Source organism: Sphingomonas sp. CBMAI 2297, assembly GCF_029870595.1.
GTDB lineage: Bacteria > Pseudomonadota > Alphaproteobacteria > Sphingomonadales > Sphingomonadaceae > Sphingomonas.
This window is the reverse complement of record NZ_JAPDIR010000002.1, coordinates 339,448-395,937: the sequence shown is the minus strand read 5'-3', so window position 1 is coordinate 395,937 and position 56,490 is coordinate 339,448. Positions and strand designations below refer to the sequence as shown.

The 56,490-nt window shown below is 68.2% G+C and carries 55 protein-coding genes and 2 tRNA genes (2 of these 57 cut by a window edge); 19 read left to right on the top strand and 38 right to left on the bottom strand.

All coding sequences use genetic code 11. The annotated features are described in order from the left end of the window. From OMP43_RS04635 to OMP43_RS04590, 10 genes are all read right to left on the bottom strand, one after another. Positions 1-160 carry the start of an XrtA/PEP-CTERM system amidotransferase gene (locus OMP43_RS04635; protein WP_280278557.1) on the bottom strand. It extends 1,733 nt beyond the left edge of the window, so the window shows 160 of its 1,893 coding nt (coding positions 1-160); the start codon lies at positions 158-160; its stop codon lies beyond the left edge, outside the window. 143 nt (positions 161-303) lie between these two features. Next, positions 304-1,857 carry an exosortase A gene (gene xrtA / locus OMP43_RS04630; protein ID WP_280278556.1) on the bottom strand — a complete coding sequence of 518 codons (1,554 nt, stop codon included), beginning with the start codon at positions 1,855-1,857 and terminating at the stop codon, positions 304-306. Positions 1,858-1,998: 141 nt separating this feature from the next. Beyond that, complete coding sequence (locus OMP43_RS04625) at positions 1,999-3,249, bottom strand: TIGR03087 family PEP-CTERM/XrtA system glycosyltransferase (RefSeq protein WP_280278555.1); 1,251 nt, start codon at positions 3,247-3,249, stop codon at positions 1,999-2,001. Further along, entirely contained in the window at positions 3,249-4,322 is a 1,074-nt protein-coding gene (locus tag OMP43_RS04620) for a FemAB family XrtA/PEP-CTERM system-associated protein (RefSeq protein WP_280278554.1), read from the bottom strand. The genes OMP43_RS04625 and OMP43_RS04620 overlap by 1 nt, the downstream gene beginning before the upstream one ends. Beyond that, positions 4,319-5,176 (bottom strand): XrtA system polysaccharide deacetylase, encoded by an 858-nt coding sequence (locus OMP43_RS04615; protein ID WP_280278553.1) that lies wholly within the window; start codon positions 5,174-5,176, stop codon positions 4,319-4,321. Before OMP43_RS04615 ends, OMP43_RS04620 begins: the two co-directional genes overlap by 4 nt. Positions 5,177-5,181: 5 nt before the next feature. Beyond that, on the bottom strand, positions 5,182-6,399 hold the full coding sequence (locus OMP43_RS04610) for an AAA family ATPase (RefSeq protein WP_280278552.1): 1,218 nt from the start codon (positions 6,397-6,399) through the stop codon (positions 5,182-5,184). Positions 6,400-6,416: 17 nt separating this feature from the next. Continuing rightward, on the bottom strand, positions 6,417-8,012 hold the full coding sequence (locus OMP43_RS04605; RefSeq protein ID WP_280278551.1) for a hypothetical protein: 1,596 nt from the start codon (positions 8,010-8,012) through the stop codon (positions 6,417-6,419). Continuing rightward, entirely contained in the window at positions 8,009-9,136 is a 1,128-nt protein-coding gene (locus tag OMP43_RS04600) for an AAA family ATPase (RefSeq protein ID WP_280278550.1), read from the bottom strand. The genes OMP43_RS04605 and OMP43_RS04600 overlap by 4 nt, the downstream gene beginning before the upstream one ends. A 1-nt stretch (position 9,137) precedes the next feature. Then, complete coding sequence (locus OMP43_RS04595; RefSeq protein ID WP_280278549.1) at positions 9,138-10,652, bottom strand: XrtA system polysaccharide chain length determinant; 1,515 nt, start codon at positions 10,650-10,652, stop codon at positions 9,138-9,140. A gap of 10 nt (positions 10,653-10,662) precedes the next feature. After that, positions 10,663-11,307, bottom strand: coding sequence for an XrtA/PEP-CTERM system exopolysaccharide export protein (locus OMP43_RS04590; RefSeq protein ID WP_280278548.1), 645 nt, complete (start codon positions 11,305-11,307; stop codon positions 10,663-10,665). A gap of 332 nt (positions 11,308-11,639) precedes the next feature. Between OMP43_RS04590 and OMP43_RS04585 the strand changes: the two genes are divergently transcribed. The 4 genes from OMP43_RS04585 (at position 11,640) to rnk (ending at position 16,595) form a co-directional block, all read left to right on the top strand. Then, entirely contained in the window at positions 11,640-14,054 is a 2,415-nt protein-coding gene (locus tag OMP43_RS04585) for a TonB-dependent receptor (RefSeq protein WP_280278547.1), read from the top strand. A gap of 92 nt (positions 14,055-14,146) precedes the next feature. Next, positions 14,147-14,704, top strand: a complete 558-nt coding sequence (locus OMP43_RS04580) for a helix-turn-helix transcriptional regulator (RefSeq protein WP_280278546.1) — start codon at positions 14,147-14,149, stop codon at positions 14,702-14,704. 127 nt (positions 14,705-14,831) lie between these two features. Beyond that, on the top strand, positions 14,832-15,989 hold the full coding sequence (locus OMP43_RS04575) for an MFS transporter (protein WP_280278545.1): 1,158 nt from the start codon (positions 14,832-14,834) through the stop codon (positions 15,987-15,989). 207 nt (positions 15,990-16,196) lie between these two features. Beyond that, positions 16,197-16,595: a nucleoside diphosphate kinase regulator gene (gene rnk / locus OMP43_RS04570; RefSeq protein ID WP_280278544.1), complete on the top strand. Its 399-nt coding sequence runs from the start codon at positions 16,197-16,199 to the stop codon at positions 16,593-16,595. A 7-nt stretch (positions 16,596-16,602) separates the two neighbouring features. Here the strand turns inward: rnk and OMP43_RS04565 are convergent, their stop codons facing one another. Further along, positions 16,603-17,784, bottom strand: coding sequence for a pyridoxal-dependent decarboxylase, exosortase A system-associated (locus OMP43_RS04565; RefSeq protein ID WP_280278646.1), 1,182 nt, complete (start codon positions 17,782-17,784; stop codon positions 16,603-16,605). 2 nt (positions 17,785-17,786) lie between these two features. Continuing rightward, positions 17,787-19,280: an acyl-CoA ligase (AMP-forming), exosortase A system-associated gene (locus OMP43_RS04560; protein ID WP_280278543.1), complete on the bottom strand. Its 1,494-nt coding sequence runs from the start codon at positions 19,278-19,280 to the stop codon at positions 17,787-17,789. A 71-nt stretch (positions 19,281-19,351) separates the two neighbouring features. Between OMP43_RS04560 and OMP43_RS04555 the strand changes: the two genes are divergently transcribed. From OMP43_RS04555 to OMP43_RS04545, 3 genes are read left to right on the top strand one after another with little or no spacing between them, the layout of a single operon-like run. Beyond that, positions 19,352-19,624, top strand: coding sequence for an acyl carrier protein (locus tag OMP43_RS04555; RefSeq protein WP_086129056.1), 273 nt, complete (start codon positions 19,352-19,354; stop codon positions 19,622-19,624). Then, a complete protein-coding gene (locus tag OMP43_RS04550; RefSeq protein ID WP_280278542.1) occupies positions 19,621-20,316 on the top strand; it encodes a hypothetical protein in 696 nt (231 codons plus the stop codon). Before OMP43_RS04555 ends, OMP43_RS04550 begins: the two co-directional genes overlap by 4 nt. Next, positions 20,304-21,122, top strand: a complete 819-nt coding sequence (locus tag OMP43_RS04545) for a hydrolase 1, exosortase A system-associated (protein ID WP_280278541.1) — start codon at positions 20,304-20,306, stop codon at positions 21,120-21,122. The genes OMP43_RS04550 and OMP43_RS04545 overlap by 13 nt, the downstream gene beginning before the upstream one ends. A gap of 422 nt (positions 21,123-21,544) precedes the next feature. On the opposite strand, the gene trxB is transcribed toward OMP43_RS04545, so the two are convergent. The 3 genes from trxB to OMP43_RS04530 form a co-directional block, all read right to left on the bottom strand. Continuing rightward, entirely contained in the window at positions 21,545-22,519 is a 975-nt protein-coding gene (gene trxB / locus OMP43_RS04540; RefSeq protein ID WP_280278540.1) for a thioredoxin-disulfide reductase, read from the bottom strand. Between the two features lie 295 nt (positions 22,520-22,814). Next, entirely contained in the window at positions 22,815-23,954 is a 1,140-nt protein-coding gene (locus tag OMP43_RS04535; protein ID WP_280278539.1) for a DUF3089 domain-containing protein, read from the bottom strand. Positions 23,955-23,972: 18 nt separating this feature from the next. Then, positions 23,973-26,309 (bottom strand): TonB-dependent receptor, encoded by a 2,337-nt coding sequence (locus OMP43_RS04530; protein ID WP_280278538.1) that lies wholly within the window; start codon positions 26,307-26,309, stop codon positions 23,973-23,975. A gap of 264 nt (positions 26,310-26,573) precedes the next feature. Here OMP43_RS04530 and OMP43_RS04525 point away from each other — a divergent pair, with 264 nt between their 5' ends. The 10 genes from OMP43_RS04525 (at position 26,574) to OMP43_RS04480 (ending at position 36,332) form a co-directional block, all read left to right on the top strand. Beyond that, the gene (locus OMP43_RS04525) at positions 26,574-27,497 is read left to right on the top strand and encodes an AraC family transcriptional regulator (protein ID WP_280278537.1); all 924 of its coding nucleotides are present in this window, start codon (positions 26,574-26,576) and stop codon (positions 27,495-27,497) included. 124 nt (positions 27,498-27,621) lie between these two features. Then, entirely contained in the window at positions 27,622-28,818 is a 1,197-nt protein-coding gene (locus OMP43_RS04520) for an amidohydrolase (protein ID WP_280278536.1), read from the top strand. Then, a complete protein-coding gene (locus tag OMP43_RS04515) occupies positions 28,815-30,398 on the top strand; it encodes a GMC family oxidoreductase N-terminal domain-containing protein (RefSeq protein WP_280278535.1) in 1,584 nt (527 codons plus the stop codon). Before OMP43_RS04520 ends, OMP43_RS04515 begins: the two co-directional genes overlap by 4 nt. After that, the gene (locus tag OMP43_RS04510; RefSeq protein ID WP_280278534.1) at positions 30,395-31,870 is read left to right on the top strand and encodes an aldehyde dehydrogenase family protein; all 1,476 of its coding nucleotides are present in this window, start codon (positions 30,395-30,397) and stop codon (positions 31,868-31,870) included. Before OMP43_RS04515 ends, OMP43_RS04510 begins: the two co-directional genes overlap by 4 nt. Continuing rightward, positions 31,860-33,014: an MFS transporter gene (locus tag OMP43_RS04505; RefSeq protein ID WP_280278533.1), complete on the top strand. Its 1,155-nt coding sequence runs from the start codon at positions 31,860-31,862 to the stop codon at positions 33,012-33,014. The genes OMP43_RS04510 and OMP43_RS04505 overlap by 11 nt, the downstream gene beginning before the upstream one ends. 3 nt (positions 33,015-33,017) lie before the next feature. Next, a complete protein-coding gene (locus tag OMP43_RS04500) occupies positions 33,018-34,130 on the top strand; it encodes a DUF2817 domain-containing protein (protein WP_280278532.1) in 1,113 nt (370 codons plus the stop codon). A gap of 82 nt (positions 34,131-34,212) precedes the next feature. Next, the gene (locus OMP43_RS04495; RefSeq protein ID WP_280278531.1) at positions 34,213-34,398 is read left to right on the top strand and encodes a hypothetical protein; all 186 of its coding nucleotides are present in this window, start codon (positions 34,213-34,215) and stop codon (positions 34,396-34,398) included. Positions 34,399-34,504: 106 nt separating this feature from the next. After that, positions 34,505-35,047 (top strand): hypothetical protein, encoded by a 543-nt coding sequence (locus tag OMP43_RS04490; RefSeq protein ID WP_280278530.1) that lies wholly within the window; start codon positions 34,505-34,507, stop codon positions 35,045-35,047. A gap of 34 nt (positions 35,048-35,081) precedes the next feature. Beyond that, positions 35,082-35,606 carry a hypothetical protein gene (locus OMP43_RS04485; protein ID WP_280278529.1) on the top strand — a complete coding sequence of 175 codons (525 nt, stop codon included), beginning with the start codon at positions 35,082-35,084 and terminating at the stop codon, positions 35,604-35,606. Positions 35,607-35,657: 51 nt separating this feature from the next. Continuing rightward, positions 35,658-36,332 carry a hypothetical protein gene (locus tag OMP43_RS04480; RefSeq protein WP_280278528.1) on the top strand — a complete coding sequence of 225 codons (675 nt, stop codon included), beginning with the start codon at positions 35,658-35,660 and terminating at the stop codon, positions 36,330-36,332. Between the two features lie 50 nt (positions 36,333-36,382). On the opposite strand, the gene OMP43_RS04475 is transcribed toward OMP43_RS04480, so the two are convergent. From OMP43_RS04475 to OMP43_RS04460, 4 genes are all read right to left on the bottom strand, one after another. After that, a tRNA-Met gene (locus OMP43_RS04475) sits at positions 36,383-36,459 on the bottom strand. Between the two features lie 54 nt (positions 36,460-36,513). Beyond that, a complete protein-coding gene (locus OMP43_RS04470; RefSeq protein ID WP_280278527.1) occupies positions 36,514-37,026 on the bottom strand; it encodes a 2'-5' RNA ligase family protein in 513 nt (170 codons plus the stop codon). Continuing rightward, entirely contained in the window at positions 37,023-38,912 is a 1,890-nt protein-coding gene (locus OMP43_RS04465; RefSeq protein ID WP_280278645.1) for a potassium transporter Kup, read from the bottom strand. The genes OMP43_RS04470 and OMP43_RS04465 overlap by 4 nt, the downstream gene beginning before the upstream one ends. Before the next feature lie 253 nt (positions 38,913-39,165). Then, a complete protein-coding gene (locus OMP43_RS04460; protein ID WP_280278526.1) occupies positions 39,166-39,636 on the bottom strand; it encodes an Lrp/AsnC family transcriptional regulator in 471 nt (156 codons plus the stop codon). Between the two features lie 137 nt (positions 39,637-39,773). On the opposite strand from OMP43_RS04460, the gene ald reads away from it, so the two are divergent. Continuing rightward, on the top strand, positions 39,774-40,880 hold the full coding sequence (gene ald, locus OMP43_RS04455) for an alanine dehydrogenase (protein WP_280278525.1): 1,107 nt from the start codon (positions 39,774-39,776) through the stop codon (positions 40,878-40,880). Positions 40,881-40,935: 55 nt separating this feature from the next. Here ald and OMP43_RS04450 read toward each other — a convergent pair whose 3' ends face one another. From OMP43_RS04450 to OMP43_RS04365, 18 genes are all read right to left on the bottom strand, one after another. Next, positions 40,936-41,442, bottom strand: coding sequence for a GNAT family N-acetyltransferase (locus tag OMP43_RS04450; protein WP_280278524.1), 507 nt, complete (start codon positions 41,440-41,442; stop codon positions 40,936-40,938). Between the two features lie 47 nt (positions 41,443-41,489). Next, positions 41,490-42,152 carry a tetratricopeptide repeat protein gene (locus tag OMP43_RS04445; protein WP_280278523.1) on the bottom strand — a complete coding sequence of 221 codons (663 nt, stop codon included), beginning with the start codon at positions 42,150-42,152 and terminating at the stop codon, positions 41,490-41,492. Continuing rightward, complete coding sequence (locus OMP43_RS04440) at positions 42,152-42,559, bottom strand: cytochrome c-type biogenesis protein (RefSeq protein ID WP_280278522.1); 408 nt, start codon at positions 42,557-42,559, stop codon at positions 42,152-42,154. Before OMP43_RS04440 ends, OMP43_RS04445 begins: the two co-directional genes overlap by 1 nt. Continuing rightward, entirely contained in the window at positions 42,556-43,083 is a 528-nt protein-coding gene (locus tag OMP43_RS04435; RefSeq protein ID WP_280278521.1) for a DsbE family thiol:disulfide interchange protein, read from the bottom strand. Before OMP43_RS04435 ends, OMP43_RS04440 begins: the two co-directional genes overlap by 4 nt. Beyond that, positions 43,080-45,011 (bottom strand): heme lyase CcmF/NrfE family subunit, encoded by a 1,932-nt coding sequence (locus OMP43_RS04430; protein WP_280278520.1) that lies wholly within the window; start codon positions 45,009-45,011, stop codon positions 43,080-43,082. The genes OMP43_RS04435 and OMP43_RS04430 overlap by 4 nt, the downstream gene beginning before the upstream one ends. Before the next feature lie 10 nt (positions 45,012-45,021). Beyond that, a complete protein-coding gene (ccmE, locus tag OMP43_RS04425; RefSeq protein WP_280278519.1) occupies positions 45,022-45,456 on the bottom strand; it encodes a cytochrome c maturation protein CcmE in 435 nt (144 codons plus the stop codon). Continuing rightward, positions 45,453-45,587 (bottom strand): hypothetical protein, encoded by a 135-nt coding sequence (locus OMP43_RS04420; protein ID WP_280278518.1) that lies wholly within the window; start codon positions 45,585-45,587, stop codon positions 45,453-45,455. Before OMP43_RS04420 ends, ccmE begins: the two co-directional genes overlap by 4 nt. Then, the gene (ccmC, locus tag OMP43_RS04415) at positions 45,584-46,303 is read right to left on the bottom strand and encodes a heme ABC transporter permease CcmC (protein WP_280278517.1); all 720 of its coding nucleotides are present in this window, start codon (positions 46,301-46,303) and stop codon (positions 45,584-45,586) included. The genes OMP43_RS04420 and ccmC overlap by 4 nt, the downstream gene beginning before the upstream one ends. A 301-nt stretch (positions 46,304-46,604) precedes the next feature. Continuing rightward, positions 46,605-47,042 carry a hypothetical protein gene (locus tag OMP43_RS04410; protein ID WP_280278516.1) on the bottom strand — a complete coding sequence of 146 codons (438 nt, stop codon included), beginning with the start codon at positions 47,040-47,042 and terminating at the stop codon, positions 46,605-46,607. 24 nt (positions 47,043-47,066) lie between these two features. Then, positions 47,067-47,414 (bottom strand): hypothetical protein, encoded by a 348-nt coding sequence (locus tag OMP43_RS04405; protein ID WP_280278515.1) that lies wholly within the window; start codon positions 47,412-47,414, stop codon positions 47,067-47,069. 119 nt (positions 47,415-47,533) lie between these two features. Then, a complete protein-coding gene (locus OMP43_RS04400) occupies positions 47,534-47,887 on the bottom strand; it encodes a hypothetical protein (RefSeq protein WP_280278514.1) in 354 nt (117 codons plus the stop codon). Between the two features lie 686 nt (positions 47,888-48,573). Then, positions 48,574-49,434 (bottom strand): sigma-70 family RNA polymerase sigma factor, encoded by an 861-nt coding sequence (locus tag OMP43_RS04395; protein ID WP_280278513.1) that lies wholly within the window; start codon positions 49,432-49,434, stop codon positions 48,574-48,576. Then, positions 49,431-49,889: a carboxymuconolactone decarboxylase family protein gene (locus tag OMP43_RS04390; protein WP_280278512.1), complete on the bottom strand. Its 459-nt coding sequence runs from the start codon at positions 49,887-49,889 to the stop codon at positions 49,431-49,433. The genes OMP43_RS04395 and OMP43_RS04390 overlap by 4 nt, the downstream gene beginning before the upstream one ends. 131 nt (positions 49,890-50,020) lie before the next feature. Beyond that, a complete protein-coding gene (locus tag OMP43_RS04385; protein WP_280278511.1) occupies positions 50,021-50,926 on the bottom strand; it encodes a hypothetical protein in 906 nt (301 codons plus the stop codon). A gap of 179 nt (positions 50,927-51,105) precedes the next feature. After that, the gene (locus OMP43_RS04380; protein WP_280278510.1) at positions 51,106-52,119 is read right to left on the bottom strand and encodes a helix-turn-helix domain-containing protein; all 1,014 of its coding nucleotides are present in this window, start codon (positions 52,117-52,119) and stop codon (positions 51,106-51,108) included. Between the two features lie 543 nt (positions 52,120-52,662). Then, positions 52,663-53,715, bottom strand: coding sequence for a Glu/Leu/Phe/Val dehydrogenase dimerization domain-containing protein (locus OMP43_RS04375; RefSeq protein ID WP_280278509.1), 1,053 nt, complete (start codon positions 53,713-53,715; stop codon positions 52,663-52,665). Between the two features lie 64 nt (positions 53,716-53,779). Further along, positions 53,780-53,856: transfer RNA gene (locus OMP43_RS04370), tRNA-His, on the bottom strand. A 57-nt stretch (positions 53,857-53,913) separates the two neighbouring features. Then, the gene (locus tag OMP43_RS04365; RefSeq protein WP_280278508.1) at positions 53,914-55,011 is read right to left on the bottom strand and encodes an ATPase, T2SS/T4P/T4SS family; all 1,098 of its coding nucleotides are present in this window, start codon (positions 55,009-55,011) and stop codon (positions 53,914-53,916) included. Positions 55,012-55,181: 170 nt separating this feature from the next. Here OMP43_RS04365 and OMP43_RS04360 point away from each other — a divergent pair, with 170 nt between their 5' ends. Then, positions 55,182-55,853 (top strand): 2OG-Fe(II) oxygenase, encoded by a 672-nt coding sequence (locus tag OMP43_RS04360; RefSeq protein WP_280278507.1) that lies wholly within the window; start codon positions 55,182-55,184, stop codon positions 55,851-55,853. Positions 55,854-56,044: 191 nt separating this feature from the next. On the opposite strand, the gene OMP43_RS04355 is transcribed toward OMP43_RS04360, so the two are convergent. Beyond that, on the bottom strand, positions 56,045-56,490 hold the 3' end of the coding sequence (locus OMP43_RS04355) for a TonB-dependent receptor (protein WP_280278506.1). Its footprint extends 2,305 nt past the window's final position; only the last 446 of its 2,751 coding nucleotides appear in the window; its start codon lies off the right edge, out of view; its stop codon occupies positions 56,045-56,047.

The following is a 56,490-nucleotide window of genomic DNA, read 5'->3' as shown; positions in this document are numbered from 1 at the left end:
TGATCGCCAGGCGGCGATGGCCCAGCCCCACGCCCGCGCTGGTCCACACCCCCGAGCCGTCCGGTCCGCGATGAACCAGCGCATCGGTCATCTGCACGATCCGCGCGGGGTCCACCGGCTTGGCCAGCGCGGGATAGTAAAGGCCGGCGATGCCGCACATTCAGCGAAGATTCCTCATATGCTCGGGCTTAGCCCGCCTCCCTTACTTCGTCATCCCCGCGAAGGCGGGGATCCGGAGTCGCAAAGGATCCAGCTTCGTCGCCCTGGGTCCCCGTCTTCGCGGGGGTGGCGGAAAGTGGGAAGTCAGCGCACCCCCGTCATGCGATCGGCGAGGTTCTCGACGGGACCAAGCGCGCCCAGGAAATCCTGGATCGCCGCATGGGCGCCATTGTCGCTCCCCTGCTCGGCCGAGAGCAGCACCGCCACGCCCGCCTGGCTGCCGCCGAGCAGCTTGGTCTTCAGCGTCTCCAGCTTCACCCGCTTGTCACTGCCGGTCAGGACGCCGCCGATCCGGTACCAGGTGACCACCTCGCGCTCGACGCGGCCGGGGCCGGTCATGCGCAGCGCCGCGCCGCGGCGGATGGGGCCCAGGTCCTCGATCTTCACCCAGCGATCATTCTCGCGGATCGCGCCGATGCCGAAGCCGACCAGCTCGTGCCCTTCATGCTGGGTGGCATAGACCGCCACCGCCAGATCGACGCTGCGGCCCGTCGCATCCGCATAGCGGCCGATCAGGAAATGGTCCGCGCCCGGGAAATTGGGCGACCAGGCCGCGCGGATGCTCGAGGGCACGCGGTGCCAGCCGGGCACTTCCGGCAGCGCCACCCGCGCCGGCACCGGCGCCGCGCGCGCGTCGTTGAGGCTCGACCAGCCGAGGAACAGGCTCGCCACCAGCAGCACCAGCAGCCCCGCGACCGGCGCATCCACCCGGCGCGCCGGCACCGCCTGCAGCACCGCGGAGTCGAACCAGCGCGCATCGGGATCGCGATCGAACCATTTCCAGCCGATCGCCAGCACCGCGGCCATCACCAGCGCGAAGAACACCCAGCCATAGACGATATGGTCGAACCCCGTCGCCGCCTCCACCGAAGTCCACCAGGCGGCATAGATCGTCCCGAAGGCGCGCATGCCGTTGGCGAGGATCGGCACCACGATCGCCGCGACCATGAATGCCGCGCGCCGCCGCCACGAGACATAGCAGACATTGGCCACCAGCACGCCGAACGCGATCATCGCGATCACGAACTTGGCGCCCGAACAGGCCTCGGCCACTTCGAAATAGCCGTTGGAGGTAGTGATCAGCACGCCGTCCACGCTGGCGGGCACACCGAACAGATGCAGCATCGGCATCACCATCGCGATGGTGATGTCCTGCAACGGCCCCTCGAGGAAATCGCCGAAGGGCACGAGGAACGCCATGTAGCAGAGCGGGAAAAGCAGCGCCCGGGCGACGTTCGGCCCCAGCACGGTCACCACCGCGCCCTGCAGCATCAGCGCCAGCCCGGCATGGCGGAACAGCGCCACGCCGGCGGCATCGCCCACCATCCAGCCGAATCCGCCGGCCGCGACGATCGCCAGGCCGGGCCACCAGCCCTGGGGCGCCACCTCGCTCAGTTCCGCGCGGCGCTGCCACACCAGCCAGGCGATCACCGGCGCGATGAACAGGCAATGCCCGAAAGTGGTGTTGGTCCAGTAGATCGTCGCCAGGTCCGCGGTGTCGCGGTGGAAGATCGCCAGCAGCGCCAGCCACACCCCCGCCAGGATCGCGGCATGCCGCTTCCAGCGCGCGTCGAAGGAGACGGCGGCCCGCACCTCGCTACCGGCGCCTACGCCCGAAGGAATCGATATCTCGGCCAAACAAGATCTCCCGTCATCCCCGCGCAGGCGAGGAGCCAGAGCCAAGCAGGACGTCGCTCGATACCCTGGATCCCCGCCCGCGCGGGGATGACGAAGAAATAAGCGGGAATGACGAAGAAAAGAGAAACACCGCGCGCGAAATCACGCCGCCCGCCGCGGCTTCTTCGGCACGTCCGTGACACGGGAGACGCGCTCTTCCTTGGCGGGGCGCAGCGGCTGGCCGAGCACTTCGTCGAGCGGGCTCAACCGCGCTTCCCAGCTGTAGCGGTCGATCACGCGCTGCCGCGCCGCCTCGCCCAGCTCGGTCGCCTTGCGGCGGTTGGCGAGCAGCCGGGTGACGTGCTCCGCCATCTCCCCCACGGTCGCGCCGACCAGGATCGTGCCGCCATGGTCGATGCCCGTCGCGGCGGCCTCGGACGCCACCACCGGCCGCGCCATCGCCATGCCCTCGAGCACCTTGTTCTGGATGCCGCGCGCCAGCTTGAGCGGCGCGACCACCACCGCGGCCTGGGCCAGCCAGCCGCGCACATCGGGCACCTCGCCGATCACCGCCACGCCCGGATGCTTGCCGAGCGCCTTCACCGCGTCGGTCGGGTTGCGGCCGACGATGATGAAGCGCGCGTCCGGATGGACCAGGCGGATATGCGGCAGGATCGTCTCGACGAACCAGGTCACGCCCTCGATGTTCGGGCGATAGTCCATCTGGCCGGTGAAGACGATCGTCGATCCCATCACGTCGACGCGCTTGAAATGCGCCGAGGGATCGAAAAACTCGGTGTCGATGCCGTTCTCGATCACATGCACCCGATCGGCGCCGGTGCGCTGGCGGAACAGCTCCGCTTCCGCCTCGCTCACGAACAGATTCGCATCGGCGCGCGCCGCAATCGCCTTTTCGTGCGCGAGCAGCAGCCGCGCCTCGCGGCCGAGCATCCAGCCCATCGGGCCCTTGCTGCTCTTGGCATAGGCGGCGAACTTGGCCGAATCCATGTCGACAAAGTCCATGATCACGCGCTGGCGCGGCCGCGGCGGGAGATATTGCGCCATCTGGCTCGAGAAGACGTAGATCGTGTCGATCCGGTGGCGCTCGAGGATGTTCTCCACCGCCTGGCGCAGCGCGTCGTTGTCGAACGCGGTGAGCGACACCGGCCGATGCTGGACCATCGCCTGGAAGCCCGCCACCAGCTGCGACTTGGCGCGCCACACGATCGAGCGGTTGCCGGTATATTTGGTCAGCCCGCCCTTCTGCTTCAGGTCGGCGGGATCGTCGGCAAAGGCGATCAGATGGACGCGCTTCTTCGTCGACAGATATTTCAGGATGTTGAAGCCGCGGATCTTGTCCCCCCGGTCGGGCGGATAGGGAACGCGGTGCGCGAGGAAGAGTATGTCGCCCATCAGCCAAGGCCCTTCGCGATCAGGGGACCCGCGCGATTGGCGATCCACAGGGGGAGCTTGCTCCAGACGCGCACCTGGAGCGAATATTTCGGGTTCACCGGGCTCGCGTCGCGCGCCTTGGCGCCCTCGGCCACCCGCTCGTAATAGGTCAGCGGCTGCGGATCGAAGCCCCAATTCTTCTTGAACGCCGCGGCCCCGGTGCCGGTCTTGGAGCGGCCGAAGTCGAAGCGCGTGCAGCCGCGGGTGCGGGCATGGCGCATCAGCTCGAAATACATGCGATCATTGGCGCGCAGCGCGCGCGCGTCCCGCGTGCCGCCTCCCCAATAGGGATACACCGTGCCGTTCCAGTAAAGGCTCAAGACGCTCGACACTGCCACCCCGCCGTGGCGGACTATAAGCACGTCCGCCGAATTGCCAAATTCGCGTAAAACCTCGGAAAACAGAGTCCGGGGAAATACGGGCGTGCCGAGATTGCGGACCGACTCGGCATAGACGGCATAATGGGCTGCGATGTCGGCGGAGTTACAGCCGGTCGCGATGTTCAGGTCGTTCTCCAGTGCCTTGCGCACTTCGGCGCGCTGCTTGCGCGGGATGGCGGCCAGCTGCGCCGCGTCGTCTTCCGCCAGCGAACGCACGAAGCCGAGATAGCGGGTGTCGTCCACCTGCCATTCCGGCCCGGGCAGCGGGCCGCCGCGCACTTCCACCACCGGGCATTTCCGCTCGACGGCAAGCGCCCAGGCCGCCTCCGCCAGCTGCGAAACGACACGCGCGTCGTGGGTCAATATGCCGCCGCCCACGCCGAACCCGGCCGAGGCCAGCACGTTGCCGAACAGCGGCGAGCGGACCTCGGTGAGCGGCATCACGCCGGCCAGGTCGCCCCGGGCATTCTCGGCGACCAGATAATGGCTCCGCTGCCCGCAGCCCCGCGCCACCGCGACGCTCCAGGCCGGCAGATGGAAGGGCGTGCCCTCCGGGTGATCGTGCACGAACGCCCCGATCCGCGCCCGCTCGATCGCGTCGCCGAGATCCGCGACGCGCAGCGCGACGGGCTGGTTGCGCAGGGGAGCGTTCACGTCGCCGTCTCCGTCTCCAGGCGCGCCGCCTCGCGCGCCGCGACTTCGTCCATCCGCCCCCAGGGATGCCCCGCGATCAGCGTCTCGAGCTTGCCCGCCATCGCGCCCAGCCGGCTGTAATGGCGCAGCTTCGACTTGAACGGCGCATCCTGCACGCGCGGCTGGCCCGGGTCGATCTCCCAGGGGTGGAAATAGAAGATCGCCGGACGCGCCGCGTCGTTCGCCGCGCGCACCGCGCGATAGGTCACTTCGCCCGGCAGCAGGCGGAAAAAGCCGCCGCCGGTGGTCACTTCGCGGCCGAAGAAATTCGCCAGGGTGATCGGGATCTCGATCAGCCCGGCGCCCGGCACCGGCCGGTAGGCTCCGCGCGGCGCATCGTGCCAGCCATAATGGTCATGCTTCACCGGCGCGACGCTCGAGGAATAGGCATAGCCCGCCTCGGCCAGCACCTCGTGCGCCCAGGGCGTGCGGCGATCGATCGAGAAGCTCGGCGCGCGATAGCCGGTCACCCGGGTTCCGCTCGCATCCTCCAGCGCCGCCCGCGCGGTGGCGAGGTCGGCGCGGAACTGCTCGGGGCCCATGGTGAAGACGCGCTGATGGTCCCAGCCATGGCTGGCGACTTCGTGCCCCGCATCGGCGATGCGGCGGATCAGCGCGGGATAGCGCTCCGCCACCCAGCCGAGCGTGAAGAAGGTCGCCTTCACTCCGCCCGCCTCGAACAGGGCCAGCACCTTGTCGGTGTTCGCCTCGACCCGATGCTCGAGCGAATCCCAATCGCCGCGCCGGATCGTGTTCTCGAAGGCGCCGACCTGGAACCAGTCCTCGACATCGACCGAGAGGGCGTTGACCACCATGCGGATCAGGCCGCGTTCCCGCGGATGGCGGAAAGGTCGGGGCGGCGCCCCTGCCCCTCGCCCTGCTCCACCCAGTCGACCAGCAGCCCCAGCACGCGGCGCAGCGCCTCGTCCTGGTCGCGCACCTGGCTCTCCAGTTCGGTGATGCGGCGTTGCAGCGCCGGATCGTTCGCGGGCGCTACGGCCTCGGGACGCAGCGGCACCGGATCGGCGGGGCGCGGCGGCGGAACCGGCGCGCCCATCGGCATCGGCGCCACGTCGGTCAGTTCATAGGGTTCCGGCTGCCGCGCCGGCGCGGGCATGGGCGCGGGTGCCGATACAGGCGCAAACGCAGGTGCCGGTGCCTGTACCGGCGCTTGCACCGGCGCCGGTGCCGGCGTCGCCACCGGCGCGGACCGATAGCCCGAGACCGGGGTGTCGTCGTTCAGGTCCGCGATCACCGCGGCCAGCTCGTTCGCGCCGAACGTCTCCATCTCCTCGACCGCGCCGAACAGCAGCACGCGGCTGGCGAGCTGGTTGATGCGGCGCGGACTGCCGCCCGACCAGCGATGGATCGCCGCCACCGCATCGTTGGTGAAGCGCGGCTTGCCCCGCCAGCCGACGCAGGAAAGGCGGTGGATCAGATAGGGCTCGACTTCATCCGCCTGCATCGGATCGAGATGGTGCATGGCAATCACGCGCTGGCGCAATTGTTCGAGACGGGGATCGCTCAGCTTGAGACGGAATTCGGGCTGGCCGAGCAGGAAGATCTGCAGCAGCGGATAGCCGCCCGCCTGGAAGTTGGAGAGCATGCGCAGCTCCTCCAGGCTCTCGATCGGCAGCGACTGCGCCTCGTCGACCACTACCAGCGTGCGCCGGCCGGTGCGTGCCACGGCGTGCAGTCCGCGCTCGATCTCGCCCAGCATCTCGGCCTTGTTCAGGCCGGAGCTGTCGATCCCCAGCCCCTGGCAGACCAGCCGCAACAGGTCCTCGGGGCGCAGCTGGGTCGACACGATCTTGATCACGTTCAGCCGCTCGCGGTCGATCTCGCCGAGCAGATGGCCCATCAGCGTGGTCTTGCCCACGCCGGGATCGCCGGTGATCACGACGAAGCCCTCGCCCTGGCTCAGGCCATAGCCGAGATAGGCCATGGCCTTGCGGTGCGTGGCCGTGTCGAACCAGAATTTCGGATCCGGGGTCAGCTGGAAGGGCCGGCCGCTCAATCCGTAATGGTCGTCGTACATCTGTTTCGTCCCGACGCTTAGAAACCGTAACGCAATCCCAGCAACGCCTGCGCGCTGGCCGAGCTCTGGCCCTCCCGCTCGAAGCCGAACACGCCCGCCGAAAGGGTCGCGCCCAGCCGCCCGAAGCGATGGGTATAGGCCGTATTCGCTCCCCAACCGTAAATGCCGTCATTCCCCGGAATGTCGCTGTTGTAATAGCTGCCGAGGATGCTGCCCTGAAGCGCACCGTTCGGGCCGACATCGGTGGAAGCGAAGAGCTGGGCGTAGATGCTGGTGTCGCTGGTGCCGTTGGTGGTGAAGGCGGTGCCGCCCGCCGGCGCGATGAAGTCGCGCCGCGCCCAGCCGCCGCCGATGCCGAAGCGAGTGCCGCCGCGGCCCGCCACCGCCACCGCGGTCACGCCGCGCGCGCGATAGGCCGAAGTCGCCGCCGAGGCGAAGACTCCGTTCATGCAGCCGCCCGCCGCCGCGCCGGTGGTGCCGTAGATGCAGCCCGAGAACTGGTTGCCGAACGGATCGGTGGTGCTGGCCAGCGCGGTCGGCAGCGTCGCGAGCTGGCCGTTCAGCTGCTGGCCGAAGGTCTGCACCGTGTCGTAGACGCCGATCTGGATGCCGCTGCCCGGGCTCGCCTGATAGCTGAGCGAGCCGGTATAGCTCATCGATCCATAGCGCCGGCCGACCCGCGCCTCGAGGAAGGTGCGGCGGCTGGGCTTCCAGATCACGCCCGCGTCCCAGAACACGCCGTCCAGGTCATAGGCGATGCGGCGCGGCGAGTTGGGATCGGTCTTGAAGCGGCCCGCCCCGTCGACCACCGGGTTGCCGGCGGTGTCGCGCAGCGGATCGCGCTGGGTGATCTTGATCTGCTCATAGCCCACGCCGCCGGCCACCGCGAGGCCCGGCGCCACCGGCAGCACCACGTCGCCGCGGCCATATTTGCCCTCGAAACGCTGGTCGAGCTGGCCCGCATCCTCGCGGGTATAGGATCCGCTGGCGGTGATGCCGACGGGCAGCACCGTGCCCGATTTCACGCCGACGCTGGCGGTGGCGACATGCACCTTCGAATCGTCGTAATTGTCGAGCCGCGGCTGCCCCGGCGCAACGCCGGTCTGCCCGGGCGCCTCGACCTTGGTATAGCCGAAGCGATAGGCGCCGTTGACGAACATCGGCCCCAGATGCGTCGCCACGTTCGGCCCGATATAGCCGGAGAAGACCTGGGCCGAGTTGCTGAAATTGCCGACATTGCTGGTCTGCACGTCGCCGCGGATGTCCGATCGGGTGCGCGTCGCGATGCCGCCCGCCTCGATCGAGAAGCCCGGCGCCACCTTCGCCTTCACGGTCGCCAGGCCGCTATGCGTGTGATCGTTGTTCAGCCTGTTCTGATAGTCGAAGCGATGCTCGTAGCGATAGCTCACCTGCACCTCGACCCGGCGTGACTGGACCGAGGCGTCGATCCCCGCGCCGATCGTCGAATAGGTCAGCACGTCGCCACCGTTGAGATCGGCCGCGACCACCTGGCTCGCATCGATATACGGCGTGATGCGCGCGCGCTGCGCACTGGCCGGCGTAACGGCCATGGCGGCAGCAAACGCCGCGCCCGTGACGATGAGCCGCTTCACCGGCTTTCCTCCCCATATTCGTAATAGCTGCCGAACCGCCGCCCGCCCGGCTGGAACGACACGGAATTGAGCACGAGCTGGATATGCTCGCAGCCATCGAGCGTGTTCACCGCGGCGCGCAGATCGCCCTCGCTGGTCCTGTCGGCACGCACGACGAGCATCACCTGCCCCACGTGCAGCGCCAGCACCGATGCCGGCGACGCGGCCAGCGCGGGCGGCGAATCGAAGATCACGATGCGGCGCGGATTGGCCGCGGCCAGCCCATCGAGCAGCGCCCGGGCACGGTCGCTCGCCAGCAGCTCGGTGTCGCTGTTCGAACGCGCACCGGCCGGCAGCACCGAAAGCTGCGGCACGTCGGTGTCGATGATGCACTCCTCGACGCTCGCCACCGACCCGGCCAGCACGTCGAGCAGGCCCGGGCCGCCCGGCAGGCCCAGGCGGGGCAGCAGGTCGGGCTTGGGGAAATCGGCATCGACCAGCAGCACCTCGACGTCCTTCTCGGTCGCCATCGAGAGCGCCAGGTTGATCGCGCAGAAGGTCTTGCCCTCGCTCGGCTGGGCCGAGCAGACCAGGATCATGCGGGCGCGGTCGGCGGCCTTGGCGGTATCCTTGGCGGCGACGGCGCGGGCGGTGAGCAGCAGCTGGCGCTTCACCATGCGGAATTCCTCCGCCAGCGGCGTGATCGCCGCGCCGGGCATCAGCATTCCGCCCTGTTCCAGCACCTCGCGGTCAAGCGGTGCCATGCGGCGGCCGGCCGGGCGCGCGGTGGCGATCTGCGGCTCGGGCTCGGCCGGGACGCCGCGCGCGAGCGCCGGCTCCGGTTCCGGAGCGGGCTCCGGCTCCGGCACGACGACGGGTTCGGGCGCCTGCTGCACCGGGGCCGGCTCGGGCTGCGGCGGCACGGGCGCCGGCTCGGGCTGCACTTCGGGCGGCGGCGGGGCCTGCGGCACCAGCGGCGGCACCACCATCGCGGGTTGCGCCACCGGCGCCGCCGCGCGCTTGCGCACCGGCGGCGGCGTTGGCGCTTCCTCGGGCGGCTCGACCGGCGGAGGCGCATAATGGAACGAAGGCGCCGCCCGTTCGAGCAGCGACCCCTTGAGCCGGCGGGGAGTCTGGTCGTTCATCTCAGGCTCCCATGCCGCGCTGGAGGAATTCGACGCCGATCAGCCCGACATAGGCGAAGCACAAGGCGGCCAGCCCGCCGGCGAACAGCACCAGCTTTCGGCGGCGCATCGCGGTCTGCGCGGCGGTCACCACTTCGCCGATCGAGCCGATCACCGGCATGCCGCTCGCCTTTTCCAGCTTGGCGGCGGTCGGGAAGGTCGTGGTCAGCTTGCCCAGCGCGAAGGCGGCGGCCAGCCCGGCGCCCAGTCCGGCGATCAGCACGCCAGTGAGCAGCAGCGGCCGGTTGGGCGAGCTTGGCGCGCGCGGCTGGGTCGGCGGATCGACCACGTTGAACTTGTCGGCATCGGCGACATTCTGCGCCTGGCTCGCGATCTTCATCTGCTCGCGCTGGGCGAGCAGCGTGTCATACTGGCCTTTGAGCACCTGATATTGGCGCTCGATCTCGCCCTGTTCGGCGGCCACGCCCGGCGCTTCGGCCATCTTGGCCTGGAGGAGGTTCAGGTCGCCCTCGATCTGCGCCTTGCGCTGGATCAGCGCGGCGACGGTCGCCTGCTTGTCCGCCCGCATCGATTGCAGGCCGATATAGACCGGGTTGGAGGCGCCGGCCGACGCGCCGCTCACCACCGGCTCGCGCGCCGCCGCGCTCTGCGCCGCGGCAAGCTGGTTCTTCAGCGCGATCACATCGGGATGGCTGTCGGTATAGCCCTTGGCCCGCGCATCGGCGAGCTGGCCCTGGATCGCCGCGAGCCGCGCCCGCGCCGGGCCGGTCACCGCGCCGCCGCCGGCGCCGGCGATATTGGCCGGGGTGCTCGCCATCTGGGCGTTGACGACGTTGAGGCTCGATTGCGCCGCCGCCAGGTCCGACTGGATCTGGGCGAGCTGGGTGCGCGCCGCGGAGACGCGATCGTCGATCGACCCGGTGCCGGGCAGCGAACCGAGATAGCGGTTCTGGAAGTCCGCCTTCTTCGCCTCGGCATCGGCGAGCTGCTTCTGCCGCGCGTCGAGCTGCTGGTCCATGAAGTCGAGCGACTGGCTCGACTGGTCGCGATTGTCGGAGAGGTTCGCCTCGACGAAGATGTCGATCAGCTTCTGGGTGATCTGGCGGGCGAGCTTGCCGCTCGGCGCGGTGACCGCGATCTCGAACAGATTGTCCTGCTGCGCGGTCAGCTTGATCGCCTTCTGGAGGCCGGCCACCCGATCCGCCACGTCGCGATCGGTCGCGACGGTGCGGGCCAGGTCGGTGCCGCGCACGACTTTCTCCAGGTTGACCGCCGCGGTCAGCGTCTGGCGGACCCGGTCGAGGTCCTTTTGCTGGTTGAGCGCCGTCGTCCCGTCGGTGGGGATGATCTGGCGCAGCTGCACGAAGATGCGCGCGCGCGATTCATAGTTGTTGGGCATCTGCGACACCACCAGCCAGCCCGCCAGGCAGATGCCCCAGGCCACGGCCAGCGCCACCCAGCGCCGTTGCCAGATCGCGTGCAGTGCGCCGCGCAGCTCGTCGTAGAGGCTCCCCACCCGCGCTACCTCAGAACATGCTCGTGGGGATGATGATCACGTCGCCCGGCTCGAGCTTGACGTTCGCCTTGATGTCCCCGTTCTTGAGCAGATCGCCCAGGCGCACCTTGTATTCGGTCTGCTTGCCGGTCTGACGGTCGTAGCGCACCAGCCGCGCGCGGTTGCCCGCGGCGAACTCGCTCAGGCCGCCCACCGCGATCATCGCGTCGAGCAGGGTCATGTTGGCGCGGTACGGGATCGAGGCCGGCTTCTCGGTCGCGCCGACGACGCGGACCTGCTGGCTGTACGTCCCGTTGAAATTCTCGACGATCACCGAGACGATCGGATCCTTGATATACTCGCTCAGCGCGAATTTCAGGTCGTCCGCCAGCATCGCCGGGGTCTTGCCCACCGCCGGCATGTCGCTGATCAGCGGCACGGTGATGCGGCCGTCGGGGCGCACCTGCACCTTCGCCGACAGCTCGGGATTGCGCCACACGAACACCTGGAGCTGGTCCATCGGGCCGATGACATATTCATCGCTCGGCACTTCGCGCTGGGCCACCGCCGCCGCGGGCGGCAGCTCCGGGCGGCCACCGCCGCCGCCGCATCCCGCCAGCAGCGCCGCCGCCGCGCCGAGAGCCAGAAATGTCCTGCCGAAACCGATGAAACGCATGCCGAGCTCCTTTCCCGGCGGGCACGCACGCCGCCGACGTCTCGGCAGCAACCCGCACAGGATCACGCTCAGCTATGGGGGCGAGAGGTAAATATCGGGTTAGGCCTTGCGGACCGTTCGTCGCTTTATCCCGATGGGACACGCGATCCCGGCGTGGGACATGCTTGTGATCGGCCGGGAACCAATTCCGCGAACGAGCGTTGAGGTGCCGATTGTGTTGCGTTCGCGCAACAATGCGCAACTCCATTTTTCCCCGCGCCAAACTTTCCTTTGTACCAATTCCCAGTGAGTTGGTAGAGATTTTGCTCACCATAAGAAAAGGTGGGCCCTCCATGCGTTTCCGTTCCTCGTCGCTCCTCGCCATCGCCACTACCCTGGCGTTCGCCGTGCCGCCTGCCTTCGCGCAGGACACTGCCGAGCCGCAGGCCGATCAGGGCCCGGCATCCGAAGACACCCAGATCATCGTCACCGGCACGCGCGCCCAGGGCCGCTCGCGGCTCGACACCGCCTCGCCGGTCGACGTGCTGAGCGGCACCGCGCTGCGCAACCAGGGCACTACCGAGCTTGGCGCCGCGCTTGCCGCCATCGCCCCCTCGATCGACTTCCCGCGCCCCTCGGCCGTGGACGGTACGGACGCGATCCGCCCGGCCACGCTGCGCGGCCTTTCCCCGGACCAGACGCTCGTCCTGATCAACGGCGTGCGCGCGAACGCCTCGGCGCTGCTGAACATCAACGGCTCGGTCGGCCGCGGCTCGGCGGCCGTGGATCTCAACACCATTCCCGCCACCGCGCTCGAGCGGATCGAAGTGCTGCGCGACGGCGCTTCGGCCCAATATGGCTCGGACGCCATCGCCGGCGTGATCAACGTCCGCCTGCGCGAGGCGCGCTCGGGCGGCGGCGCCACTGCCACCTATGGCTTCTACGCCACCGACATCGACACGGCGCGCGGCAGCCGCTCGGTCACCGGCGAGCCTGCCTTCACTGCCTCGGCCTGGCAGGGCATCGGCTTTGGCGAGGACGGCTATGTCACTCTCTCCGGCGAATATCTGAACCGCGAGGCGACCAACCGCGCCGATTTCGATCCGCGCGTCACCCCCAGCCGCGTAACCGGCCGCTTCGGCGATCCCGCGGTCGAGCAATATACCGGCTATATCAACGCCGGCACCGGCATCGGCGACAATTTCAAGCTCTATGGCTGGTTCGGCTATCAGGACCGCGACAGCCGCAGCGCCGCCTTCCCGCGCCTGCCCAGCGCCGCCGGCGCCGTCTCCGGCATCTATCCGAACGGCTTCCTGCCGATCATCAACACCAAATCGACCAACGCGAACGGCGCGCTCGGCATCAAGGGCGACCTGGCCGGCTGGGACGTCGATCTCAACGTCGCCTATGGCCGCAACAAGATCGCTTATTACACCCGCAATTCGGCGAACTATGCTTATGGCAACGCCTCGCCGACCAGCTTCTACGACGGCGCGCTGATCTACGACCAGTGGGTCGCCGGGCTCGACGTGTCGCGCAAGTTCGACCTGTTCCAGTCGCTGAACGTCGCCTTCGGCATCGAGGGGCGCCGCGAGGGCTTCAAGATCACGCCGGGCGAGCCGGCTTCGTGGAACTATCCCGCCACCGGCGCCGTGCCGGGCCAGGCGCCGGGCGCGCAGGGCTTTGGCGGCTTCTCCCCGCTCAACGCCATCGAGCGCAGCCGCAAGAACGTCTCGGGCTATATCGATCTCGAAGCCCAGATCACCGACAAGCTGCTGATCGGCCTGGCCGGCCGCGGCGAGCATTATACCGATTTCGGCGACACGGCGACCGGCAAGGTCTCGCTGCGCTATGATTTCGCGCCCTGGTTCGCGCTGCGCGGCACCGCCTCGACCGGCTTCCGCGCGCCGAGCCTGCAGCAGCAATATTTCACGTCGATCGCCTCGGTGGTCCAGAACGGCTCGCCCGTCCTCACCGGCACCTTCCCCTCGGTCAGCGTCGTCGGCGCCGCATTGGGCGGCCTGCCGCTCGAGCCCGAGCGCTCGACCAACCTTTCGGTCGGCGCGGTGATCCGCTCGGGCGGGTTCGACCTGACGATCGACGCCTATCAGATCCGCCTGCGCAACCAGCTCGCGCTGTCGGAGAACATCCAGGCGAGCTTCAGTCCCCAGGTCGCCGCGCTGCTCGCCAGCACCAACACCGGCGCCCAGGCCGCGCGCTTCTTCATCAACGGCCTGCGCTCGCGCGTCCGCGGCATCGACGCGGTGGCGCATTACCGCCTGCCCACGGATGCCGCCGGCACCTTCGACTTCACGATCGCAGGCAATCTCAACCAGACCAAGGTCGACCGCAGCAGCATCCCCACCTCCACCGGCACGATCAACCCCGCGCCGGTCCTCTTCGCCCGCAGCCGCATCCTGACGATCGAGCAGGGCACGCCGGGCCAGAAGGTGACGGGCTCGATCGACTGGTCGCTGGACAAGCTCGCGATCACCGCCCGCGCTAGCTATTATGGCGACGTCAACCAGCCCGGCACCACCCCGGCGGCGGACATCCATAGCGGCCGCCACACCATTACCGACCTCGAATTGCGTTATCAGGCACTTAAGGGCGCACAGTTCGCACTCGGCGTGAACAATCTGTTCGACGTCTATCCGGACTATACCATCGCCGCGAACAACAGCACCGGCGTGGTCGGCTTCCCCTTCTACTCGCCCTTCGGCTTTGGCGGGCGCTATGTCTATGCGCGGCTCGGCCTGAGCTGGTGAGGCATTCCGGAGGGAGCGGCCGCGTGGCCGCTCCCTCCGGAATGGCGGAGCCGGTGCATTGACGCATGGTCGAGGGAGCCTATTTTCCGGCCATGCTGCACGATCTCCCCGTGGGCAGGGCCCTGCGCCGTTTCCGCATCCTCAACGGGATCAAGCAGGGCCATGTCGCCGAGCGCCTGGCCGTTACCCAGGCCAGCGTGTCGCGCTGGGAAAGCGGCACGCACGCGCCCGAGGCTGCAATGCGCGAGCGCATCCTGGCGATGATCGCCGCCAATGCCGGCAATGACGCGGACGTCGCGCTGAAGCGCCTGGTCGAGTCTTCGAGCGCCCCGGTGCATCTCGTATGCGATGCCACCCATCGCCTGCTCGCCGCCTCGCCCAGCCGGGCAAAAGCCTGGGCGGACAGCGCCGACAGCTTCCTGAACCGCTCGCTCTGGAGCTTTGCCAGCCCGGAGATCGTCGCCGCCGAAGCGGGGCTCGCCGATCGCGGCTGGTATGATCGTCCGTTCCAGCGGCTGGAATTCCACACCGGCCATAATGGCTGCGCGGTGATAGCGGTGCTGCCCAGCATGTTGCGCTGGGAAACGGTGCCGCTCGCCGACGGCCGGATCGGCCGCATCACCACCACCATCGCATTCGATCCGGCATAGGGCCGACCGACATTCCGGGGTGACGCGGCCGATGGCAGGCCGAAGCGCCCGGATCGCGATCCGGTACCGGCGGCGCCCGTATAATCTATTCGTGGCCATCATCGGCGCCTGCTCCTAGCAGGGCGGCATGCGCACCCCCTGGCCCCGAATCATCACGCTCTGGCTGGTCGGAATCCTCGCCGCCGCGCAGCTCGCCAAGATCTCCGCCATCGCACCGATCCTGCGCGAGAGCTTCCATCTGTCGCTACCCGAGATCGCGCTGCTGATCTCGCTGCTCGAGGTGGGCGGCGCGCTGTTCGGCTTCGTCGCGGGCCTTGGCCTCGCCCGCTTCGGCATGCGCGCCTTCCTGCTGCTCGGCGGCGCCACGCTCGCCGGCACCAGCCTGGTCGAGGCGATTGCCCCCAGCCCCGCCATCCTGTTCGCCGCCCGCGCAGTGGAGGGCATCGGCTATCTCCTGATGGTGATCGTCGCGCCCACCGCCATCGCCGCTCTCGCCACCGAGCGGAGCCGCGGCCGCGCGCTCGCCCTGTGGAGTACCTTCGTGCCCGTGGGCCTGGCATTGGGCAGCGCGGTCACCGCCTCGCTGGTCACCCTGGCGGGCCCGCGCGGCGTGATGCTGGTCTGGGCGGTCGCGCTGGCCGCGATTACAGCCCTGCTCACGCGCTTCCCGCTCCCCGGCGCCAGCGGCCGGCGGATCACCCTCCCCGCCCCGGCCGCCTGGATCTCCACCTTCGCCTTCGGCCTCTACACCCTGTTCGTCTGCGCGCTGCTCATGCTGCTGCCGAGCTTCCTGGTCGAGCGCAGCGGCGCCCCGATCGAGCAGGTCGGGCTGGTCACCGCGCTGGCCTCGCTCGCCGCCCTGCCCGGCTCGGCCGCTGCCATGTGGCTGATGCGGGGCGGCGCGCTGGGCCGGGGCCGGATGATGCTGGTCTCGATACTGGCCCTGCTCGCCACGCTGCCCCTGGTCTTCTGGCTCTATCAGGGTACCGGAGCGAGCCTGGCCGAAAGCGGCGCCATCGCCATCGGCGCGACGCTCATCAGCGGCCTCGTCCCGCCGCTGATGTTCGCCCGCCTGCCCGCCCAGTCCGGGGCCACCACGCCCGACGATCCCCGAATCGCGGCGGCGAACGGCCTGATCACCCAGTTCGGCGCGGGCGGCGCGCTGCTCGGCCCGCCGCTCGCCGGCATGGTCGTCGCCGCCTGGGGCTGGCCGGCGCTCGGCATCGCCCTGATCGCGCTGGTGCTGGCGATGCTCGCCTGCCTGCTGGCCGCCGAAAGCCTCTGACGCGGTTTGACAACCCCCGGCCCAGGCCCCATCGTCCCCGCATGATGCTTCGCGCACCCACGCTGCGATACCGCATTCACGCGGGACAGTCCCTGGCAGGCAACTAGCCCCGGGTTCTCCTCAGGCATGTCCCGGAGATCCGGGGCCAAGCAATGCGCCGTTCGGCGCCCCGGCGGCATCGCCGCCTTTGCCTGGGAGTTCCAGAATATGAGCAAGACCCGCAAGGCGGCCAGCCGGCCGCCGATCGACATGATCGATTCCGAAGCCGAGCGCCTCGCCGGCCTGGCGCTCAGCGTCGAGCGCCGCTTTCCCGCGGTCAGCGCGCTGCTGCTCCGCGAGACCGAGCGCGCCAGGCTGCACAGCGCGGCCGCCATTTCGCCCGATACGGTGACGATGGGTTCCACGGTGGAGTTCGTCGACGACAGCAACGGCACGCGGCGCACCGTCACGCTCGTCTACCCGTCCGACGCGGATATCTCCCGGGGGCGGATCTCGGTCCTCACGCCCGTGGGCGCGGCGCTGATCGGGCTGCGGACGGGCCAGTCGATCCTGTGGCCCGATCGCCACCTCACCGTGCTGGGAGTCCGCCAAGCCGCGCCGGGCTGATCGCGGCTCAGGCCAGCGATTCTCCCACCGGCGGATGCCCCAGGAACGCGCTGGGGCTCGCCGTCGCGCCATAGGCTCCGGACGCGAACACCGCGATCCTGTCCCCCACCTCGGCGCGGGGCAGCGCCACGCGGTCGGCCAGCCGGTCCAGCGGCGTGCAGAGCGGCCCGACGATCGTCACCACTTCCTCGGGCGGATCCTGGATACGATCCGCCACCGCCACGGGATAGTTGCGGCGCACTACCGTGCCGAAATTGCCGGTGGCGGCGAGATGATGGTTCAAGCCGCCTTCGACCACCAGGAAAGTCTCGCCCTGGCTCTCCTTCCGCTCGATCACCCGGGCGAGATACACCCCCGCCTCGCCCACCAGCCACCGGCCAAGCTCCACGGCATATCGGGTGTCGAGGCCCCGGATCGCCGTGCCCAGCGCCGCGCCCACCGCCGCCACGTCGAGCGGTGCATCGCCCGGGAAATAGGGGATGCCGAAGCCGCCGCCCAGGTTCACCAGCGGCGGCCGCGCACCCGCCTCGTCCGCCAGCCGCGCGGCGAGCGCCACCGTGGCGGCCTGGGTCTCGATCACCGAAGCGGCGTCCAGCGCCTGCGATCCGGCGAAGATGTGGAAGCCGCGCCATTCCGCCCCGGCGTCGATCACGCGCCGCACCAGCGCCGCCGCCCGGCTCGCATCCACGCCGAAGGGCGAGGCGCGCCCGCCCATCTTCATCCCCGATCCACGCAGCTCGAAATCGGGATTGACCCGCACCGCGAGCCGCGGCGTCACGCCCAGCCGCGCGCCGATCGCGAACGCGCGCTCGGCCTCGGCCTCCGATTCGAGATTGAGCGTCACGCCCGCGCCCAGCGCCGCCTCCAGCTCGAAATCGCGCTTGCCGGGGCCGGCGAAGCTGATGTCGGCCGCCGCCATGACGTCACGCGCCCGGGCCAGCTCGCCCGCCGAGGCAACGTCCATCCCGTCCACCAGCGGCGCGATGCGGGCGAGCAGCGGCGGGAACGGATTGGCCTTGATGGCATAATGGATGCCGATACCGGCGGGCAGCGCCGCGCGCAGCCGGGCGATGCGCGCCTCCACCACCGCAAAGTCATAGACATAGGCAGGGGTCCGGACGTCCGGCCATGGAAGCTCGCGCAACGCGGCGAATTCCGGCGGGATCGGGCCATGCGGTTTCGCGGTAATGGTCATTTGTCCCCCAAGCTCGCCCTGAGCGCCGTCCGGTCGAGCTTGCCATTGGCGTTGCGCGGAAGCTCCGCGCGCCAGTCATAGCGCGCCGGCTGCAGGAAGCTCGGCAGTTCGCGCCGCAACCGCTCGCGCAGCGCCGCCTCGCCGCTGCCGTCGCCGCGCGCGATCACCACGATCGCCTGGCCCAGCCTTTCGTCCGCGACGCCGAACGCCGCCGCCTCACCGGTCTCGCCGCCCGAGAGCACGGCTTCCTCGATCTCGGTGGGACTGATGCGGTTGCCGGCCGATTTGATCATCTCGTCGTCGCGGCCGACAAAGCGGAGCAGCCCGTCCTCCCCCAGCCGTACCGTGTCGCCGGACCACACCGCCATGCCGCCGCTCTCGGCAAAGGCGGGCGCGGGGCGGAAGCGCTGCGCCGTCCGCTCGGGATCGCGCCAATAGCCCTGGGCGACCAGCGGGCCCGCATGGACCAGTTCGCCCCGGGAAGCGCGCGCGCCGTCCGGACCGACCACCAGGATCTCCGCGAACGGAATGGCCGTTCCGATCGCATCGGGGTGCGCGTCGACCAGCCCGGGATGAAGATAGGTCGATCGGAACGCCTCGGTCAGCCCATACATCGGATAAAGATCGGCATTGGGGAAGCGTGCGCGCAGGTCGCGCACCATCCTGGGGGTAAGCGCGCCGCCTGAATTGGTTAGGCGGCAAAGCTTGGATGCGATCTCAACCGGCCACTCCGCCTCGAGCAGTTGCACCCAAAGCGGCGGCACCCCGGCCAGGCTGGTGATGCCGAAGCGCTCCACCGCCTTTATGACGTCGCGCGCGGTCAGGTAATCGAGCGGCACCACCCGCGCGCCCGCCGCCCAGGTGGAGAAGAGCTGGTTCTGCCCATAATCGAAGCTGAGCGGCAGCACGCCCAGCACGCGATCCTCAGGTTCGATCTCAAGATAATGGGCTACGCTGATGGCCCCCAGCCATAAATTGGCATGGCTCAGCATCACGCCCTTGGGCCTGCCGGTCGATCCCGAGGTATAGAGGATCGCCGCGAGCGTATCGGCGCCGGCCGCGGAGGGCGGAAGCCTCCGCTCCGAGAAGAGTGCGCCTTCCTCCACCACCCGGCAATCGGCGCCGACATCGCCGGCTTCGAGGGCGGCGAGCCGCGCCGGTTGGGAAACCAGCGCCCGCGCGCCCGAATCGGCCAGGATGTGCGCCACCTGGGCGCGCTTGAGCACCGGGTTCACGGGCACGTGCACCAGTCCCGCCCGCACCGCCGCCAGCGGCATCAGGCACGCGGTCCGCGTCTTGGGCAGCCAGCTGGCCACCCGGTCGCCGGGCTCCAGCCCCAGCGCGCGCAGGGCATGCGCCATGCCGCCCACCGCCGCCTCGAGCTCGGCATAGGTGAGCGTGCCGGCCTTGTCCTCCAGCGCCACGGCCTCGGGCCTCCCGCGCGACGGCAGGGTATCGAGGGGCCTGGGAACGGGGTCGAGCGCTATCACCCGCACACCCTTATACTTGGCAGCGCCCGCGCCAACCCTTACGGGAGCGAAAAACCGGCAGGGGAAGTGCATTGCAACCCGATGGGTCGCTCCAAGTCGAAGATACCGTCCGCGGCGTGCTCCGCGACGTGCTGGGCCTGAGCGCGGAGCGCGTGGCCGATTTCCGCGCGGACACGCCGCTTTTCGGCGCGCTGCCCGAACTCGATTCGCTCGCCGTGGCGGGCGTCCTCACCGAGCTCGAGGACCGGCTCGGCATCCTGATCGAGGATGACGAGGTGGACGGCGAGATGCTCGAGAGCTTCGGCGCCCTCACGCGCTTCGCGGCGGCCAAGGCGCTCCGGTGATCGATCACTATGACTGGGCCGGCGGGCGCGAGGCGATGCTGCGCTTCGGCCCCGCCGCCGGCCCGGTCGTGGTCGCGGCGCCGCCGCTGTTCGAGGAAGCCAACCGCACCCGGGCCTTCCTGGTCACGATCCTGCGCCTGCTCGCGCAGCGCGGCATCGCCGGGGCGCTGCCCGACCTGCCCGGCCAGGGCGAGAGCCTGGTGCCGACCGACCGATCCTCGATCCTCAAGATGCGGGACGCCTTCAACTTCGCCTGCGACAAGTTCGATCGCGAGGGGCGCAACTGCTACGCGCTGGGCATGCGCAGCGGCGCGCTGCTCGACACGCTCGCGCCCGTCGCCGGCCGCTGGCATTTCGCTCCCATGCCCGGAGACAAGCTCCTGCGCGAGCTGAAGCGGGCCGCGATCGCCGCCGACCCGCAGCGCCATGACCTGGATTCGCCGGTTCTGGGAGGTTCGACGCCGATCGAGATCGCCGGCAATCCGCTCGCCCCGGCGCTGCTGGCGGAACTTGTCACCGCCCGGCCCGCGCCGGACGCGCGCGTCGTCCGCCTTGCCTCCGACCCCGCCGATGCCATCCGGCGGGTGGACGGCGCGCCGCTCTGGCGCCGCGCCGAGCCGGACAATGATCCCGCGCTCGCCGCCCTGCTCGCCGAAGACATCGCCGTCTGGATCCGTGCATGCGAAAGCTGATCGCATTTCCGTGCGCCGGCGAGACCTTGCTCGGCACGCTGGACGAAGCAGCCGAGACCACGGGCCTGCTGATCGTCTCGGGCGGCAACGAGATCCGCATCGGCGCGCATCGCGGCATGGCGTTGCTGGCGGAGCGGGTCGCCCGCGCCGACTATCCCGTCCTGCGCTTCGATCGCCGCGGCATCGGCGATTCGACCGGCGAGAATCGCGGGTTCGAGTCGAGCGCCGAGGATATCGCCGCCGCCGCCCGCGCCTTTCGCGAGACCGGGGTCGAGCGGATCATCGCCTATGGCAATTGCGACGCCGCCACCGCGCTGGCCTTCTTCCACGCCCAGGCGGGCATCGACGCACTCGTGCTCGCCAATCCCTGGACCGTCGAGGCCGAGGACGCGATGCCTCCCCCCGCCGCGATCCGCGCGCATTATGCGGCCCGGCTGCGCGATCCGCGGGAGTGGCTGCGGCTGCTGCGCGGCGGCGTGAACATCGCCAAGCTGCTCAAGGGCCTGCGCAAGGCCTCGCGCCAGCCGCCTCGGGCCGCTGGCGGCCTCCCCACCCGCCTCGCCGCCGCGCTGGCGGAAGCGAAGGTGCCGGTGGCGATCCTGCTGGCGAAAGGCGACAATACCGCGATCGCCTTTGCCGATGCCTTCAGGGCTCCTGCCTTCGATGCGGCGCGGGGGAAAGTAGCAGTCGAGCAGCTCGACAGCGCCAGCCACAGCTTCGCCGGCGCGAGCGACAAGGACTGGCTGCTGGCGAAGGTGCTGGATCAACTCGTCATCCCGGCAAAGGCCGGAATCTCGGGCGACTAGGTTGGAGATTCATATTCTCCAGCGCCATCTCCGCGATCCCTTGAACCGTCATCCCGCGCAGGCGGGGATCCCGGGCCAAGGGCAAGGACGGCGAGGCTCGCCTTGCCGTTTCCGGCAAGCATCCGCGTGATCCCCTCGATCGCCCCCTGCTACCCAGGATCCCCGCCTGCGCGGGGATGACGAGGGAGGGATAGCGGGGATAACGCCGGAGAATATTGAGTCCCCAACCCAAGGTTGAGAACCCAAGCAAGTATCTGATTTACTACCGTCATCCCGGTCTTGCGCCGGGACCCCGCTTCTTTTGCCTTCAGCAGGACAGCGGGCCCCGGGCGCAAGGCCGGGGTGACGATGGAAGAATATGAGTCCCCGACCTGGCGCTTGCGGTACGAGATCCCGGCCTTGCGCCGGGATGACGGCACCCTTCACTCCGCCGCGTGCTGAACCACCGTCTCGAAATCCGCCTCGGCCAGGAAGCGCTCCGCGTCGAGCGCCGCCATGCAGCCGGTGCCGGCGGCGGTGACCGCCTGGCGATATTGCTTGTCCATCACGTCGCCACAGGCGAACACGCCGGGCACGCTGGTCTTGGTCGTGCCGGTCTCGACCCGGATATAGCCATCGTCGTCAAGGTCGATATGGCCGCGGAACAGCTCGGTCGCCGGATGGTGCCCGATGGCGACGAAGCCGCCATCGACTTCGATCTGCGAGAGCTCCCCGGTCTCCATGTCCTTCAGCTCGATCCCCACCAGCCCTTCGGGCTGGCCGCCGGCGATGAAGCGCTCGACCTTCTTGTTCCACAGCACGCTGATGCGGTCGTTGGCGAACAGGCGCTGCTGCAGGATCTTCTCGGCGCGGAACGAATCGCGGCGGTGGATCACCGTCACGTCATGGCTGTGATTGGTAAGGTAGAGCGCCTCTTCCACCGCGGTGTTGCCGCCGCCGATCACCGCGACCTTCTTGCCGCGGAAGAAGAAGCCGTCGCAGGTGGCGCAGGCGCTCACGCCCTTGCCCTGGAGCAGCCGCTCCGAATCGAGGCCCAGCCACTTGGCCTGGGCGCCGGTGGCGATCACCAGCACATCGCCCAGATAGACGGTGCCGCTGTCGCCCACCATGCGGAACGGGCGCTGCGAGACGTCGACCTCGACGATCGTGTCCCACATCATCTGCGCGCCGACATGCTCGGCCTGGGCCTGCATCTCCTGCATCAGCCACGGGCCCTGGATCACGTCGCGGAAGCCGGGATAATTCTCGACATCGGTGGTGGTCATCAGCTGGCCGCCCGGCTGGATGCCCTGCACCACGATCGGCGACAGGCCGGCGCGCGCGCCATAGATGGCGGCGGTCAGGCCGGCCGGGCCGGAACCGAGGATCAGCATGCGAGTCGAATGGGTGGCGGTCATCATGGTTTCCGAAATGGCTGAGCCCCGCATCTAGGGGCTCGGCGCGGGTCGAGGCAACATGGGTAGTGTGGCGCCGTCCGCAATGGCTGTGGACAACAGCAAGCCTATCCCCCTCCCAAGCCCGGCTAGCCGCCCGGCAGAGGCGCTCGCCCCCTAGGTTGGGGACTCATATTCCTCCTTCGTCACCCCGGCCTTGAGCCGGGGTCCCGCTGTCTCGCCAGCACAGGAAGAAGCGGGATCCCGGCGCAAGGCCGGGATGACGGTAGAAAATCAAGTACTTGTTTGGGTTCCCAACCTAGCCTGTGGCGGCCCGATCCCGGTGCGCCGCTCTCCAGGCGTCGACGCGTTCCATGGCATTGCGCCGGATCGCCGCATAGAAGATGCCATAGTCACCGAGGTGATAGCTGCCGAAGAGAACGCTCAGGACATCCTGGAAACCGCGCGGGGCGGACCATGGGATGTCGACATTGAGCAATCCCGCCTCGCACACGGCCCCGGTGAGATGCGGCGTCAGCGTCGCCAGGGTCCTGCCCGGCGCGTCGGCCCGCCCCTGGGGGAAGGGCAGGCTGCCGGGATTCGCGGCGGCGGGCGCGGCCCCCTCGCGACGCCAGGTCAATGGATTGACGCAGATCGCCGGCGGCTGGCCCTTGTCCTTCTCGCGGCCGCGCCACCAATAGCTCTTGTCGCGCACCAGGCGAAACGCGCCGGTCCGCCCGGTCTGGCTGGTGTTCCAGGAGAGGATGCAACCGGTTTGGCGGGCATCGTCGCAGACCGGCAGGCCGATCGTTCCGAAATCCGATGGCGCATAGGCCCCGATCACATAGGCGGCGACCAGCCTGGCCTGGTGCGGCGTGCCGAGTATCTCCGCCTGAAGCAGGCGGACCGCGTGCATCGCGCCCTGGCTGTGCGCGGCGATCAGGAATGGCCGCCCGCGATTCTCATGCGCGATGAAATGGCGAAAGGCCCGCGCGACATCGGCATAGGCGAGCGCCACCGCCGGGCGGCTCTTCTCCAGCGCACGCAGCGAGGCCTGGCGATATTGTGGCGCGAAGATGCGGCAGCAACCGTTGAACGCGCTGGCCTGGCCGAGAAGGACGGCGGGATCGAATTCGGACGAGACGCCATAGGCGACGTTCCAGACATCGCTCTGCTGATAGGTCGTCGGGTGGATGAAGAAGACATCGGCCGGCGCCCCGGCCTCTTCGACGGCAGCCATGCCCGGCGGCGTCGAGCGCTCCAGCCCGTTGCGCCCCGGAAACGCCAGCCAGGCATCGGCCCGGGCATAATCGGGCCCGGGTGGCACGCGCGCCGCATCGAAGGGCCGCGGCGGCGACCCGAAAGTCGCGATGATGGTCGCGACCGGCCCGATTCCCAGCAACCCCGGCAGAATGATCGCCCCGCACCCGCCCAGGGCGAGCAGCGCCGCCCGCTTCAAGAACAGCCTCCGCCGCATCTAGAATTGCCGGCGCACGCCCAGCCCGATCGTCCTTGGCCGCAGGGTGATGGCGGCCTCGATCCCGCTGACGACATTGTGGTCGAGCAGCGGCGCCTTATCGAGCAGGTTGTTGACGAACAGATCGACCTGCCATGCGCCGGTATCGATCAGCAGGCCCAGATTGACGACATCATAGGCTCTTTGCCGCCGAGTGAAGTTGGTGGCGGCGACCGGGCCGGCCGGAGTGCCGACGGTAAAGCTGTCCTCGAACACTCTCAGGCTCGAGCTGCGATACTGATAATCGGCCCGTGCCGTCGCGGTGACCCCGCCGCCGAGCGCGACGCGATAGGCCATGTTGGCATTGGCGATCCATTTCGGCGTATCGAGGACCGGCTGCCCCACCCTGGCCGAGACGCCGGGGGCGCTCCTGGATATTCTGGCATCGGTATAGCTTGCAGCGGCGCCGAGCGTCAGGCCGCCCGTCGCGAACTGGGCGCCCAGTTCCGCGCCCTTGATCTCCGCGCCGCCGACATTGCCGCTGAACGAGAAGCCGCATCCCGGCAGGAAGACGTTCTGCTGGATGTTCTTCCAATCGGTATAGAAGGCCGCGCCGTTCAGGGTCAGGCGGCGATCGAGGAACTGGTTCTTGCTGCCGACCTCATAGGTCCACAGCGAATCCGAACGGAAGCCGACGGGCACCGCGGACAGGCCGAGACTGGCGAGATCGGCCTGGCATTGGCCCGGCGCCACCGCGAACGGGTTGCCCCCGCCGGGACGAAAGCCCTTGGCTGCGCTGGCATAGAGCAGGTTGTCGCGGCCGGCGCGATAGGAGAGCCCGAACTTCGGATTGACGCCGCTCTCGCGCGTGCTGGCCGTCCCATGGGTATCGCCGCCGTTCAGCACGCCGTCGCCGCGCGTGTCGATCGCCTGCCTGAGGTTGAAATAGCGCAGCGCGGCAGTGGCATCCAGGCCGGGCAGGATCTCGAAGGTGAGATCGGCAAAGGCCGCGAACTGGGTCAGCCTGCTCACCGTATTGCCGTGATAGACCTTGTCCGTGCCGGTCCCCAGCAGCGCCCCCACTCCGATCGAATTGACGGTCTGGTCGAGCTCGTCGCGCTGCCGCGCATAATAGAGGCCGGCCGTCCAGCGCAGCCGCGCCGCGGAATTGGCCGACGCGGCCCGCAGTTCCTGGCTGAACGTCCTGGTGCTGCTGTTCGACGCGTTGGGCGAGTTGACGCCGTACAGCGCCGGAACCAGCGTCGCGATGTAGAAGGAATAGTCCCGGTCGAAACGGACCGATCGGTCGACATAGGCAGTGAGCGAAGTGATATCGACGCCGCCCAGATGCTTGACCATGTTCAGCGAGTAGACGCCAAGGTCGTCGTCGGTAGGCTGCGCAAGGCGGAACGAGCTCCGCAGATCGGGAAGATTGGTCCAGAAGACGCCGCTATTCTTCTGCCGATAGGCCTGGCGGAACAATGAAGGCGTGATGTCCAGCGACGAATCGGGCTGCCAGAGCAGCGCCGCCTTCACCGCCAGCACATGGTCTGAATTCTGGTTCCTGTCGGTCAGCGTACTCAACGAGGGGCGCACGAGCGGCATCAGCGCGGCGGGTGGCGCCGTCGTGCTGGTCCGCACATCGACCGCGGCTCCGTTCGCCACATTGTCGATATAGCCGGCATTGTCGCGATACAGGGCTCCGGCGCGCAGCACGAGCCGGTCGGACAATGGCAGGTTGAGCACCGCCTCGCCCTGATAGGAGATGCCGCCATGCGCGGTGCTGGAAATGCCCGTCGCGGTGTCCAGCGTGGTGTTGCCCGGTTCCGGCGCACGGCTGACATATTTGATCGCGCCACCCATCGCGCTGCCGCCATAGAGCGTCCCCTGCGGCCCCTTGAGAATCTCCACCCGGCCGAAATCGAAGAACACGGGGTCGGCTGCGCCGCTGAAGGCATTGGTCGCGCCGAGCAGCGATATGTCGTCGAGATAGATGCCGACGGTGGGGCTGGGCGAGGTCGTGCTGACGCCGCGGATGCTGTACCGGCTCTGGCCCAGCTCGGCGCCCGAGAAGGAGACGCCGGGCACCTTGCGCAGCACGTCCTTGAAATCACGGACATTGCCCTGGCGCAGTTCGGCCGCCGAAAGGGCATTCACCGAGAGCGGCGCATCCTGCAGGCGTTCGTTGCGTTTGCGGGCGGTGACCACGATCTCATCGGGCGACGCGGCGCCCTCTTCCTGCGGCCTGGGCGGTTCCGGCAGCTGTGCCTGCGCCCGGGCCGATGCCAGCGGAACGGTGCTGCCGATCGTCGCGAGCGCCAGTGCCGTCCAGGCGGTGCCGTGGAGATGATGTCGCATATGTCCTACCCTCCCTCCCAACCGGGCGTCCCCTGCCCTGCGCGCCGCGCCTTGTTGGGGGTCGCGGCGTCTCCATGGGAAATCAACCCGGCCACTCTTCACGCCTTTTGACGAGACGTTGTTATGCGCGAGCCCGGATTGCTTATGACGCGCGCAGAAAATCGAACCCGAAGCGCCACGCCGCCTGCAGGATTGGTCCGATTTGGCAGGAACCGGCTTCCGTGCGAAGCTTGCCACCGGCATGCCGCCGATCGAGGCAAGACCATGGCGACCATAGAGCTGCAAGGGGCACAACCGCCGGGAAACGTTCCGCACTATGTGAATGGCCGCTTCGAACAATTCCTCCGCGACGATGAGATCAGTGGCGTGGTGATCGATGGCCGCTCCCGCGGCCGGATCGACGAACAGCTCGTGGGCGACGGCCGGCTCACGTTCAAGGTGCAGCTGACCGGCGCCGGCCAGTATCAGTTCAACGACGCGCCGGCCTCGGAAATCGCCGGGGAATGCCTGGTGATCGCGCACCAGCCCATGGGCGTGGTCAAGCGGCAGATCATCCTCGACGATACCGAGGAACGTTCGGTGACGCTGTTCCTGCCTCGCCTCGGCGATGGCCGGATCGCCGGTTTCGAGGATGAGGCCCGGGAAGTGCGGGCAGCCAGCGAGTTCCTCGCCCAGCGCCTCCTGTTCCGGCGCTACCAGCTGCCGCGCGCCGCCGCGCTCTGCGCCGCCGAGATCCTCGACGCCCGCCGCTCACCCTGGACGCAGGAACGGTTCAAGCGCGCCAAGATCGACGAATTGACTTGCCTGCTGCTCGATTTCTTCATCAGCCAGTTCAACCGTTCCGACCATCACGGCCTCACCGAGCGCGAGGTCCGCCGCGTGCAGCAGGCTCGCGCGATCATCGCCGAGCATCTCGATCGGCCGCTCGGCGTCGCGGAGCTGGCCAGGGCCGTCGGCACCAACCGGACCCGGCTGAACACCATGTTCCGCGCCTTCTATGGCGAGACGATCGGCCAGGCGCTGCAGAAGGAACGGATGGAAAGCGCCCGCGCCCTGCTTGGCGAGGACGCGCTGTCGATCAGCGAGATCGCGGAGCGCTGCGGCTATGGCCATCTCAGCAACTTCTCGCTCGCCTACAAGGCCTATTTCGGAATGAGCCCATCGGTCGCGCGGGGCAGCGCCGCATAAATAGTGCGCCCGGCATAATCCGCCCGCCGCCGCCATAAGCACGCCGCCTCCATTAGGGCCTAGGGTCATGCCGATCCTTCCCACGAGGGGAGGCTCGACGATTGGAGCCATCATGAACCCGGCCATGACCCTGGATCGAGAGATCGCCCCGCTGGTAGCCGACATGACGGCCTGGCGGCGCCACTTTCATCAGCATCCGGAACTGGGCTTCGAGGAAGTGGAGACCGCCGCCTTCGTCGCCGACCGGCTGCGCGCCTGGGGCATCGAAACCCATGTCGGACTGGGGGGCACCGGCGTGGTAGGGGTCATCCGAGGCCGGGAGTCCGCTCCGGACGCCGCCGTGCCGAGCATCGGGCTGCGCGCCGACATGGACGCGCTGCCGATCGAAGAGCGGGGCCAGGCGGCGCATCGTTCGGCCCGGCCCGGCCTGATGCATGCCTGCGGACATGACGGCCACACCGCCATGCTGCTCGGGGCGGCGCGGATCCTGGCCGGGCGGCGCGATTTCGCGGGAACGGTCAATCTGATCTTCCAGCCGGCGGAGGAAGGCCTGGGCGGCGCGCGGGCGATGATCGATGCGGGCCTGTTCGAGCGTTTTCCCTGCGACGCGGTATTCGCGCTGCACAATGCGCCGCCGCTGCCGCTCGGCACGGCGGCGGTGCATGCCGGGCCGGCCTGTGCCGGCGCCGCGCGCTTCGTGGTGGAGGTGCGCGGACGGGGCGGCCATGCGGCGACACCGCATCTCACGGCCAGCCCGATATCGGCGGCGGCGGCGCTCGTGCCGCTGATCGAGGCGATACCGGCGCGGCGGATCCCGGCGAGCGGCATGGCGGTGATCACGGTCGGCTCGATCAATGGCGGGGATGCGTTCAACGTCGTCCCGGATGCCGTGACCCTGACGGGAACCGCGCGCGCGTTCGACGGAGCGACGATGCGGGCGCTGGAGACGGAACTCCGCCGCTGCTGCGCCGGCATGGATCGGGCGCACGACGTGGCCTGCGACATGCACTTCGAGATCCTGTTCCCGCCAACCGTCAACCATGCCGGCGAGGCCGGGATCGCCGCGGCCGCACTGGGCGAGATGCTGGGTCATGCGGCGGTGATCCGCGACATGCCGCCGGTCACCGGCTCGGAGGATTTCGCCTATATGCTGGAGCGCCTGCCCGGCGCCTATGTGCTGCTCGGCACCGGCGTCACCAAGGACACGCCGATGCTCCACAGCCCGGACTATGACTTCGAGGACCGGCTGCTGCCGATCGGCGCCAGCTTCTTCCTCAAGCTGGTCGACCTCAAGCTCCGTGCGGGTCGCGAAGCCGCATGACGGGGGATTTCGACTATGTCGTGGTCGGCGCCGGCGCTGGCGGTTGCGCCGTGGCCGGGCGACTGGCGAAAACACCCGGAACCAGGATCGCGGTGCTGGAGGCCGGGCGCGCCGGCCGATTGCGGATCGAGGCGATACCGGCCGCAACGATCCATACCAACGGCCACCCGCTTTATGACTGGAAGCTGGTCTCCCAGCCGGATCCCAGCCGCCTCGGCCGGATCGAGGACTGGCCCCGCGGGCTTGGCCCGGGCGGCAGCACGCGGATCAACGGGATGATCTTCGTCCGCGGCGCGCCCGAGGATTTCGATGCCTGGCGCGATCTCGGCGCGCCAGGCTGGGGCTATCGTGACCTGCTTCCCTATTTCCGGCGCATCGAAACCGTCGATGATGCCGAATCCCAGGTTCGCGGCGCCACCGGGCCGCTGCACGTGTCTCCCCTGCCCTATGTTCATGCACTGACGCCGCGCTTCATCGAAGCGGCCGGCCAGGCAGGCCTGGCATTCAATCCCGACATCAATGGCGAGCGGCAGGACGGCATCGGCCATGTGCAGAGCTCGGCCAGGAGGGGCCGCCGCCACGACAGTTACACCGCCTTCCTGAAACCCGCGATTTCCAGCGGCAGCACCAGGATGCTGGAAGGGGCACGCGCGCGCCGGGTGATCTTCGAGAACGGCCGGGCGATCGGCGTGGAGTTCGAACAGGACGGCGTGGTCCGCGCGGTCTTCGCGCGCAAGGCGGTCATCCTGTCCGGCGGCGCGGTCCATACCCCGAAGCTGCTGATGCTTTCGGGAATCGGCCCGGCCGCCCGGCTGCGCGAACTCGGCATTCCCGTACTTGTCGACGCGCCCGAAGTCGGCCGCAACCTGATGGAGCATGCCGGCATCTGGATGGGCCTCAAGGTCTCGGTGCCCACCCTCAACCAGCAGGCCAACCTGGCCGGAATGGCACGCGCGCTGCTGCTCTGGCTGGCGGGGAAAGGCCCCGCCGCCGCACCGACGGCACAGGCGGTCGGCTTCGCGCGGACCCAGGCGGGGCTGTCGTCGCCGGACATCCAGATCCACCTCACTCCTTTCGGTCGCGACTCCGAGCGGAAGCTGGCGCCGTTTCCGATGGTCAGCGTCGTCGCCAGCGTGAACCATCCCCGGAGCAAGGGCAGGATCGACCTGGCAAGCAGTGACCCGAGCGCCGCACCGCTGATCTTTCCCCAGCTGCTCGACGCGCCCGAAGACGTCGCGACGCTGCGTCGCGGCGTGGCGCTGTGCAGCCGGATCGTCGATGCGCCGGCATTTCGCGGCTATGTCGAGGAACGGATCGGCTGGCCGGACCTGCGTGCCGACGAGGCCGAGGCCGAGCGCCAGATCCGCGGCCTCGCGACGCCGCTCTATCATCCGGTCGGCACCTGCCGGATGGGCTCGGACGTCGGCTCGGTGGTCGATCCGGCGCTCAAGGTTCGCGGCGTCGAGGGGCTCTTTGTCGCCGATGCCTCCATCATGCCCCGCCATATCAGCGGAAACACCCAGGCCGCCGCCATGATGATCGGCGACAAGGCCGCAGACCTGATCGGAACCTCTTCATGAATTCTCCGGCCGCCCGGAATATCCCGGCATGGGACGCCCCCCTGCCGCAAGCGCTGGGTCACGCCTGGATCCGGGGCGAGGCCCGGGCATTTGGCGGGAATCCGATCGTCAGCATCGATCCGACGACCGGTGCGGTGTCGGGGGACTTCAGCGATGGCGGCGCACCGGCGGTCGAAGCGGCGGTGGTCGCGGCGCGCGCGGCGTTGCGGGAGGATTGGGGCCGGATCGACGGCGCCGAGCGCGCCGCGCTGCTGCTGGCCTGGGCCGCGCGCATTGCCGGGGAAGTCGAGCAGCTCGCCTGGCTGGAAACCCGGGAAGTCGGCCGTCCGGTGGCCGATGCAAGGACTTTGATCGCGCAGGGGCCGCTGCTGATCGGCCATTATGCCGGCATGATCCCGGCGCTCGAGGAACCTGCCGAGGGTGCCGTCCGGCGGCCGCGCGGCGTGGTCGGAGCGATCACCCCGTGGAACTTTCCCACTGCCAATGTGCTGATCCGCGCGGTCCCGATCCTGGCCGCCGGCAACACGCTCGTCCTGAAGCCATCGGAACTGTCGCCGCGATCCGCCGTCCTGCTCGCCCGGCTGGCGAGCGAGGCGGGCCTGCCGCCCGGCGTGTTCAACGTGGTGCCGGGTGCCGGACACACGACCGGCGCGACGCTCGCGGCACATCCCGGTGTCGACATGATCGCCTTCACCGGTTCGACATCGACTGGCCAGGCGATCATCCGGGCATCGGCGTCGCGCTCGCTCAAGCCGCTGACGATGGAGTGCGGCGGCAAGTCGCCCCAGCTGGTGCTGCCCGACATGATCGGCCAGCCCGAGATCTGGCCCGGCGTCTTCGCCGCCGCCTTCTGGAACACCGGCCAATGGTGTTCGGCCCGAACCCGGCTGCTGGTGCCCAGGGGCGGCCTGGAAGCGGCGGTGGAGGGGCTGCGCGCAGCAGCCGCCGGCTGGCCCGTCGGCGACCCCCGCGATCCGGCGACGAGGCTGGGGCCGCTCGCCAGCCGCAAGCAATATGAAACCGTCCAGGGCTTTCGCGAGATTGCGCGCCGCACCGCGCTGGTGGTGCCGCTATCGGCCGTGCCCGACGGCTTGCCGGCGAAAGGCTTCCATGCCGCGCCCGAACTGGCGCTCGGCCCGCCACAGGACAGCCCGCTGGTCCAGCAGGAGATATTCGGCCCGCTGCTGACGGTGCAGGAATATGCCGATCTGGACGACGCGATCCGCCTCGCGGACGATGGACCCTATGGCCTTGCGGCGACCATCTGGGGCGCGGACCGGGATGCGGCCGAGCGGATCGCCGCCGGCCTGCGGGTCGGATCGATGGACGTGATCGCCACCGCCGGGTCACGGCCGGGCATGGCGCTCGGCACGCCATTCGAGCCGCGCAAGCAATCCGGCTTCGGAGTCGAGGGCGGGCTCGCCGGGCTCGCCGCCTTCACCACGCCGCAGGCGATCACCCATGCAGCCTGATGCGCCCGGGGAATCGCGGACCAGCCTGGCCGCACTGATCGTCATCGGAACCGGCGCGATGACCAGCGCCACGCTGAGCCCGGTGATGCTGGGCCTCTATATCGACGAGTTGCGCCTCACGGCCCCGCAGGCGAGCCTGGCGCTCGCGGCGGAAAACGGCGCCTATGCGCTGGGGCTGCTGCTCTTCTACCTCGTGCTGCACCGCGCGCGGCGCCCGATGCTCGCCGCGATCGGTCTCGCGGTCATGATCGTCGCCAGCCTGTTGACCGCCAGGGCAGGCGGCTTCGTGCCATTGCTGGCGATCCGCGCCGCCTTTGGCCTGGCGATGGGCTTCACCGCATCGACCGTGTTCGCCGCCTATGCCGGGCGGGCCGACCCGCAACGGGTCTGGGCGATCGCCACCTTCGTCAACCTGGCCTATGCCGCGCTGCTGCTCGCCCTGTCGGGGTGGATCGCCCAGACGTTCGGCCTGGCGGGCATCGTCGCGATACTCGCGATCGTCGCCGCGATCGGCCTCGCCTGCGCGCGATTGATCCCGCCACCGCCTCGTTCAGCGCAGGAGACGCATGCGAGCAGCGTCCGGCATGGCCTGGCGATCAACGCCCCGGCCACTTGCGGCGCGCTGGCGCTGCTCTGCCTCTATGCCGGCCATACCACCTTGTGGTCGTTCCAGGAGCGGATGGGGCTGGCAGTCGGCTTCGATCGCAGCCAGGTGGGCGTGCTGCTCGGCATTTCGGTGCTCGGCGCGATCGCGGGCGCCCTGCTGTCGATGGCGGCCGGGCAGCGCTTCGGCCGGAGCGGCCCCAATGCGCTGGCCTTTGCCGGCCTGATCGCCTCGGCGTTGCTGCTCGCCATGCCGCTGATGGCCGCCTATGTGGTGGGCGCGATCATCGTCAAGACCGCCTGGTTCTTCGGCCTGCCCTTCATCCTGGGCGCACTGGCCCGGCTCGACCGCAGCGGCCGCTGGAGCAGCATGGGCGCCGCCCTCCTCGCGCTGGGCTCCGCGATCGGGCCGGCGATCGGTGCGACCCTGGCAGGTCATGGCGCGCATATGATCGGCTTCCTCGCGGCCGGCCTGTACCTGGTGAGCTTCCTGTTCACCGTGCCGCTGTTCGCCGCCGATCGATCCGCGGCAGCGCGCTGAGCCATGGCCCTGTTCGCCGAAAGCTATGAGGAAGCGCGGCGCGCCTTCCGCGCGGCCGTGAAGAGACTGGGCGGGCGGCTCGAGTCCGCGCCCCTCCCCGGAACCGGCGCCCAGGGCGAAGCGCTGACGATCGACTGGGCGGTCATCGGGCCGGCCGGCGCGCCGGCGACCCTGCTGTCGATCTCGGGCGTGCACGGGGCGGAAGGCCATGCCGGGTCCGCCGCGCAGCGTGCCTTCGCCGCCGCGCTCGATCCACGCGATCTGGGGGAGGATTGCAACGTGGTGATGATCCACGCGCTCAATCCCTGGGGCGTTTCGCATGGCCACCGGACCGATGCCGACAATGTCGATCTCTCCCGCAACTTCTGCGATTTCGATGCGCCGCCGCGATCCAATCCCCATTATGCCCGCGTGCACGACACCATCTGCCCCGATCGCTGGGATGACGGCCTGTCGAGCCGGGTCGGGGCATTGTTCCAGTCGCTGACCGAAGAATTGGGCGCGGCGGCGGCGCTGACGGCCTTTACCGGCGGGCAATATGGCCATCCGAACGGCATCGGCTTTGGCGGCGTCCGGCCAACACCATCGCATGCGGCATTCGCGGGGATTGTCGAGAGCGAACTCTGCGCCTCTCGCCGCATGGCGTATCTCGAATGGCATACCGGCTTCGGCGACTATGGCCGGCCGCTGGTCGTCGCGCTCGATGCGCCCGGCACGGCGCCGCGAAACCGGATGGCGCGCTGGTGGGCCGATCAGGGCCTGCAAGGCGAGGACGAGGCCTTCGACTCGGGCGAGACGCCGGACTGGTCCGGGCTGTTGCTGCCAGGCCTGCGCCGGCTGGCGCCCCATATCGAAATCGCCGGCGCGCCGATCGAGATCGGCACCGTCTCCAATTTTCAGGCATTCGAAGCCGTGATGATCGACCGGTGGCTACGCATGGGGGCCGAGCCGGGAGACGCCGATCTGCGTTCGATGCTGCGTGCAAGATTGCGCGCAGCCTATGATCCGGCGGACATTGCGTGGCGCGAACGGGTGGTGGAGATCGGCCGCGCGATGCACCTCGCTGCGTTGCGCGGCCTGCGTGCATGGCAGAGGGAATCCCATGCCGAAGCCTAGTCCCGCCCGTCGCGACGGGCTTCGACAATATCTCGCACCGGCATTACCGATCCCCCTTACCTCTATCCGATGGAAATCACCCATGTCGCACGCTCCGGAAACCTATGGCCTGGCTGCCTTTGCCTATCTGCGCGCGCTGGCGGCGGAGCTGCGGGAGGCGGAGCCGGGCCTGCATGCGCGCGCCCTGGAGCGCGCGATCGCCAGCTTTGGCGACACGCCGCGCCTGGGCGACCGGCCGATCATCCAGGCATTGAAGGAACTGGGATAGGCGCCGCATCCGGGAGCCTTTTTTTTCGGCTACCGCCCGAAACCGATCGCCATCTTGTGATTTCAGATAGTCTGGAGCCGGATGGCTGCCGGGCATGGCTGGGGAGATGGGGGTTCTGGACGTTTTCGATCTGACCAGGCGGCCCGACCTGATCCGCCCGGCCTATGCCTTCGACCTGCTCTTCCTGGTGATCGGCCTGGGCATGATCGGCGTGGTGCTGTTTTTTTGCTGGCGCCGGCAGTGGAACATCCTGTTCTACCTCCCCATCGTATTGGCCTGGACGACCGGGGCGGTGTGGATGACCTGGCACGATATCCGGCACAGCCACGCCGCGAGAGCGCTGGTCCAGAGCGGCCGGTTCGCCAGCGTCGAGGGGTGCCTGGATCAGTTCCATCCGGGATTGGCCAACCCGAGCGAGGCGGAATCCGGCCTCGAGCGCTGGAATGTCGCGGGGCAGGAATTCCTCTATGCTGCGGACGAGGTTCGGCTCGGCTATCATCGGGTCGAGCCGGGAGGCGGCCTGGTCCATGCCGATTCCTGGGTCCGGGTCGGCTATGTCCGTGACGATATGCGCGGACACAACGACATTGTCCGGCTCGAGGTGAAACAACATGCCTGCCCGGCGGCGCCGGACCTTTGGCCGAAATGACGCCCGCAAACCCGCATCAAGCATGGGAGTATCGATGCCTCACACCCTTTTCGCCGTCCCGATCCTGTGGGGAGCCCTTTTCACCGCGCCGGCATCGGCGGACCCGTTCTACGACGCCGCGCTCTGCAAGCCGCCCTATACGACCGACTCGGCCACGGCGCTCTATGAGGCCGCCGAGAAGCTCGCCAAGCCCGATACGTCGATGCTGGGCGCCTATGTCTACCGGCTGCCGCGCGCGCTCGGGCAGGACGGTTTCGCGAGCAGCGAAGTCATCTTCGCGGGCACGGCGGTCGGCGTCCTGATCGAAGGCGCGCGGGCCGATACGCTGGCCGAGCGCTATGGGCTGACGAAGGAGCGCTCCACGCTGCTCGGCACCGCCACCAAGGGCTATTCCCGGGCCCTGCCCCAGGAACAGCAGCCCCAGCCCGATCTGGGCATCGTCTCGATCGTCGCACGCGAAAGCCCGTCGCTGCCCGGCAAGACGCTGCTCGCGTGCGAGCTCGTCCTCAAGGCCGATCAGGAAGCGCTCGATCGCTACGAGAAGTCGCGCACCCCATAGCGCCGCCGCACGACATACGGCACCGGCCCCCTCCTCCTGCCAAGGTCCGCCATGGTCATCCTCTCGGCAATTTCATACTTCCTCACCCATCACCCCTTCTGGGCCTGGCCGGTGATCGTCCTGGTGGGGGCGTTGCTGGCCCATCTGCTGGCAAAATGGCGCGGGAGCCGCGGCTGGTACGGGCTGATCCTGGCCTTCTTCATCTATGGCCAGGTCAACCTCTTCACCGCGCATATCTTCAACGCGCTGTTCCTCGAGGCATTCGGGGTCGACGGCACGGCCGTGATCACCCAGTCCGAGGAAACCAGCTCTTCCCTGAACGACCAGAATATCTGGGCCTATGACGCGGTGGTGAAGACGGCGGACGGCAAGGACGTGGTGACGCGATTCGATACCATGTCCGCCAGCATCTATCCCATCACGAACGCCATCATGGTCCCGCCCAAGGGCGAGAGGTTCGCGATCAGATATGTTCCGGGGTTTCCGCGCAATTTCGTCATCATGCGCGACCTGTCGCCCTATGGGAGGGAATATCTGCTCGGGGAGGATCGCAAGCCGGTCGAGAAGGCCGCGGCCCAGTTCGCGGCCAGTCCGGGCAACAAGGCCTTCATCGCGGAATATCGGCAGGCGCTGGCCGCGTTCATCGCCAAGCATCGCGACGATGCCGATCCGGCCCTGATCGCGAACTACCATGCGCAGCTCGATGCGCTGCCCCGGACCGACTGAGGCAGCGCGCCGGGGCCGGCGTGGCAGTCGCAATATCCGAAGATCGAGAATGGTAGCGGAGGAGGGACTTGAACCCCCGACACGCGGATTATGATTCCGCTGCTCTAACCAGCTGAGCTACTCCGCCCCAAGAGGCTGTCGCCGAAGCGAGGGGGCCCAATAGGTCCGCCCTCTCCTCAGGTCAAGCGAACATGTGACGCGAGTGCGTTTCCCAGGGTCCGCCGCGATAATGCCAGCTCGCCAGGCCCGCGATTTCCACTTCCCGGGCCGTGAAATCGCGCGCCAGCGCGGCCAGCACCGCCTTGGCGAGCACCGGCCGGACCTTGTTCTGGATGGTGACGTGCGGGCGCCAGCGGCCGGCATCCTGGGGCGTGAGCAGCCCGGCGAACGCATCGACGAGCCCCTCGCGAATCGCCATCAGCTCGGGCGCCTCGATTCGATAGGCGACGCCGCCGCCCAGCGACATCAGCCCCGTCACCTTCGCCCGCGGCGCGCGCACGCCGCGGGTCTCCACCGAAAGCCGGTGCTTCAGCTCCTCCGCCACCGAGGGCGGCAGCTGATGGAACAGCGTCAGATGCGCGTCGAGCAGGTTCCGCTCGGGCGGGTAATGCTCGCGGCGCAGCGCATTGAACCAGGCCTGGTCCTGGCGCCCGAGCAGCGCCGTGACGATCAGCGGCGCGGCACGCTCGGTCAAATCTCGACCTGGCTGCCCAGCTCGACCACGCGATTGGTGGGCAGGCGGAAGAATTCCATCGCGCTTTCGGCGTTGCGCAGCATCCAGGCGAACAGCTTCTCGCGCCAGATCATCATCCCCGGGCGCGACGACGGCAGCAGCGTCTGGCGCGCCAGGAAGAAGCTCGTCTCCATCATCTTGAACTCGGCCCCGCAGGCGTTGACCGACTTCAGCGCCGCGGGAACATCGGCTTCCTGCATGAAGCCATAGGCCAGGATCATGCGGTGGAAGCCCTTGCCCAGATCCTCGATCATCATCCGGTTCTCGTCGGAGACATAGGGCACGTCCTTGATCTTCACGGTGAGGAGGATCACCCGGTCGTGCAGCACCTTGTTGTGCTTGAGGTTGTGCAGCAGCGCGTGCGGCACGCCCTCGGGCGTGGAGGTCATGAACACCGCGGTGCCGGGCACCCGCGTGGCCGTGGTGGCGGCCGAAGTGATGAAGATCTTGATCGGCATCGCGCTCTCGCGCAGCCGGTTGATCATCAGCTGGCGCCCCTTCGACCAGGTCGTCAGCAGCGTGAACACCACGAAGCCCACGAACAGCGGGAACCAGCCGCCATCGGGCACCTTGGTCAGGTTCGCGGCGAAATAGGCCAGGTCGACCGTGAAGAACACCGCGAGCAGCGGGATCGCGTAGCGCTTCTTCCACTTCCAGAGCCCGAACAGCACGACCGCCAGCAGGCAGTTGTCGATGAACATCGCGCCGGTGACGGCGATGCCATAGGCCGCGGTGAGGTTCGACGAGGTCTGGAACACCAGCACCAGCAGGATCACCATGATCATCAGCGCCCAGTTGATGAGCGGAATATAGATCTGGCCGGCCGTCGAGGCGCTGGTGTGCTCGATGCGCAGGCGCGGCACGAAGCCGAGCTGGATCGCCTGCTGCGTGACCGAGAAGGCGCCCGAGATCACCGCCTGCGAGGCAATCACGGCGGCCATCGTCGCCAGGATGACCAGCGGGAACTGCAGCACCTCCGGCGCGAGCATGTAGAAGGGGCTGCGCAGCGCGGCATGCCCCTCGCGCATCAGCAGCGCGCCCTGCCCCATATAGTTGAGGATCAGCGCCGGCAGCACGAACCACAGCCACGAGATGCGAATGGGCTTGCGCCCGAAATGGCCCATATCGGCATAGAGCGCCTCGGCGCCGGTCACCGCCAGCACGACCGAGCCGAGCGCCAGGAATGCCCGCACCGGATCCTCGGCGAAGAACAGGAAGGCATGATGCGGCAGCAGCGCGTTGAGGATCGTCGGCGTCTGGACGAGGCTGAGGGTGCCGAGCGTCGCGATCGTCAGGAAATAGAGGAGCATGATCGGCCCGAACAGCGTGCCGACCCGCGAGGTGCCGGTCCGCTGGATCGAGAAGAGCAGCACCAGGATCACCACCGCGATCGGCAGCACCAGCCTGCCGAATCCCGGTGCGGCGACGGCAAGTCCCTCCACCGCCGAGAGCACCGACACCGCCGGCGTGATCATCGAATCGCCATAGAAGAGCGCGGTTGCGAACACGCCGAGCAGCACGATCCCCTGCGTCCAGCGCTTGGGATTGCCGCTGCTGCGCGAGATCAGCGCCAGCAGCGCCAGGCTGCCGCCCTCGCCCTTGTTGTCCGCCCGCATGATGATCGTGACGTACTTCAGCGTCACCACCACCATCATCGACCAGAAGATCAGGCTGATCACGCCCATGATGTGCAGCGTGTCGAGCGCCAGCTTGTGATGACCGTCGAACGTCTCGCGAAAGGCGTAGAGCGGGCTCGTGCCGATATCGCCGAAGACGATGCCGATCGCGCCGATGGCCAGCTTCCACGTCGCGTCATGGCTGTGCGCATGCGCGGCGGGCGCGTCGATCTGTGCCGGAGCCGACTCGGCGGCTCCCTCGGAAGGGGTGTTCACGGGCGCGGGTGTCGCGTCAGAGAGGAAGCGGACCTGGTCATGCGACCTGCGTTCTCGATCTTCAAAGTGCGCGGGCGGTTAGCACGCGCAGCATCTGCAATCAACGAATGTCGTTACGCGAGGGGCCACGCGCAAGGGGACAGCGGGTCCCCGAGAGGCTTCCCGGAACCGGGCCCGGGAGACGGCTGGAGCAGTCTTGCAAGCCGCCCTACCGCCCCGCCCCGAACAGCGCCTCCGCCTCGCTGCGCGTCGGTATGGCGCGCAGCACGAAGCTGGAATTGATCGTCACCACGCCGGGCAGCCGCCCCAGATGCTCGCGGTGCAGCCGCTCATAATCGTCCAGGTCGCGCGCCAGAATCTTCAGGCGATAATCCTGGCCGCCCGAGACCAGCGCGCATTCCACCACGCCGTCGATCTGCGCCACCGCCGCCTCGAAACGCGCCAGATCCTCCTCCACCTGGGTGCCCAGCGTGATGTCGACCAGCGCGGTGATCCGGAAGCCGAGCCGGCGGTGCCCGAGTCGCGCGCCATAGCCCTGGACATGGCCCGACGCCTCGAGCGCCTGGATCCGGCGGGTACAGGCCGATTGCGACAGCCCCACCTGGGTGGCGATGGCGCTCACCGGTGCCCGCGCATCGGCGGCGAGCGACTTGAGGATAGCTGCATCAATCCTGTCCATGTTGCATGGATAGCCGATTTCCATGTTCGTTGCAGCGATTCCATGCACACGATGCCTATCCCTGTCATATCTTTGCAGGGATTCGCGGCACGCCATGCTATATTCTCCGCGCCAATCACATTCACGGAGAGGTTCCCATGCGCATTGGCGTTCCCAAGGAAATCAAGAATCACGAATATCGCGTCGGCCTGACCCCGGCTTCGGTCGCCGAGCTGGTCCATGCCGGCCATGAGGTGCTGGTCGAGACCAAGGCCGGCACCGGCATCGATTTCGACGACGAGGCCTATGTCAGGGTCGGGGCCAGGATCGCGCCGGATGCCGCCGCGGTGTTCGCCGGCTCGGACATGATCGTGAAGGTCAAGGAGCCGCAGCCCCAGGAGATCGCGCTGCTCGAGCCGCGCCACATCCTCTTCACCTATCTCCACCTGGCCGCCGACAAGCCCCAGGCCGAGGGCCTGATGGCCTCGGGCGCGACTTGCATCGCCTATGAGACGGTGACGTCGAACTCGGGCGCCCTACCCCTGCTCAAGCCGATGTCGGAAGTCGCCGGCCGCATGTCGATCCAGGTCGCGTCGCACTATCTCGAGAAGGAGCAGGGCGGCCGCGGCGAACTGCTCGGCGGCGTGCCGGGCGTGGCGCCGTGCAAGGTCGCGATCCTGGGCGGCGGCGTCTCGGGCATCAACGCGGCGCAGATGGCCACCGGCCAGCGCGCCGACGTGACCATCTACGACATCAACAACGAGCGCCTGGCTGAGCTCGACATGCATTTCGGCAGCCAGATCAAGACCGCCTATGCCAGCAAGGCCGCGATCGCCGAGGCGGTGAAGACTTCGCAGGTCGTGATCGGCGCGGTGCTGGTGCCGGGCGCGGCGGCGCCGAAGCTGGTGACCAGGGACATGCTCAAGACGATGATGCGCGGCTCGGTGCTGGTCGACATCGCGATCGACCAGGGCGGCTGCTTCGAGACCAGCCACGCCACCACCCACGACAACCCGGTCTATGAGGTGGACGGCGTGATCCATTATTGCGTCGCCAACATGCCGGGCGCGGTCGCCCGCACCTCGGCCTTCGCGCTCAACAACGCGACGCTGCCGTTCGTGCTCAAGCTGGCGAACCTCGGCGCCGAGGGCGCGATGCAGGCCGACCGGCACCTCGCCAACGGCCTCAACGTCTACAAGGGCAAGATCGCGTTCAAGGCAGTCGCCGACGATCTCGACCTGCCCTACCAGGCCTGGGCGGGCTGATCGCGCGTCGAACGGGATCGCGAGCCGGGAAACGACCGTCGTTTCCCGGCTCGTTTCATTCGGGCAAGCAATCCCGGCCGGGATCGAACTGCTTGATATAGAGAATGGTCGTGAAGCCGCTGTCCCATTCCTCGTCCGGATAGCGGGCCTGCTCGGCATAGCCGCGGCCGAGATAGAATGCCTGGCTGGTGACGTTGAAACTGTCGGTCTCGAGGCGCGCCGCGGCAAAGCCCGCCGCCGCCATGGCGCGCTCGGCGCGATCCATCAGCAGCGTGCCGACGCCGTGACGCCGATAGTCGCCATGCACATGGAGGCCTTCGACGAAATCGTCCTGCCAGTGCACGAAGCCCGCGACGACGCCCTCGATCTCCGCAACCCGGAACGCGGCGAGACTGGCCTCGACATAACGCGCCCCGCGATCCTCGGTGCGATAGCTCTCCGCGGCGGCCGGGGTCAGAACCGGCAGCCAGGTGCCCTCGAAACTATATTGGAATATCGCCTCGAGGCGCGCCGCGTCTGCGGCATGCGCGCGGCGAATCCGGATGGGCTGACTGGTGCTCATGCCGGCCAGCTAGCGCGGTCCGGAGCCCGGATCGAGCCCTTGCCGTCCTAGCGGGCCGGGCCAGGCATCGGCCGCCCTTCCCGCCGCGCCTGCTCCTGCAGGAACGCCTCCAGCATGAGCAGCCGCGCCATCAGCGCCTGGCGATAGCTCGCCTTTGCCGGGGTGAGCGCCACCGCCTTCTCCCACCAGGGCTCGGCTTCGGCAAAACGGTTCGCGCGGACCAGCGCGAGCCCGTAGAAAAAGGGCGGCCCCGGATGCTCGGGGGCCAGCGCGAACGCCTTGTCGAAGGCGAATTGCGCGGCCGGCGATATCTGGTTGCCGTCATATTCGGCGAGCGCCGAACCGAAGCCGGTCCACAGCGCGACGTCCTCGGGCACCTGCCGCACCGCGCCCTGCCACACCTTCACCGCCCGCTCGCGATCGCCCTGGCGGAGCATGGCGTCGGCCAGATTGCCGTAGCTCCAGGCATAGGTGCCATATTTCCCGAACATCGCGTCGCGCAGGTCGATCAGGCCCTGGTCCACCTCGACCCGCTGCCCGCCCGGCGCGACGGGATGGCCGGGAAGGCCGGGGCTGCCCTGCCAGGCATAGCCCGCCGCACCGAGCATGATCGCGGTGGCGGGGACGGTCCACAGCCGGCGCGGATAGCGCAGCAATGCGAGCGCCAGCACCGCGACGACGGCAACCGTGGCGAGCATTCCCCAGCCCATCACGCCGCTCCCTTGCGGAACAGGCGCCGCGCCAGCAACAGCCCGATGGCGAGCAGCAGTACCGGCGCGATCCAGAGCGGCGCGGTCACCCAGCTGAACGGCGGATCATAGGTGACGTAATCGCCATAGCGCTGGATCAGATACTCGCGGATCGCCGCCGGCCGCTCGCCACGGGCGATCCGCTCGCGCACCAGCGCGCGCATGTCCCCCGCCATCTCGGCATCGCTGTCGGCGATCGACTGGCCCTGGCAGACCAGGCAGCGCAGCGTCTCCATCAGCGCCCTGGCCCTGGCCTCCTGCGCCGCATCGGGCAGCTGCGAATAGGCCAGCGCCGCCGGCGGCCGGCTCGAGTCCGCCGCCGCGGGGCCAGCCAGGAACAGCGCGAGGATAAGGGCCGCGCGCTTCATTTCGCCGCCTCGAGCTTGCGCAATATCCCGGGAATGTCTTCCGCCCGGATGTCGCCGACATGCTGGTCGATAATCTCGCCCCGGCCGTTGATCAGGAAAGTCTCGGGCACTCCCGACGAGCCGAGCGCGATCTGGGCCTTGCCGGCGGGATCGTCGCCGATCCGGGCATAGGGATCGCCGTTCCGCGCCAGAAAGGCCCGCACCGCGTCCGGCGTGTCGCGGATCGCGATCGCGTCGATCTCCACGCCCGCCTGCTTGAGCTTCAGCAGCTGCGGCGCCTCGGCGATGCAGGGAATGCACCAGCTGGCGAACACATTGAGCAGTCGCGGCCTGCCGGTGGCGAAGTCGGCGCTCGCGATGCCGGGCCGGTCGGAAAGCAGCGGCTTCATCGCGAGCGCGGGCAGCGGCTTGCCGATCATCGCCGAGCGGATCGTCCGGTCCGCCGGCTTGATCAGCCCGCCGGCAACCAGCCCGAAGACCAGGGCGAACAGCGCCAGCGGCGCCCAGATCAGCAGCCGCCTCATGCGCCATCCTCCGCGTCGCGCCGTTCCCGCCGCACCCGGCCGATCAGCGAGAGCAGCCCGCCCAGCGCGATCATCGCGCCGCCCGCCCAGATCAGCGTGACGAAGGGCTTCCACCATGCCCGGATCTGCCAGCGCCCTTCGCCGTCGCCCTGGCCGATCACGGTATAGAGCTGGCCGTCCAGCTCGGTCGCGATCGCGGCTTCGTTGGTGTTGGTCGGCGGGTTGGCGAAGAAGCGCTGCTGCGGGAACAGGTCGAACGGCGCGCCCCCGGCGCGCGTCGCCTTGAGATGCGCCTCGAGCGCGGACCAGTTGGGCCCCACCGCCGGCCGCACCTCGAGCAGTTCCACGCGATAAGGGCCGACCGTGACGTTCTGCCCCACCGAGATCGCCGCCAGCCGCTCGACCTTGAAGGCGCTGTCCGCCGCCATGCCGGCGATGCTCACCGCGATGCCGAGATGCGCGACGACCATGCCGTAGATGTGCAGCGGCGTGCGGCGCAGGTTGCGGCGGATGAGCGGGATGACGCTGGCGACGGCGAGCCCGGCGGCCAGGCCGAGCACCAGCGCCGGCAGCCACTGCGCCCCGCCCAGCGCGAAGACCAGCGCGAAGGCGATGCCGGCCACGCCGACAGGCACGAGCAGCTTGCCGAACAGCGCGTTCCACTGGTCGCGGCGCCATTTGAGCAGCGGTCCCGCCGCCGTGGCGGCGACGAGCGCGAGCGCGACGGGCACCGCCGCCTTCTCGAAGAAGGGCGCGCCGATCGAGAGCTGGACGCCGGCCGCCTGGGCGACGAGCGGATAGAGCGTGCCGATGAAGACGACGCCGAGGATCACCGAGAGCAGCAGGTTGTTGAGCACCAGCGCGCCTTCGCGGCTGACCAGCTCGAAGGTGGTGCCCTGCTTCACCGTGCCGATCCGCGCGCCGAACAGCGCCAGCGCCCCGCCGATATAGAGGCCGAGCAGGGCAAGGATGAAGCCGCCCCGGGTGGGATCGACGGCAAAGGCATGGACGCTGATCAGGATGCCCGAGCGGACCAGGAAGGTGCCGATCATCGACATCGAGAAGGCGACCACCGCGAGCATCACCGTCCAGGCGCGCAGCCCGTCGCGGGTGGCGAGCACGCTCACCGAATGGAGCAGCGCCGTCGCCGCCAGCCAGGGCATCAGCGAGGCATTCTCCACCGGATCCCAGAACCACCAGCCGCCCCAGCCAAGCTCGTAATAGGCCCAATAGCTGCCGGCGGTGATGCCGATGGTGAGGAATATCCAGGCCGCCAGCACCCAGGGCCGCATCGCCCGGGCAAAGGCGGGGCCGACGTCGCGCATCAGCAAGGCGCCGACCGCGAAGCTGAACGCCACCGACAGGCCGACATAGCCGAGGTACAGCGTCGGCGGGTGGAAGGCGAGCCCGGGATCCTGCAGCAGCGGGTTGAGCCCGCGCCCGTCGAGCGGCGGCGGGCTCACCCGGACGAACGGGTTGGAGGCAAAGGCGAGAAAGGCGTAGAAGCCGATCGCGATCGCCGCCTGGGCACCCAGCGTCGCGGCGAGCGTGCCCTGGGGCAGCCGCTTCTCGAACAGCGCCACGCCCGCCCCCGATATCGCCAGCACGGTGACCCACAGCAGCATCGAGCCTTCGTGATTCCCCCAGGCCCCGGCGATCTTGTAGATCAGCGGCTTCATCGAATGGCTGTTCTCGACGACCAGCAGCACCGACATGTCCGACCGGACGAACAGCACGACCAGCAGCACGAAGGCGGCAAGCGCCAGCAGCCCCTGGACGATCGCGACGCGGCGGAGCGCCGTCATCACCATCGACGCGCCCGCGCTCCCCTGGCCGGCGCCCTTGGCCGCGCCCCAGGCGAGCAGCACCTGCACGAGCGCGAAGCCCGTCGCGAGCCATAGCGCGGCGAGACCGGCTTCGGCGATCACTGCCCATCCCTCATTTGGCTAGCGTCTTCGTCTCGTGCATGTTGCCGGCGGCCTGGGGCGGCATGTAGCGCTCGTCATGCTTGGCCAGGATATTGTCCGCGACGAAGCTGCCGTCCGGCTGGAACCGCCCCTCCGCCACCACGCCCGATCCTTCCTTGAACAGGTCGGGCGTCACGCCCTTGAACGCGACCGGCACCGCCGCCTGGCCGTCGGTCACCATGAAGCGGATCGAAACGCCGTCGGCCGCGCGCCGGATCGAGCCTGTCTCGACCATGCCGCCCAGGCGGACGTGCCGGTCGAGCGGCAGCGGCTTTCCCTTCACGTCGCCCGGCGCATAGAAGAACGCCGCCTGGTCGCGGAGCGCCGACATGGCGAGCGCCGACGCGCCGAGGATCGCGCCCAGCGCGAGCAGCACGAGGACCAGCCGCTGATGCTTGGGCTTCATTCGCGGCCGCCCCGCAGCGCCGCGGCCGCCGCCTCGGCCCGGCGCATCGCCGCATAGCTGAACGCCGCCAGCCCGCCGGTGCCGAGCAGCACCACCAGATAGGCGGCAGTGATGAACGGCCAATGGTTCATGCCGCCGCCATCCGCCGCAACCGCGCTTCGACCTTCTGCGCCGCCAGGATCGCGCGCATCCGCATCAGCACCACTCCGGCGAAGACCAGCGTGAAGCCGCCCAGCGTGAAGAACAGCGGCCAGAGCAGCGACGGATGGATCTTCCCCGCCAGCACGCTCTCGCCCTGGTGGAGCGTGTTCCACCAGACCACCGAATAATGGACGATCGGCAGCAGCGCGCTGCCGGCCACGCCGAACAGCGCCGGCATCCGGCCGTCGCCCGCCCGCTCGGCATCGGCGCGGTCCAGCGCGATCCAGGCGATATAGACGAAGAAGAGCAGCAGCATGCTGGTCAGCCGCCCGTCCCACTCCCACCAGGTGCCCCAGGTCGGGCGCCCCCAGATCGAGCCGGTGAGCAGGCAGAGCGCCGCGAAGGTCGCGCCCGCCGGGGCGATCGCCCGCGCCGCGACGCTGGCCAGCGGATGCCGCCAGACGAGATAGCTCAGGCACGCGATCGCCAGCCCGCTCCACCCGCCCATGCCCAGCCAGGCGCTGGGCACATGGATGTAGAGGATGCGCGCGCTCTCCTTCTGCACCGCATCGGGCGGCGTGAGCGCGAGCCCCGCCCAGCAGCCGAACGCCACCAGCGCCGCGCCGAGCCAGAACAGAATCGGCGTCAGCGGCCGCGCAATCTTGAGGAAGCGCGCGGGATTGGCGAAGGCATGCAAGACGGGCACGCGCGATGACTAGCGAGGTTCCGGGCGGGAATCCATGGCCTCGCGACATCCAACGCCAGACGCCCGGCCGCGGAGCGAAACGTCGCGAACGTCGCCCATGGGGAGGGATGAGTTCCCCATCAATTTTCCCTGATTTCCCGCGAACCGCGCGCATCGCGCAACTTCCTTGCGCGCGCGTGATCCTATTTCCCCAACCGGTCAAAGAGCGGCCGGAGCGATCCGGCCGGGTGAGGGAAACAGACGAAATCCTACATTGCAAGCAGGATGCCCCGATATCGTCACCCGAGCCCGCCTTGCCCGCTCAGAGATGATCGGCCGAAAGCGCGCCGGAAAGAGCCGCATCGGCAATCTGGCACAACGGCCCCGTCAGGACGCCATGCGGAACGGGCGCATAATCGCTCGCAGGCGCCCTGCCGAAGGTAATCGCATGAAAATGATGCACCGATCCCTGGCTATGCTCATAGGTCACCACCCACGAATATTTGCCCTCCACGGCGCCGACGAACCGTCGCGTCGGCAGGCCGGCCTGCTCGATCACGTCGCCCCTCTGGAATTTTGCGCCGGCAGGAGCAAGATCGGGCACCATCCGCTTCACTTGCCCCTGGATCGATTGCGGCAGCCCACCCATTTCCGCGACGATCGCAGACGACCGCAGGGAAGAACAGGCCGACAGCGGGGAGGACGAACCCGAATTGCCGGGCGGAGCGATGGCAAGAGCGCCGAGCACAAAGACGATCATATCCCATTCCTCATGCAGAAAAGACTAGGTCCCGCAGGTTGGTCGCACGGTAGCCAGATCGAAGGCCGTGCTGTCGGTATCGGCGACCAGATAGGCACTCCCCTCCTCGGAAGTCGCGCCGCGATTAGCGCCATAGCGCGTACCGGTATTGGCGTTCAATTCGCGAGCCACCTGGTTCACGATGGCATGAACTCCCGCTGCGCTAAGGCTGGCATCCGACCAATGGACAATCTCATGGATCAGGCCGAGCGTAGGGCTTTCAACCCAATAGGATCCATCTTCATTCCGCCCCGACGCGGCACTGTAGGGATCCCAACTCACGAAACCATAACCCAGCCCAGGATCGTAGCTGTCCTGGTGATTGCGGTTCAAGATAACTTCCAGTCCAGCGGCATTGGCTTTCGCAAGAAGACCCGCTGCCGTCGGCGACTTCTGCAGGGATGCAAGGGCCTGATAGGCTTCAGCATGCGCAACGGGGCACGGGTCCCCGCCTAGCCTGATATGATTGCCTTGGCTTTCGCCACCGGCCCGCTGTTACCACCGGCGCCGCCGCCACCTCCACTCGGAAGCCATACCCATGTGCCGTTGCCGCCCGGTGGATAGTTGCCGAAATAGCTCGCTGGCGGCAGGTGCACCCAGGAGCCGGAACTATATGCATCCCCCCCTCCGCCGCCGCCGCCGCCGCCGTAACCACTACCATTGCCATGAGGGCCGCCAACGCCGTTGATCTGGGCATCGTCGGTACTGCCAAAGCCTCCGGCAACAAGGTCGAGTTCATAAGTCGTCAGAACGCGCACAATAAACCTCCGATTCAAGATGATCGTCGGATCGATGCCGAGTTTCACGCCGTGAATTTAAAGTAATTAGTAATTACAATTGCTTGCGTGAACAAATAAAGCCGCCCTGTGACGCCATCATGAACCGAACATGGATTCCGCCATATTGGGTATAATTTCTGGCGAACCATCAGATGCGTCGCGCAGGGCCCGATCATTGACTCGCTACATGATGGGTAACGGCTGTCGGGCAAGCACTTGCAGCCGGATCGGCGCCGCTGCCGAATGGCCCGGGAGCCTATCCCGCTTGGGCAATATCCTCCGCCCAGATCCCCGCCTTCGCGGGAATGACCGAAGGGGGAACAGCGGGAATCACGGTTGATGCAATATGAGTCCCCAACCTAGGGTGAAACCCGATCAAGGCTTTGATTTATTTCGTCATCCCCACGAAGGCGGGGATCCAGGGCCAAGGGCGGGTTGCGGGCAGCAGAGTCCTGCGCGCTCCGGAGGGGCGCTCACCTGATAGCATCATTGTCCCGCGCTACCCCGGATCCCCGCCTGCGCGGCGATGACGGGGTTTGCTGATCGAGACGGGGTTTGCCGATTGAGGCGTGACCCTGGGTTGAGGACTCATATTCTTCGTCACCCCGGCCTTGCGCCCGGGTCCCGCCATCTCGCCGCCGCAAGCAGAAGCGGGATCCCGGCTCAGGGCCGGGATGACGGCGGGAAATCAGATACTCGCGCGAGCCCCCAGCCTAATGCACCGCCCCCAGATGCCCGAGCTTGTCCGGATTGCGCATCACATAGATGCCGACGATCCGCCCCTCCTCGATCGCCAGCGCGGTGGTCTGCAGCACTCCGCCCGGCTCGATCGTGACGAAGCCCGGCAGGCCGTTGATCATGCCGTAGCGCACCACGCGCGACATCTCCTTGGCGAAGAAGCGCGCGAGCGAGCTGTGGAGCTTGATCATGTCGTCGATGCCATGGATCGGCTTGAGGCCCGCGGGCACCTTGCCGCCGCCGTCCGACCAGAGCGAGACATCGGCCGCCAGCAGGCCGCGCAGCGCGCCCATGTCGCCGCTGCGCGATGCGGCGAAGAAGGCGGCGGCGATCTCCAGCCCCTTCTCCTTCGGCAGGTCGTAGCGCGGCCGGGCGGCGCGGACATGGGTGCGCGCCCGGCTGGCGAGCTGGCGCGCGGCGGCGGGATCGCGGCCGATCGTCTCGCCCACTTCGTCGAAGCTCACCCCGAACACGTCGTGGAGCAGAAAGGCCGCGCGCTCCAGCGGCGAGAGCCGCTCGAGCGCCATCAGCAGCGGCAGCGTGACGTCCTCCACTTCCTCCGCGGCCTCGACCACGGGCTCGGGCAGCCAGGGCCCGACATAGGTCTCGCGCCGGGCCCGCGCCGATTTGAGCTGATCGAGGCACAGGCGCGTCACCACCCGGCGCAGGAACGCCTCGGGCTCGCGGATCTGGTCGCGATCGGTGGCGAGCCAGCGCAGGAACGCGTCCTGCACCACGTCTTCCGCATCCGCGACCGAGCCGAGCATGCGATAGGCGATGCGCGCCAGCCGCGGACGCAGCGGATCGAAGCTCGCCGCTGCGTCCACCCCGCTCACGCCGCCGCCACCGCGGGCTTGCCCTCGTAGAAGAGGTTGAAGGCCACGGCGAGGCGGTTCCAGCCGTTGATCGCGTTGATCATCAGGGTCAATTGCACCTGCTCCTCCTCGTTGAATTCGAAGGCGAGCTCCCGATAGAGATCCTCGGGCGCCCGCGCCGTGGATACCAGCGTGAGCGCATCGGTCCATGCCAGTGCGGCGCGCTCGCGCGGGGTATAGCATGGCGCTTCGTGCCAGGCGCTGAGCAGATAGATGCGCTGCTCGGTCTCGCCGGCCTTGCGCGCATCGGCGGTGTGCATGTTGAGGCAATTGGCGCAGCCGTTGATCTGCGAGGCCCGGATCTTCACCAGCTCGAGCAGGCCGTGCTCGAGCTTGGGCGCGATCTTGAGCGACATCTCGTACCACGCCTTCATCTCGGCGGGGGCGGCGGCGAACAGGTCGAGTCGGGCAGTCATGGGTCGTCTCCTCATATGGACGACTGCATGACGAAATGGCCGCGCCGGATGTGACATGCGGCACGAAATTATTTCGGACGGAATGCGGGCCGCCCGCGCGCCGGTGGCGGACGGGCGGCCCATGGACCAGCTCAGGGCGTCGTCCAGGCCTGGCCCTGGTAGAGCCGGGTCGCGCTGTTGGTGTTGGTCAGGTCGATCTCGACCGCCCGCGAGCGCGCCGTGCTGAACATCGTCGAGGTGCTGATATTCTGCTGGAACCAGACGAGCACCGTGTCGATGGGCGTCAGCTGCGCCTCGCCCGTGACGATCGCCTTGGGCGCGACGTAGAGCGGCGTCACCTGGCGGACCCCGTTGAGCACCGATATCTGGCTGAGCGCGGGGTGGATCGTGTCATAGTCGTTGTTCAGGGTGATGCTCGTCGGCGGCCCGCCGGTGCTGGCCGGTCCCAGGATGCCATTCTCGTCCAGCGTGCACTGTTCCCCGAGGCCGACCGTCTGCTGGTTGGTCTGGGCGGTCACGGTGACGTTGTCGGCGAAGATGTTGGTGCCGAACAAGGAATATTGCGGGGTCCAGGAAAAGCTCGTCTGGGCGAGATAGCGCGTGAGCGACTGCCAGACGACGTTGTAGCTGCCCTCGCCCGAACCCGAAGCCACCTTCTTCGCGAAGCAAAGCGCATAGTCGTTGGTCTTCAGGAAGGCGAGGTCGTCGAGATCGATCATGATCGAGACGTTCTTGGAAACGCTTTCCAGCGCCGCATAGAAGCCGGCAAGGTTGTGCAGGGCAACTTCGCGCTCCTGCATCAGCAGCGCATTCCCGGCGCTTACCGTGAAGGTCGCCACCTTGCCGTGCACCCCGGAGCAATCGCAAAGCGTGCCGGTGGGCGATTGCCCCTGGCGCACGTCATAGGTGTTGCCCCCGGACACGCTGCCGGTCTTGATCGTAATATCGAATGGATTGTTCTTATCCACCACGCCGTCTCCGTCGGCGACTTTCGACCAGACCTTTCCGATCTTCTTGTAGATATGCAGCTTAGCCATAGTCATTCTCCTATATTTATCGAGAAACAACACACGGCGACCGATATATTATTGAGAACGAGCAATACCCTTGGATGAATACATGAACGTTCCGAGGGTATATTTGCATTCCCCGGAAACGCTGTCCCATGGCGGGCGTCCCAGAAACTTGTCGATGCGTTCCAGGAGAAGGGCGCGCATCACGCAAGCGTCAGCTCGCGAAGCCATTGGTCGAGCAGGTTCCCGCCGCCCGTCGATTGCATCAGCCAATGCGCCTCCCCCCTGCGCGCCGCCGCACGCGCGGCGCGCGGCGACAGCCCGAATCTTTCGCGGAAGATGCGGCTGAAATGCGCCTCGTCGGTAAAGCCCAGCGAATAGGCGATGTCGCTGATCCGGCGCGGGGACGCTTCGCGCCGGCTGACCAGCTCGAGCGCGCGACGAAGCCGCCGCCCCCGGATGTACCGATGGACGCCGCCCTGGCGCTCGAACAGCCGGTAGAGCTGGCTGCGCGAGAGATGGAAGGCTTCGGCCAGGGTGGCAGGGCTCAGGCGCGGATCGTGGAGATTGGCCTCGATATGATTGCGGGCCTGCCGCCCGACAATGCCGCCAGGCGCGCCGCTGGCGGAGGCGGCGGACATGCGCGCACCGCCCGCGGCCAGGCAGGCGGCGGCAAGGTGCGCGGCCGCCTCGGCATGTCCAAGCACATCCCCGACAGGCATGGCGGAAGCATGGCGCGCCAAGGCGAGCAGATGCCGCCCGAGCAAGGCGCCGGCCGGCGTATCCCTGCGGAGATAGCGGCCGTGCAGACCCTCGGCATCCTCGATCAGCGGCGCCAGACGCGCGCGCGGCAGGATCAGGCTGATCCCGCGCCCCGCCCCCACCGAGACATCGAACGGCGTCGCCAGATCCGCGATCGCGATATCGAGACGGCGCAATCGATATGCCACCTCGGACGCAATGAACGTTGCCCCTCCCGATTTCGGCATATACAAAATATAGTGATCCAGATCATCTGCCTGGATCTTTATAGATGACCTGGCATATCGCGCACGACCGCTGTCAGTCACTATAAGTAACGCACCGATCAGATTGTAAACCATTGCATGGGCACGGAATTTACATTCCAGAGCGCATGGCATCCGTTTCACGTCCAGCAGCGGGCGAACGAAGTTCTTCCATGAATCCTCGGCGCTTTGAATCATGGCCGCCGACATGTAATCAGCGTGACTGAATGTTCTTGCGCAATCCTGAGATATATCGGGGCATGAATCTGTAGAATTCATCCGGTCCCCGGCAACGTCAATCAGGCAATTTGCTATTATCTACAGAATAACATGCAAGACATTATGCAAGCATCCAATCTGATCCAATATTTCGCTGGCGTCCGCATCGATCCACGGATCCCTGGGCCGATCGCGCGAGTCTTCGGGAGGCGCCACGCGACCATCTCCCGCGCGGATCGCGCGGCAGGCCCGGACGCTCGTGCGGATCGGAAATGCAGAGGGAAGCGCGCGCCTTCGAAACGGGCCTCCGAAAAGGTCCGCGCCGGCGCGGCGGGCGGGCAAATCTCGCGCGCGATACTCCGGGGACGGCCCCCGGCTTTTGCCGGGGAACCGATGATCCCTGGGGCGGATCGACATTTGGGATCTGTATCGAGCGCGTCTTGCCGATGGAGGAAAAGCCGCTCCCCGGCCTTGGCCGGGGAACGGGAAACTTCCCGCTAAATGTCGATCCGGCCTAGCCCTTGCCCGACAGGTTCAGCCCCGCCCGATCAGCCGCTGGGCGATACGATCGGCGACTTCGCTCTGCGGATCGCCGGTACGGGCGCTCTCGTCCCAAACTTCGATCAGGCGCTCGGGGATCTTCTCCACGCGCGCCATCACTTCGGCCATGTTGCCCTGGCCCAGATATTCCAGGCCGACATTGATGATCCCGCCCGCGTTGATCACATAATCGGGAGCATAGAGGATCCCGCGATCATGGAGGCGCTGGCCGTCCGCCCGGGTGGCGAGCTGGTTGTTCGCGCCGCCGGCCACCACGGTCGTCCTGAGCGCCGCGATCGTCTGTTCGGTGAAGATCGCGCCCAGCGCATTGGGGCTGAGAATGTCGGTCTCGATGCCGAGGATGTCCGCCGCGTCGATCGCTTCGCCGCCGAGCTCCGCCGCCAGCGCCTTGGCGCGCTCCGCATTGACGTCGGCCAGGGTCAGCCTCGCGCCGTCCGCGGCGAGCAGCCGGGCAACGCCGCCGCCCACCGAGCCGACGCCCTGGATCGCCACCCGCACGCCAGCCATCGAATCGGCACCCAGGCCACGCTTCGCCGCCGCCTTCACGCCCAGATAGACGCCGCGCGCGGTGATCGGGCCGGGATCGCCCCCCGCCCCGCCCTCGGCCACCGGCAGGCCGGAGACATGGCGCGTCTGGGTCGCGACCACCTTCATCCGCGCTTCGGACATGCCGACATCCTCGGCAGTGACGTAGCGGCCACCCAGCGATTCGACCGCGCGGCCGAACGCTTCCAGCTGCGCGGTAGTGACGGTCGCACCCGGCTCGCTCGCCAGGATCACGCCCTTGCCGCCGCCGAGCGGCAGATTGGCCATCGCATTCTTGTAGCTCATGCCGCGCGACAGGCGCAGCGCGTCGGTGATCGCGGCGCGAGTATCGGCATAGTGCCAGAAACGCACCCCGCCGGCCGCCGGGCCGAGCTTGGTCGAATGGACTGCGATGATTGCGCTCAGCCCCGACTCGCGGTCGCTGAACAGGTGGACGCCCTCATGGTCGTCGAAATCGGGGAAACCCCAGTCGGTGATCACGCGCTACATTCCTGCGGAAGGTGCCGCACGTCTATGTGCCGCGCGCGGTCACTAGGGGAAGAAATGGGGCGGATGACGGGACTTGAACCCGCGACCCTCGGTACCACAAACCGATGCTCTAACCAACTGAGCTACAACCGCCGTGAAGAAGGCGCGCTTAGCCGGGGCCGATGCGAAGCGCAAGATAATTGCGGGCAATTATCCGCGTGAAATTCGCACGGCCTCTTCCGGCGTAGTCAGCCCCTCGCGCACCAGCGCCCGCGCGGCCGATCCCAGATTGGGCGCACGGAGGAAGGCGTGGCGGGCGAGAATTGCCTCGTCGCCGCCGTCGTTGATCAGCCGGCGGATCGCACCATCCGCGACGATCGCCTCGAACACGCCGGTCTCGCCGGCAAAACCCGTGCCGTTGCAGCTCTCGCACCCCGTCGGCGCGAAGACGATCGTCCCCGAATCGAAGCCGAGCAGCGCCGAGACCGACCCCTGGGCCTGCACCGGACGGCGGCACTCCGGGCAGAGCCGCTGGACAAGGCGCTGGGCAAGCACGGCGGCAATGGTGGACGCGAGGCGGAACGGCTCGACCCGCCAGTCGCGCATCCGGCGAATCGCCGAGACGGCATCCGGCGCATCGATCGCGGCGAGGACGAGATGCCCGCTCTCCGCCGCTTCCGCCGCGGCGGCGGCCGCCTCCCGCCCATCCAGGCCGTCGAGCGCGATCACGTCCGGATCCTGCTCCAGCGCGGCGTGGACTGCGGCCGCGCCGGCGCACCCCTCGATGCGCGTCGCGCCCTCGACGGGCAAGGCGCCGATCGTCGCGATATGGCGAGTCGAGCCCGCGAAATGCCGGAGCAGCGTCGCCATGGTGGTGCTGCGGCCGGATCCCGCCGGACCGGCGACGAGCATCAGCCCACCCCCGCGCAGCGCCGGCAGCAACGCGTCGACGAGCGCGCGGCTCATCCCGATCGCTTCGAGCGCCTGCTCGCGCCGCTCGCCACCGTCCAGGCGCAACACGATGCGCTCCGTCTCTCCCTGCACGAGCACCGATGCTCCCGGCAGGCCACGGAAATTAGCGGCGAGCACGGGATCGGCGTGATGATGGCGCGGCTCCGTGAGCTGGCCCGCGATGCGCATCCGCACCATGGCACCGGCGGGGCCGATCTCGACATGGATATGCGAGGCGCGGCGGCGCAGCCCCTCGGCGATCAGCGCGCCCACCGGAGACTCGCCGCCGGAACCCGGAGAGTGCGGCGGCTGGGGCGGGTCCGCCACCGGCGCCGGCGCTTTGGTTTCCATCTCCATAGGGGCCCCCTTTGCGGAGCATCCTGCGCTAGGCATGTCATGTGACGCGATGCTTGCGTTTTTGTGACCATTTTGCGTCATGCCCGCGCTGCGACGCAAGGCCGGCGCCACGACCCGGACGATATGGCGGGATACTGGCGTCACGGCATGGCTTTTGGCAGAAAGCCGCGATGCAGGATCTCGCCTCCCCTCTCCGCAACCTCGGCTCGGGCCATCCGTCCGAACCGGTCGTCGATCATATGATGCACTGGCCGGGGGTGCAGCGCGTGCCCCATCCCAAGATCGCGATGTTCATCGCCAAGAATTTCCTCGAGCCGGAGCTCTGCCAGCTCCTCAGGATCAAGATCGACGCGGAGCGGCGCCCCTCGACCATTGCCGACGCCAATGACGACTATGCCTTCCGCACCAGCGAGACCTGTGACTTCAATACGAACGATCCGGTGGTGATGGAGCTCAAGCGGCGGATGACGGCGTTCACCGGGCTCGACCCCACCCATGGCGAGCCGATGCAGGGCCAGCGCTACGATATCGGCCAGGAATTCAAGGCGCACACCGACTATTTCGAGCCGCAGGGCCAGGACTTCGAGAAATATTGCGCGGTCGCGGGCCAGCGGACCTGGACAGTGATGCTCTATCTCAACGAGGTTGAGGCGGGCGGCGCGACGCGGTTCAAGGCGGTCGACAAGATCATCCAGCCCGAAACCGGCAAGGTGGTCGCCTGGAACAATCTGCGCCCGGACGGCTCCCCCAATCCCTCCACCATCCATCACGCGATGAAGGTGCGGGCGGGACTGAAATATGTCGTCACCCAATGGTATCGCGAGCGCCCCTGGGGCTGGTGAAGCGCGCGGGCCGCGCGACGCAGCGGGAGCGCGGAAAGCGGAGCGCGGAAAGCGGAGCGCGGAAAGCGGAGCGCGGAAAGCGGAGCGCGGAAAGCGGAGCGCGGAAAGCGGAGCGCGGAAAGCGGAGCGCGGAAAGCGGAACGGCCGGCCGGGTTCGCACCCGGCCGGCCGCTTCGTTTCCGGACCCCGGATCAGAAGGTCGTGCTGAGACCGAGCGAGAAGATCCGGCCCAGATTGTAGCGATTCACCAGCACGACATTGCCGTTCGGGAAGGTCTGCCGCTCGTCGAAGCGCGTGCGGGTGAGGTTGCGCCCCTCCAGCTTGAGCTCGAACTTGCCGCCGGCCAGCTCGAAGCCCTGGCGCGCGACGATGTCGAGGCGGATGCCCGGACGCTCGACGATGTCGGGCTGGAACCCGTTGCCCGACAGGTTCGAGGGGCCGCGATTGGTCACGCGGTCGCTCGCATAGTTGAAGAGCAGGGTCAGCTGCGAAAGGCGCTGCGTGTCCTCGATGCCGAGCTGCAGGTTGACCAGGTGGTCCGACTGGCCGGTGAGCGGCGCCCCGTCGCGGAACTGCAGGCTGGCCGGGCCGAAGCCGGTGGCGCAGCGCGCCAGCGTCTGGTTCAGCACGTTGGGCA

Excerpts from the sequence above, each read along its gene's own strand:
- OMP43_RS04625 (WP_280278555.1), bottom strand. The coding sequence starts at position 3,249 with ATGGGCGACATACTCTTCCTCGCGCACCGCGTTCCCTATCCGCCCGAC.
- OMP43_RS04615 (WP_280278553.1), bottom strand. The coding sequence starts at position 5,176 with ATGGTGGTCAACGCCCTCTCGGTCGATGTCGAGGACTGGTTCCAGGTC.
- OMP43_RS04610 (WP_280278552.1), bottom strand. The coding sequence starts at position 6,399 with ATGTACGACGACCATTACGGATTGAGCGGCCGGCCCTTCCAGCTGACC.
- OMP43_RS04600 (WP_280278550.1), bottom strand. The coding sequence starts at position 9,136 with ATGAACGACCAGACTCCCCGCCGGCTCAAGGGGTCGCTGCTCGAACGG.
- OMP43_RS04590 (WP_280278548.1), bottom strand. The coding sequence starts at position 11,307 with ATGCGTTTCATCGGTTTCGGCAGGACATTTCTGGCTCTCGGCGCGGCG.
- OMP43_RS04585 (WP_280278547.1), top strand. The coding sequence starts at position 11,640 with ATGCGTTTCCGTTCCTCGTCGCTCCTCGCCATCGCCACTACCCTGGCG.
- OMP43_RS04580 (WP_280278546.1), top strand. The coding sequence starts at position 14,147 with ATGCTGCACGATCTCCCCGTGGGCAGGGCCCTGCGCCGTTTCCGCATC.
- OMP43_RS04575 (WP_280278545.1), top strand. The coding sequence starts at position 14,832 with ATGCGCACCCCCTGGCCCCGAATCATCACGCTCTGGCTGGTCGGAATC.
- rnk (WP_280278544.1), top strand. The coding sequence starts at position 16,197 with ATGAGCAAGACCCGCAAGGCGGCCAGCCGGCCGCCGATCGACATGATC.
- OMP43_RS04545 (WP_280278541.1), top strand. The coding sequence starts at position 20,304 with ATGCGAAAGCTGATCGCATTTCCGTGCGCCGGCGAGACCTTGCTCGGC.
- trxB (WP_280278540.1), bottom strand. The coding sequence starts at position 22,519 with ATGACCGCCACCCATTCGACTCGCATGCTGATCCTCGGTTCCGGCCCG.
- OMP43_RS04530 (WP_280278538.1), bottom strand. The coding sequence starts at position 26,309 with ATGCGACATCATCTCCACGGCACCGCCTGGACGGCACTGGCGCTCGCG.
- OMP43_RS04525 (WP_280278537.1), top strand. The coding sequence starts at position 26,574 with ATGGCGACCATAGAGCTGCAAGGGGCACAACCGCCGGGAAACGTTCCG.
- OMP43_RS04520 (WP_280278536.1), top strand. The coding sequence starts at position 27,622 with ATGACCCTGGATCGAGAGATCGCCCCGCTGGTAGCCGACATGACGGCC.
- OMP43_RS04515 (WP_280278535.1), top strand. The coding sequence starts at position 28,815 with ATGACGGGGGATTTCGACTATGTCGTGGTCGGCGCCGGCGCTGGCGGT.
- OMP43_RS04510 (WP_280278534.1), top strand. The coding sequence starts at position 30,395 with ATGAATTCTCCGGCCGCCCGGAATATCCCGGCATGGGACGCCCCCCTG.
- OMP43_RS04505 (WP_280278533.1), top strand. The coding sequence starts at position 31,860 with ATGCAGCCTGATGCGCCCGGGGAATCGCGGACCAGCCTGGCCGCACTG.
- OMP43_RS04500 (WP_280278532.1), top strand. The coding sequence starts at position 33,018 with ATGGCCCTGTTCGCCGAAAGCTATGAGGAAGCGCGGCGCGCCTTCCGC.
- OMP43_RS04495 (WP_280278531.1), top strand. The coding sequence starts at position 34,213 with ATGTCGCACGCTCCGGAAACCTATGGCCTGGCTGCCTTTGCCTATCTG.
- OMP43_RS04490 (WP_280278530.1), top strand. The coding sequence starts at position 34,505 with ATGGGGGTTCTGGACGTTTTCGATCTGACCAGGCGGCCCGACCTGATC.
- OMP43_RS04485 (WP_280278529.1), top strand. The coding sequence starts at position 35,082 with ATGCCTCACACCCTTTTCGCCGTCCCGATCCTGTGGGGAGCCCTTTTC.
- OMP43_RS04480 (WP_280278528.1), top strand. The coding sequence starts at position 35,658 with ATGGTCATCCTCTCGGCAATTTCATACTTCCTCACCCATCACCCCTTC.
- OMP43_RS04460 (WP_280278526.1), bottom strand. The coding sequence starts at position 39,636 with ATGGACAGGATTGATGCAGCTATCCTCAAGTCGCTCGCCGCCGATGCG.
- ald (WP_280278525.1), top strand. The coding sequence starts at position 39,774 with ATGCGCATTGGCGTTCCCAAGGAAATCAAGAATCACGAATATCGCGTC.
- OMP43_RS04450 (WP_280278524.1), bottom strand. The coding sequence starts at position 41,442 with ATGAGCACCAGTCAGCCCATCCGGATTCGCCGCGCGCATGCCGCAGAC.
- OMP43_RS04445 (WP_280278523.1), bottom strand. The coding sequence starts at position 42,152 with ATGGGCTGGGGAATGCTCGCCACGGTTGCCGTCGTCGCGGTGCTGGCG.
- OMP43_RS04440 (WP_280278522.1), bottom strand. The coding sequence starts at position 42,559 with ATGAAGCGCGCGGCCCTTATCCTCGCGCTGTTCCTGGCTGGCCCCGCG.
- OMP43_RS04435 (WP_280278521.1), bottom strand. The coding sequence starts at position 43,083 with ATGAGGCGGCTGCTGATCTGGGCGCCGCTGGCGCTGTTCGCCCTGGTC.
- ccmE (WP_280278519.1), bottom strand. The coding sequence starts at position 45,456 with ATGAAGCCCAAGCATCAGCGGCTGGTCCTCGTGCTGCTCGCGCTGGGC.
- OMP43_RS04420 (WP_280278518.1), bottom strand. The coding sequence starts at position 45,587 with ATGAACCATTGGCCGTTCATCACTGCCGCCTATCTGGTGGTGCTGCTC.
- OMP43_RS04410 (WP_280278516.1), bottom strand. The coding sequence starts at position 47,042 with ATGATCGTCTTTGTGCTCGGCGCTCTTGCCATCGCTCCGCCCGGCAAT.
- OMP43_RS04390 (WP_280278512.1), bottom strand. The coding sequence starts at position 49,889 with ATGACTGCCCGACTCGACCTGTTCGCCGCCGCCCCCGCCGAGATGAAG.
- OMP43_RS04385 (WP_280278511.1), bottom strand. The coding sequence starts at position 50,926 with ATGGCTAAGCTGCATATCTACAAGAAGATCGGAAAGGTCTGGTCGAAA.
- OMP43_RS04380 (WP_280278510.1), bottom strand. The coding sequence starts at position 52,119 with ATGTCGGCGGCCATGATTCAAAGCGCCGAGGATTCATGGAAGAACTTC.
- OMP43_RS04365 (WP_280278508.1), bottom strand. The coding sequence starts at position 55,011 with ATGGAGATGGAAACCAAAGCGCCGGCGCCGGTGGCGGACCCGCCCCAG.
- OMP43_RS04360 (WP_280278507.1), top strand. The coding sequence starts at position 55,182 with ATGCAGGATCTCGCCTCCCCTCTCCGCAACCTCGGCTCGGGCCATCCG.